51 protein-coding genes, 1 pseudogene and 1 riboswitch (2 of these 53 only partly in view) are annotated in these 57,671 nt (G+C 40.1%); of the genes and pseudogenes, 32 read left to right on the top strand and 20 right to left on the bottom strand.

Translation table 11 applies throughout. The features are described from left to right. The 3 genes from E0E32_RS20405 to E0E32_RS20395 all read left to right on the top strand — a co-directional run. On the top strand, positions 1-920 hold the 3' portion of the coding sequence (locus E0E32_RS20405; protein WP_078059991.1) for a carbohydrate ABC transporter permease. Its footprint begins 28 nt before the window's first position; the window shows 920 of its 948 coding nt (coding positions 29-948); its start codon lies beyond the left edge, outside the window; the stop codon is at positions 918-920. Between the two features lie 15 nt (positions 921-935). Further along, complete coding sequence (locus E0E32_RS20400) at positions 936-1,778, top strand: carbohydrate ABC transporter permease (protein ID WP_066189770.1); 843 nt, start codon at positions 936-938, stop codon at positions 1,776-1,778. Positions 1,779-1,839: 61 nt separating this feature from the next. After that, a complete protein-coding gene (locus tag E0E32_RS20395; RefSeq protein WP_130860683.1) occupies positions 1,840-3,210 on the top strand; it encodes an extracellular solute-binding protein in 1,371 nt (456 codons plus the stop codon). 98 nt (positions 3,211-3,308) lie between these two features. Here E0E32_RS20395 and E0E32_RS20390 read toward each other — a convergent pair whose 3' ends face one another. Beyond that, on the bottom strand, positions 3,309-3,875 hold the full coding sequence (locus E0E32_RS20390; RefSeq protein ID WP_066189777.1) for a glycerol-3-phosphate responsive antiterminator: 567 nt from the start codon (positions 3,873-3,875) through the stop codon (positions 3,309-3,311). An 803-nt stretch (positions 3,876-4,678) separates the two neighbouring features. Here E0E32_RS20390 and E0E32_RS20385 point away from each other — a divergent pair. From E0E32_RS20385 to E0E32_RS20365, 5 genes are all read left to right on the top strand, one after another. After that, positions 4,679-5,593, top strand: a complete 915-nt coding sequence (locus E0E32_RS20385) for an ABC transporter permease (RefSeq protein ID WP_066191246.1) — start codon at positions 4,679-4,681, stop codon at positions 5,591-5,593. Positions 5,594-5,614: 21 nt separating this feature from the next. After that, positions 5,615-6,499, top strand: a complete 885-nt coding sequence (locus E0E32_RS20380) for a carbohydrate ABC transporter permease (RefSeq protein ID WP_066189780.1) — start codon at positions 5,615-5,617, stop codon at positions 6,497-6,499. 21 nt (positions 6,500-6,520) lie between these two features. Continuing rightward, positions 6,521-8,125: an extracellular solute-binding protein gene (locus E0E32_RS20375; protein ID WP_130860681.1), complete on the top strand. Its 1,605-nt coding sequence runs from the start codon at positions 6,521-6,523 to the stop codon at positions 8,123-8,125. A 155-nt stretch (positions 8,126-8,280) separates the two neighbouring features. After that, a complete protein-coding gene (locus tag E0E32_RS20370) occupies positions 8,281-9,015 on the top strand; it encodes a glycerophosphodiester phosphodiesterase (protein ID WP_066189786.1) in 735 nt (244 codons plus the stop codon). Positions 9,016-9,190: 175 nt separating this feature from the next. Continuing rightward, positions 9,191-11,206, top strand: coding sequence for a putative bifunctional diguanylate cyclase/phosphodiesterase (locus tag E0E32_RS20365; RefSeq protein ID WP_130860680.1), 2,016 nt, complete (start codon positions 9,191-9,193; stop codon positions 11,204-11,206). Positions 11,207-11,280: 74 nt separating this feature from the next. Here E0E32_RS20365 and E0E32_RS20360 read toward each other — a convergent pair whose 3' ends face one another. The 4 genes from E0E32_RS20360 to E0E32_RS20350 form a co-directional block, all read right to left on the bottom strand. Continuing rightward, positions 11,281-11,862 (bottom strand): thioredoxin family protein, encoded by a 582-nt coding sequence (locus E0E32_RS20360; protein WP_066189789.1) that lies wholly within the window; start codon positions 11,860-11,862, stop codon positions 11,281-11,283. Positions 11,863-11,994: 132 nt separating this feature from the next. Then, complete coding sequence (locus tag E0E32_RS20355) at positions 11,995-13,158, bottom strand: DUF4317 domain-containing protein (RefSeq protein ID WP_130860679.1); 1,164 nt, start codon at positions 13,156-13,158, stop codon at positions 11,995-11,997. Between the two features lie 147 nt (positions 13,159-13,305). Next, the gene (locus E0E32_RS22450; protein ID WP_161485678.1) at positions 13,306-13,479 is read right to left on the bottom strand and encodes a hypothetical protein; all 174 of its coding nucleotides are present in this window, start codon (positions 13,477-13,479) and stop codon (positions 13,306-13,308) included. Positions 13,480-13,699: 220 nt separating this feature from the next. Continuing rightward, positions 13,700-14,416 carry a DUF421 domain-containing protein gene (locus tag E0E32_RS20350; protein WP_066189793.1) on the bottom strand — a complete coding sequence of 239 codons (717 nt, stop codon included), beginning with the start codon at positions 14,414-14,416 and terminating at the stop codon, positions 13,700-13,702. 418 nt (positions 14,417-14,834) lie between these two features. On the opposite strand from E0E32_RS20350, the gene E0E32_RS20345 reads away from it, so the two are divergent. Beyond that, on the top strand, positions 14,835-15,563 hold the full coding sequence (locus E0E32_RS20345; protein ID WP_130860678.1) for an EcsC family protein: 729 nt from the start codon (positions 14,835-14,837) through the stop codon (positions 15,561-15,563). 431 nt (positions 15,564-15,994) lie between these two features. Continuing rightward, complete coding sequence (locus E0E32_RS20340; protein WP_066189799.1) at positions 15,995-16,222, top strand: hypothetical protein; 228 nt, start codon at positions 15,995-15,997, stop codon at positions 16,220-16,222. A gap of 52 nt (positions 16,223-16,274) precedes the next feature. Here E0E32_RS20340 and E0E32_RS20335 read toward each other — a convergent pair whose 3' ends face one another. The 3 genes from E0E32_RS20335 to E0E32_RS20325 all read right to left on the bottom strand — a co-directional run bounded on the left by E0E32_RS20335 (position 16,275) and on the right by E0E32_RS20325 (position 18,908). After that, the gene (locus tag E0E32_RS20335) at positions 16,275-16,670 is read right to left on the bottom strand and encodes a helix-turn-helix domain-containing protein (RefSeq protein ID WP_165445113.1); all 396 of its coding nucleotides are present in this window, start codon (positions 16,668-16,670) and stop codon (positions 16,275-16,277) included. Positions 16,671-16,979: 309 nt separating this feature from the next. Beyond that, positions 16,980-18,137, bottom strand: coding sequence for an MFS transporter (locus E0E32_RS20330; RefSeq protein ID WP_066189804.1), 1,158 nt, complete (start codon positions 18,135-18,137; stop codon positions 16,980-16,982). A gap of 57 nt (positions 18,138-18,194) precedes the next feature. After that, positions 18,195-18,908 carry an HAD family hydrolase gene (locus E0E32_RS20325; RefSeq protein ID WP_066189807.1) on the bottom strand — a complete coding sequence of 238 codons (714 nt, stop codon included), beginning with the start codon at positions 18,906-18,908 and terminating at the stop codon, positions 18,195-18,197. A 196-nt stretch (positions 18,909-19,104) separates the two neighbouring features. Then, a riboswitch (ZMP/ZTP riboswitch) is annotated at positions 19,105-19,186 on the top strand. Positions 19,187-19,240: 54 nt separating this feature from the next. Between E0E32_RS20325 and serC the strand changes: the two genes are divergently transcribed. Then, a complete protein-coding gene (gene serC, locus E0E32_RS20320) occupies positions 19,241-20,320 on the top strand; it encodes a 3-phosphoserine/phosphohydroxythreonine transaminase (protein WP_066189810.1) in 1,080 nt (359 codons plus the stop codon). Between the two features lie 127 nt (positions 20,321-20,447). On the opposite strand, the gene E0E32_RS20315 is transcribed toward serC, so the two are convergent. Then, on the bottom strand, positions 20,448-20,918 hold the full coding sequence (locus tag E0E32_RS20315; protein ID WP_066189812.1) for a DinB family protein: 471 nt from the start codon (positions 20,916-20,918) through the stop codon (positions 20,448-20,450). Between the two features lie 72 nt (positions 20,919-20,990). Continuing rightward, complete coding sequence (locus E0E32_RS20310; protein WP_066189815.1) at positions 20,991-22,340, bottom strand: hypothetical protein; 1,350 nt, start codon at positions 22,338-22,340, stop codon at positions 20,991-20,993. A 150-nt stretch (positions 22,341-22,490) separates the two neighbouring features. Between E0E32_RS20310 and E0E32_RS20305 the strand changes: the two genes are divergently transcribed. Genes E0E32_RS20305 through E0E32_RS20295 form a run of 3 tightly spaced genes read left to right on the top strand, consistent with a single transcriptional unit; the run spans position 22,491 to position 26,070 of the window. Continuing rightward, entirely contained in the window at positions 22,491-23,255 is a 765-nt protein-coding gene (locus E0E32_RS20305; RefSeq protein WP_130860677.1) for a DeoR/GlpR family DNA-binding transcription regulator, read from the top strand. Beyond that, positions 23,252-24,181 (top strand): 1-phosphofructokinase, encoded by a 930-nt coding sequence (gene pfkB / locus E0E32_RS20300; protein WP_130860676.1) that lies wholly within the window; start codon positions 23,252-23,254, stop codon positions 24,179-24,181. The genes E0E32_RS20305 and pfkB overlap by 4 nt, the downstream gene beginning before the upstream one ends. Continuing rightward, complete coding sequence (locus tag E0E32_RS20295) at positions 24,181-26,070, top strand: PTS fructose transporter subunit IIABC (protein ID WP_130860675.1); 1,890 nt, start codon at positions 24,181-24,183, stop codon at positions 26,068-26,070. The genes pfkB and E0E32_RS20295 overlap by 1 nt, the downstream gene beginning before the upstream one ends. Before the next feature lie 50 nt (positions 26,071-26,120). Here the strand turns inward: E0E32_RS20295 and E0E32_RS20290 are convergent, their stop codons facing one another. From E0E32_RS20290 to E0E32_RS20270, 5 genes are all read right to left on the bottom strand, one after another. Beyond that, on the bottom strand, positions 26,121-26,795 hold the full coding sequence (locus E0E32_RS20290) for an ABC transporter ATP-binding protein (protein ID WP_066189848.1): 675 nt from the start codon (positions 26,793-26,795) through the stop codon (positions 26,121-26,123). Continuing rightward, the gene (locus E0E32_RS20285; protein ID WP_066189849.1) at positions 26,788-27,909 is read right to left on the bottom strand and encodes an ABC transporter permease; all 1,122 of its coding nucleotides are present in this window, start codon (positions 27,907-27,909) and stop codon (positions 26,788-26,790) included. The genes E0E32_RS20290 and E0E32_RS20285 overlap by 8 nt, the downstream gene beginning before the upstream one ends. Next, positions 27,906-29,132 carry an ABC transporter permease gene (locus E0E32_RS20280; protein ID WP_165445112.1) on the bottom strand — a complete coding sequence of 409 codons (1,227 nt, stop codon included), beginning with the start codon at positions 29,130-29,132 and terminating at the stop codon, positions 27,906-27,908. The genes E0E32_RS20285 and E0E32_RS20280 overlap by 4 nt, the downstream gene beginning before the upstream one ends. A 40-nt stretch (positions 29,133-29,172) precedes the next feature. Continuing rightward, complete coding sequence (locus E0E32_RS20275; RefSeq protein ID WP_066189855.1) at positions 29,173-30,894, bottom strand: DUF6583 family protein; 1,722 nt, start codon at positions 30,892-30,894, stop codon at positions 29,173-29,175. A gap of 320 nt (positions 30,895-31,214) precedes the next feature. Then, on the bottom strand, positions 31,215-32,336 hold the full coding sequence (locus E0E32_RS20270; RefSeq protein ID WP_078059998.1) for a C40 family peptidase: 1,122 nt from the start codon (positions 32,334-32,336) through the stop codon (positions 31,215-31,217). A 365-nt stretch (positions 32,337-32,701) separates the two neighbouring features. Between E0E32_RS20270 and E0E32_RS20265 the strand changes: the two genes are divergently transcribed. From E0E32_RS20265 to E0E32_RS20210, 12 genes and pseudogenes are all read left to right on the top strand, one after another. Further along, positions 32,702-33,064: a VOC family protein gene (locus tag E0E32_RS20265; protein ID WP_066189858.1), complete on the top strand. Its 363-nt coding sequence runs from the start codon at positions 32,702-32,704 to the stop codon at positions 33,062-33,064. Beyond that, positions 33,064-33,627 (top strand): winged helix-turn-helix transcriptional regulator, encoded by a 564-nt coding sequence (locus E0E32_RS20260; RefSeq protein WP_066189861.1) that lies wholly within the window; start codon positions 33,064-33,066, stop codon positions 33,625-33,627. Before E0E32_RS20265 ends, E0E32_RS20260 begins: the two co-directional genes overlap by 1 nt. Before the next feature lie 232 nt (positions 33,628-33,859). Continuing rightward, positions 33,860-34,717 carry a CPBP family intramembrane glutamic endopeptidase gene (locus E0E32_RS20255; RefSeq protein ID WP_066189864.1) on the top strand — a complete coding sequence of 286 codons (858 nt, stop codon included), beginning with the start codon at positions 33,860-33,862 and terminating at the stop codon, positions 34,715-34,717. Between the two features lie 103 nt (positions 34,718-34,820). After that, positions 34,821-35,768 (top strand): ABC transporter ATP-binding protein, encoded by a 948-nt coding sequence (locus tag E0E32_RS20250; RefSeq protein WP_130860673.1) that lies wholly within the window; start codon positions 34,821-34,823, stop codon positions 35,766-35,768. Position 35,769: 1 nt separating this feature from the next. Beyond that, the gene (locus tag E0E32_RS20245; protein WP_165445111.1) at positions 35,770-36,507 is read left to right on the top strand and encodes an ABC transporter permease; all 738 of its coding nucleotides are present in this window, start codon (positions 35,770-35,772) and stop codon (positions 36,505-36,507) included. Beyond that, entirely contained in the window at positions 36,504-37,187 is a 684-nt protein-coding gene (locus tag E0E32_RS20240; protein ID WP_130860671.1) for an ABC transporter permease, read from the top strand. Before E0E32_RS20245 ends, E0E32_RS20240 begins: the two co-directional genes overlap by 4 nt. 140 nt (positions 37,188-37,327) lie before the next feature. Continuing rightward, the gene (locus E0E32_RS20235; RefSeq protein ID WP_286172014.1) at positions 37,328-38,431 is read left to right on the top strand and encodes a sensor histidine kinase; all 1,104 of its coding nucleotides are present in this window, start codon (positions 37,328-37,330) and stop codon (positions 38,429-38,431) included. A gap of 20 nt (positions 38,432-38,451) precedes the next feature. Then, positions 38,452-39,057: a response regulator transcription factor gene (locus tag E0E32_RS20230; RefSeq protein ID WP_130860670.1), complete on the top strand. Its 606-nt coding sequence runs from the start codon at positions 38,452-38,454 to the stop codon at positions 39,055-39,057. Positions 39,058-39,326: 269 nt separating this feature from the next. Further along, positions 39,327-40,152 (top strand): annotated as a pseudogene (locus tag E0E32_RS20225) (IS630 family transposase). A 237-nt stretch (positions 40,153-40,389) separates the two neighbouring features. After that, positions 40,390-40,821, top strand: coding sequence for a VOC family protein (locus E0E32_RS20220; protein WP_130860669.1), 432 nt, complete (start codon positions 40,390-40,392; stop codon positions 40,819-40,821). Next, on the top strand, positions 40,821-41,591 hold the full coding sequence (locus E0E32_RS20215) for a DNA alkylation repair protein (RefSeq protein WP_130860668.1): 771 nt from the start codon (positions 40,821-40,823) through the stop codon (positions 41,589-41,591). The genes E0E32_RS20220 and E0E32_RS20215 overlap by 1 nt, the downstream gene beginning before the upstream one ends. Before the next feature lie 14 nt (positions 41,592-41,605). Next, the gene (locus tag E0E32_RS20210) at positions 41,606-42,190 is read left to right on the top strand and encodes a TetR/AcrR family transcriptional regulator (RefSeq protein WP_130860667.1); all 585 of its coding nucleotides are present in this window, start codon (positions 41,606-41,608) and stop codon (positions 42,188-42,190) included. 329 nt (positions 42,191-42,519) lie between these two features. Here E0E32_RS20210 and E0E32_RS20205 read toward each other — a convergent pair whose 3' ends face one another. Further along, positions 42,520-44,643 carry a heavy metal translocating P-type ATPase gene (locus E0E32_RS20205; protein ID WP_130860666.1) on the bottom strand — a complete coding sequence of 708 codons (2,124 nt, stop codon included), beginning with the start codon at positions 44,641-44,643 and terminating at the stop codon, positions 42,520-42,522. After that, positions 44,636-45,004 carry an ArsR/SmtB family transcription factor gene (locus tag E0E32_RS20200; protein WP_130860665.1) on the bottom strand — a complete coding sequence of 123 codons (369 nt, stop codon included), beginning with the start codon at positions 45,002-45,004 and terminating at the stop codon, positions 44,636-44,638. Before E0E32_RS20200 ends, E0E32_RS20205 begins: the two co-directional genes overlap by 8 nt. Positions 45,005-45,212: 208 nt before the next feature. On the opposite strand from E0E32_RS20200, the gene E0E32_RS20195 reads away from it, so the two are divergent. Further along, on the top strand, positions 45,213-45,506 hold the full coding sequence (locus E0E32_RS20195) for a hypothetical protein (protein ID WP_130860664.1): 294 nt from the start codon (positions 45,213-45,215) through the stop codon (positions 45,504-45,506). 112 nt (positions 45,507-45,618) lie between these two features. Here the strand turns inward: E0E32_RS20195 and E0E32_RS22445 are convergent, their stop codons facing one another. Then, the gene (locus E0E32_RS22445; protein ID WP_165445110.1) at positions 45,619-45,768 is read right to left on the bottom strand and encodes a hypothetical protein; all 150 of its coding nucleotides are present in this window, start codon (positions 45,766-45,768) and stop codon (positions 45,619-45,621) included. Between the two features lie 248 nt (positions 45,769-46,016). Here E0E32_RS22445 and E0E32_RS20190 point away from each other — a divergent pair, with 248 nt between their 5' ends. Further along, positions 46,017-51,005, top strand: coding sequence for an OmpL47-type beta-barrel domain-containing protein (locus tag E0E32_RS20190; RefSeq protein ID WP_165445109.1), 4,989 nt, complete (start codon positions 46,017-46,019; stop codon positions 51,003-51,005). A 361-nt stretch (positions 51,006-51,366) separates the two neighbouring features. Further along, complete coding sequence (locus tag E0E32_RS20185) at positions 51,367-53,937, top strand: winged helix-turn-helix domain-containing protein (protein ID WP_235817480.1); 2,571 nt, start codon at positions 51,367-51,369, stop codon at positions 53,935-53,937. A 128-nt stretch (positions 53,938-54,065) separates the two neighbouring features. Here E0E32_RS20185 and E0E32_RS20180 read toward each other — a convergent pair whose 3' ends face one another. Continuing rightward, positions 54,066-54,848 (bottom strand): MerR family transcriptional regulator, encoded by a 783-nt coding sequence (locus E0E32_RS20180; protein ID WP_130860662.1) that lies wholly within the window; start codon positions 54,846-54,848, stop codon positions 54,066-54,068. Beyond that, positions 54,817-55,752, bottom strand: coding sequence for a DUF2268 domain-containing putative Zn-dependent protease (locus E0E32_RS20175; protein WP_130860661.1), 936 nt, complete (start codon positions 55,750-55,752; stop codon positions 54,817-54,819). Before E0E32_RS20175 ends, E0E32_RS20180 begins: the two co-directional genes overlap by 32 nt. 136 nt (positions 55,753-55,888) lie before the next feature. On the opposite strand from E0E32_RS20175, the gene E0E32_RS20170 reads away from it, so the two are divergent. From E0E32_RS20170 to E0E32_RS20160, 3 genes are all read left to right on the top strand, one after another. Continuing rightward, positions 55,889-56,554, top strand: coding sequence for a TetR/AcrR family transcriptional regulator (locus tag E0E32_RS20170; RefSeq protein WP_130860660.1), 666 nt, complete (start codon positions 55,889-55,891; stop codon positions 56,552-56,554). 89 nt (positions 56,555-56,643) lie between these two features. Continuing rightward, on the top strand, positions 56,644-57,072 hold the full coding sequence (locus tag E0E32_RS20165; protein WP_066189921.1) for a hypothetical protein: 429 nt from the start codon (positions 56,644-56,646) through the stop codon (positions 57,070-57,072). A 73-nt stretch (positions 57,073-57,145) separates the two neighbouring features. After that, on the top strand, positions 57,146-57,671 hold the 5' portion of the coding sequence (locus tag E0E32_RS20160) for an MBL fold metallo-hydrolase (RefSeq protein WP_130860659.1). 161 nt of this gene lie beyond the right edge of the window; the window shows 526 of its 687 coding nt (coding positions 1-526); it begins with the start codon at positions 57,146-57,148; its stop codon lies off the right edge, out of view.

The following is a 57,671-nucleotide window of genomic DNA, read 5'->3' as shown; positions in this document are numbered from 1 at the left end:
ATGGACAGCTAGATAGCAATCCAAGTATTGCTGCAGATGTCGATACGCTTCATAGTAAAAAAAGAAAATCAGCGTTGACTTGGTACTTGTTCTTGTTACCAAGTTTCCTCGGGATCATCCTATTTATGGTTTATCCCATTGTCGAATCATTTCGGCTAAGTTTTTTTCAATCGAATGGAACGATCGAGAATTTCATTGGTTTGCGTAACTTTCAGTATGTGTTAACGTCGGCAACCTTTTGGAATACGGTGTGGAATACCTTCTTTATTGGAGTATTTCAGATTGTGATCACGATTCCGTTAGGTTTTATCTTTGCCTCATTAATCAATTCGGTTCGATTCGGTCAGAACTTCTTTAAGGTAGTCTATTTTCTACCGAATGTTACCTCGATTGTAGCGGCAGCGATGATCTTTCAATTTGTCTTACATCCGGAAATGGGAGTCGCCAATTATGCCCTTGATGCACTTGGATTGCCGACATCCACCTGGTTTTCCGATCCTAGCACTTCCAAGTGGGGCGTTATTATGCTGGCTGTGTGGCACTGGATTGGTTTTGTAATTATCATTTGTTTGGCCAATTTGCAGGCTATATCTCCAGAAATGTATGAGGCAGCAAGAATAGACGGGGCCAGCTCCATTCAACAATGGTTATTTATCACGATACCAAACATGAGCGGAACCTTTGCCTTTTTGCTAATAACTGGATGGATCGGCAGTCTGCAGCGCTTTAACGAAATCTACGTATTAGGCGGGCCAAATGGAAGTCCGGCAAGGTCGATTCAAACAATGGGAGCCTTCATTTATGAGCGAGGTTTTACCGGTTTTGAATTTGGGATCGCCTCGGCTGCTACGTATATTATGTTTGTGATTATCTTGATCTTTACTTTCTTTAATTTAAAAATATCGAAAATGAAGCTGTAGGAAAGGAGGAAAATTATGAGTGATAAAGCAATGCGAAGAACCAACAGTGTGGTGAAATTCACGGCATTATTCATTTTTGGAACGATCTTAATGATGCCTTTTATTTGGATGGTAAGTGTGGGATTTGACCGTACCGCGAATATAACGATGCCTTTTCCGCCACGATTGATACCAGAAACTATATCATCGTTTAACTATGGGATTGTGTTTGAAAATGGCAGGCTGATTCAGGCTTATATTAACTCAGGAATTGTAACGGTCAGCTCGGTAGTGATTCAAGTAGGAGCCTCTTTGTTTGCTGGTTATGCCTTTTCTAAAGGGGATTTTAAGTTTAAACGCTTACTTTTTATTTTAGTGTTATGTACTTTAATGATCCCAATGGAGCCACGATTAATTCCATTGTACACGTTATTTAACAGTGTTGGGTTGTTAAATACTTTCTGGCCTATCATTCTGCCAACGGTGATTAATGGGATGTTGATTTTCTTGTCGAAGCAATTTTTTGATCAATTACCGAATACCTTGCGTGAGGCGGCACAAATTGACGGGGCCGGAGAATTTCGAATCTTTTTTCAGGTATATTTTCCTTTAGCTGGTCCCATTGCTGCCACGATGGTGATTCTATCTTTTATCTGGAGCTGGAATGACTTTATGTGGCCATTAGTTGTATTAAATAATCAAGATCTTCATACCGTTCCTTTATATTTAGCGAGCTTCTCGCTGGAAAATGGAACGAGCTTAGGTGGTTTAACGATGGCGTTAGCTACGGTAAGTATTTTACCGATAGTAGTGCTGTATCTTTTCTTACAGCGATACATTATTCAAAGTATTGCACTTAGTGGAGTGAAAGGGGAGTGATCATTGACTAGACTGGCTGCGTTTGCAGGACAATAAATTTTTAAAAAACGGGGGTAGAAAAATGTTTGCAAAACGATCGATCATGACGTTGTTGTTTCTGATGTTGATGGGTATGGTCATAGCAGGTTGCAGCAATTCAGGAGATGAAGGTGCGTCAGGAGGAAGTGGTGATTCTGGCGGTGAATGGGATGGACAGTCGATCACCGTCCATTTAATTGGTGATTTTGATATGGAGGATTCCACAGACCCGATCACGGGAAATACAGCAGAAGGTTTGCATGTTGTAAAAGACGAGTTTGAAAGCCAACATCCAGGAGCTACTGTAGAATTTGTTACGATGCCATGGGAAGGCTATACCGAAAAAACACAGGCGATGATCACATCTGGAGAAGCAGATGTTTATCAAATGCCAGGTATTGCCGATTTTGCACCACAAGATGTGCTTGAGCCGTTGCAATCTTATATGGATGAGGATGAAGAATTTGATGAAAGTGTATTTATTGATAATCAGATGGCAGGATGGGAAGTAATTGGACCTGATTCGGATGAATTGGAAACCTATGGACTTCCATTCTTGGGTGACGCTCGTTTTATCGCTTATGATAAGCAACTGTTTGATGAGTGGGGGGTTGAATACTTGTCCGATTATCCGACGATGGAAGAAGTGATGGAAAAGGCGAAACAAATGACCGGAGAAAATCCAGAAACTGGTGAACAAAACTATGGTATTTGGTTTCGCGGTGATTGGTCCTCTGCCTTTACATTGGTGAATCTTGCAGAAGGTCAGAATGGACGTTGGGGTACTGGTTTTGCCTGGGATGAAATTGAATTCGAATTTGATAGTCCTGAAATGACAGAAGGTTTAGAATGGTTATTGGAAATGCAAGAATACGCACCAGAGGGATTGACTAGTAATCAGGGTAATGAAAAATGGCTAACACCTGAAAACGATATTGCGATTATGCTGAACCAAGGGCCAGGGGATTTAATTATGCCATCCCATGCCCAAGGCCTTGATGAACAAATTGGCATTGCTCAGGAATTTAAAAATGATGAAGGTGTAGGTGGTTTATTCGCAGGTAGTCCAATTACCATTGCGAAGAATAGTGAAAATAAAGAACTTGCGTGGGAATGGTTAAAGTTTGCAACCAGTGAATTTATGCAACAATATGTCTTTGAAAATGTCAATGCGATGCCAACAATTAAGGCAGCAACGGAATGGGATAGTTATGAGGAAGTGCAGCATTTAATGGATCCGACAATGGAAGCTTTAAGTGCTCCTATGACCCCACGCTATCCATGGGGCTCTTCACAGCCACGCTTCATTCTGACTTCTGAAGTAGAGGCGGCCATGACAGGATCAAGGTCGGCAGAAGAAGCGCTGGAAAAAGCACAGCAGGAAAGTACAGATTGGTTGGAGAATCGAAATTAGATAGAATTTAAAATGGCGTAACAAATGATAGGATAATTAGTCTGTTTTAAGGGCTAATTATCCTTTTTAAAATCAACTTTCCCTTTCACACCCTCCAGCTACAAATCAAAATTCCATAATGCAGAAGATCCTGTTGAAATAGCTAGTGCACCAGCCTGAAGTCCTTGAAGTATGTCTTGTTTCGTGCTGATTAAACCACCGGAAATAATCGGCAAATGTGTTTTCTTTGTTAGGCTGTCAATAACGGTGGGCATAATACCTGGTAAAACTTCAATAGCACTAGGCTTACATTTGTGGGCCATTTCAATCCCTTTGTCCAGACCGCTGTGATCGATTAAGAAGACACGCATGATGGTCATCAATCCTACTTCATTGGCGTTTTTGATGATACCACTTTTGGTGGAAATGACACCGTCTGGTTTCCATTTTTCAGAAACGTATCGTAATGCACTTTGTGTATTAGCTAATCCATCGATAAAATCCAAGTGCAAAAAAACTTTTTTACCAGCTTGTTTTAGGCGCTCAATATATTCCGGCGTGTTAAGTAGATCACCAGTTAATAGAAAAGTAATATTCGCATGTGCCTGGATTGCCTTGTCTATATCTTCCGGCCTCTTTATAGACGCAATAACTTGTGATTGAACCATATCAGTAATTTGGTCCATAATAACGCTTCCTTTCCACTTTTTAATCAATAGTGAATACAGATATTACTACTATCCTAGCATATTTATATTTTAATGAAAATGAAATGAATTAGCCCATTGATGTAGGAGTAGAAGATAATGAATGTTTAAGCCAATATTTCTGGCAATCCATAATTTTGGGCATATTGGAAGGAAACATCATTTCGCTGGTCTATTTATTGTTTCTTTACATCTTTTTTACATTCTATTTATATTCGCTTCATATTAGTGGTTTATTCTTAGAAATAGGAAAGAAAATCTATTTATTCTTAGAGCGGAACAAATGGATAAAAGGCTAATAATTTGGCCGTAAATCGAATCTTCTGTCATTTAAACGTACATGTGTATAGTGAAATAACTCTTAGAGTCCACAGAGAAGATAGAGTTAGATAGATACCTTTTTGGGTAAAGGTGTGTCTAATTTTCTGTCTTCTCTTTTTCTTGTTTGTTATGAGTTGGATATACATAAAGATGATAGAAGAGATGGTCACTTAGTTTAACGGTTTCGTATCGCTCTGTAAGACTCTCTTTTTAACGGTTTCTTTACAATCCATTTATACCATCTTCATAGGGGTGTTTTAAACTAAAATGTGCGATATTACTTATTGTTACATAACCGATGATGAAAGAGATAGTCCAATCACATAGAGTGACCAGAAGGAGGATGAGGCATTGTAAACGAGTTACTATGACATTGCTTTTAGGGGGGAGTGAATCAATTGAAAGTGAACGATACTGCTGATCAGACATTAAGCAATGATAGACGAACAAAAAAACCTTCTTTGACAAAACGGCATGCCGGTATCAAGTCTGTACGTCAAAATTGGGATTTATATCTACTGATACTGCCTGTTATTTTGTATTTCTTAATTTTTAAATACTACCCGATGTACGGGGCACAGATAGCCTTTAAGAATTTTTTAGCAGTAGAAGGAATTACGGGTAGTCCGTGGGTTGGTTTTGACCATTTCATTCGATTTTTTGATAGTTTTTATTTCTGGAGATTGATAAAAAACACCTTATTTATCGGGCTGTATGAATTGGCGCTTGGGTTTCCAATTCCAATTATTTTGGCATTGATGATTAACGAAGTGAAGAACAAGCGGTTTAAACAAATTGTTCAAACGGTAACCTATGCACCACATTTTCTATCTACAGTGGTTGTAGTTGCTTTGCTGTTTATGCTGTTATCGCCGGCGACAGGAGTGCTGAATAATATTATTGCAGCCTTTGGAGGCGAACCAATAGCATTTATGACGGAACCCGGCTGGTTTAAGACCACTTATGTATTATCTGGTGTTTGGCAAACAATGGGATGGAGTTCGATTATCTACTTAGCGGCACTATCCGGTATTGATCCGCAATTAAAAGAGGCGGCAATGATTGATGGGGCTTCGAAACTTCAGACGATCTGGCATATTAACTTACCAGCTATTAAACCAACCATTATTATTATGTTGATTTTACAGTGTGGCAGTATCTTTGGTGTAGGTTTTGAAAAGGTATTCTTGATGCAGAACAACCTAAATATGGCAGCATCTGATGTCATAGCTACCCATGTTTATCGAACCGGTATATTGGGATCGCAATACAGTTATTCTACTGCTATCGGATTATTTGAATCTGTGATTAATTTTACCATCTTGTTAATCGTGAACTATGTAGCAAGAAAGGTGAATAAGGTGAGTCTATGGTAAAAGATGAGGTGAAGAAGACGAATGTTTTATAGTTTAAATAAAGGCGATAAGCTCTTTACCGTGACAAACTACTTTCTCTTATCCTTGGTCATTTGTTTAATGATATACCCATTAATTTATGTTATTAGCGCGTCTTTTAGCAACCCGGAAAAGATGTTGTTAGGAGAATTATGGCTATTTCCTAAAGATATAAACTTTGAATCCTATCTGTTGGCATTTCAGAATTCGGATATTTGGATAGGTTATAGAAACACTATTTTTTACACGGCGCTTGGTACGCTTATTAATCTGATTATGTCTGTAATGATTGCTTATCCGTTGTCAAGGAAAGATTTCTATGGTCGAGGGATTATCACGGCGTTTATCATCTTCACGATGTTTTTTAACGGTGGGATGATTCCAACCTATCTGCTAGTCCGAGATGTCGGGATGTTAGACACATTTTGGGCTGTCATGATACCTGGGGCAGTATCTGTCTATAACGTGATTATCATGCGAACTTTTTTTCAAGGAATTCCGAATGAGATACGCGAAGCTGCAGCGATTGATGGTTCTACCAATTTACATTTTTTGTGGAAAATTGTTTTGCCGTTATCTACGCCAATTCTTGCTGTAATGGCACTATTTTATGGGGTAGGACATTGGAACTCTTATTTCGATGCCTTAATCTATTTGCAGGACTCAGCAAAATATCCCTTGCAGCTGTTTTTACGGCAAATGCTGATTCAGGATGATATGACGGCGATGTCCACATCTGGAACGGAAGGTGTTGCACAGCATCTTTTAAGAGTAGAGGGATTGAAATATGCAGTGGTGATCATAGCCAGTTTACCTATGCTAATTATCTACCCGTTTTTGCAAAAATATTTTATTAAAGGCGTTATGATTGGTTCATTAAAAGGTTAACATATGAGGAGGAATGGAAAAATGAAGAAAATATTCGCTTTGATGTTAGTAATAGTAGGAATGTTGTTAGCAGCATGTCAGAATGAAGATGCGGCAGAGGGGGCAGGATCAGAGGAATCTAGGGAAAATGTCAATAAGGAAGGTTTTCCGATTGTGGAAGAACCGATTGAATTAGAATTTTTTACAGGAAAATATGAACCGAATCTAGATGATTATGAAGAAACACTTGTTTTTGATACGTATGCAGAAGAAACCGGTATTGACGTAACTTTCGATGAGGTCCCGTTTGGAACATTAACCGAGAAGAGGAACTTGGTTTTAGCTAGCGGCGAATACCCAGACGTTTTTTATTCAGCTAGGATTCCTTCGGCAGATGTAGTATCGTATAGTCAACAGGGAGTGTTTGTTCCTTTGAATGATCTAATTGAAGAATATGCGCCGAATATACAAGCTTTCTTGGAAAAACACCCAGATGCCAAAAAGGGTTTAACGATGCCGGATGGCAATATATATTCGATCCCTTCTTATTACAACCCAGATTTCTTACCAATGTTGATTGGTAAGCCGCTATGGATTAATCAGGATTGGCTGGCAGAGTTGGATATGGATGAACCAACCACAACCGATGAATTTTATGATTATTTAAAGGCCGTTCAGGAGACAGACTTAAATGGTAATGGCGAACAGGATGAGATACCGTTTAGTGCCACCAGTACCGGAGCAATTCGTGATATGGTGAAAGGTGCTTGGGGTTTTGGCACAAGAGGTGTTGGCAATAAATATGTTGATGTTGACCCAGAGACCGACGAATTAAGGTTTATGCCGACAGAGCCAAAATATAAAGAAATGCTCGAATATATTCATCAGTTATATCAAGAAGGATTAATAGATGAAGAGATTTTCACGATGGACGATGCCCAATTAAACGCAAAAGGTGCTCAAGGTATTTTAGGAGCGAATATCTCACCAAACCCGGTTACCGTCATGAACCAGGATAATTTCACTGGCCTAGGGGCTTTAGAAGGACCACATGGTGACAAATTATATAGTCAAGTAAAATCACCATTAATTCATGTTGCCGCATTTGCAATTACTAGTGCTAATGAGCATCCAGAGGCGACGATTCGTTGGATTGACCATTTCTTTAGTGAAGAAGGCGCTGCATTCCAATTTATGGGTGTGGAGGGAGAAACATACGAAGTGACAGAAGATGGAGAAATGGAGTATACCGAGGAAATCACCAATAATCCTGATGGCTTAACGATGGATGAAGCATTAACACCATATGTAACGTGGATGGGAGGCAGTTATCCAGGATATGTACAGGAGGAGTATTTCAAGGGATCAGAGTCGATGCCAAATGCCATTGAAGCAGGGGAAAAGGCACAGCCGGATGTTCCGGAAGAGATTTGGAATGGTTTTAATTATACCGAGGAAGAATTAACGTTTATGCAAGGTCCAGGTGCTGACATTAAAAGCTTTGTAGCAGAACAAGAAGAATTATTCATCAATGGTTCAAAATCGTTCAGCGAGTGGGATGCCTACGTTGAGCAGGTAAAACAAATGGGGCTGGAAGAATATATGCAAATTGAATCAGCAGCGCATGAACGATACCAAGAAAGCTAATTATGTATAACAGGACTTGCCCGATCCTCTATGTTGTGAGTTGCAGGGCAAGTCTCTGTTAAAGATTTGCGGTAATGAAACCGATGAGTTTATCATATATTCAGGATAGAATTTCTATTGCTGCATACACAGGATAGTGAGGAGGAGGAACAACAGTGAAGATAATAGCACACCGAGGTGCGTCCAGTGATGCCCCCGAAAATACGTTAGCTGCTTTTCAAAAAGCGATTGACCATGGAGCGGATAGTATTGAGCTGGATGTTCGACTGACAAAGGATGGCGTTCCGGTTATATGTCATGATGCAACGATTAAAAGAACTAGTGATGGGACAGCTGCCATTCATGAAGCAAATTTAAGCGAACTAAAACAATGTGACTTCGGCTCCTGGTTTGATCCTTCATTTGCTGGGGAGGAAATCCCAACACTAGATGAAACCTTGCGATTGGTGAAAGACACGGACATGGATCTTAATATTGAGGTGAAGAATAGCCCGATTATTCATGTAGGCATTGAGCAGAAGATGATAGATTTGGTTCATAAATATGGGATGCAGGATCGTGTGCTGTTTTCTTCTTTTGATCACCAATGTTTGAAAAGAATTCACTTATTGGATGCAAGGGTTAAGATCGGTTTTATACTGCACATGAATTTGGTCCACCTGTTTGATTATATCAAAAATAGTGGGATCGAAGCATATAGTATCCATCCACACCATTTTTACACGACGAAAGGTATGGTATCAGAAGCTCATGCATGCGGGATAAAGGTGTACCCCTATACGATTGACGATATGGAGTTGGCTGAGCAATATTTGGCCAAAGGGGTAGATGGTGTGATTACGAATAAACCATTGTTGTTTAAGTCATCCAGCGGCTTTTCCCTGATATAGCTTTTAACGTATAATTAAGAATGTCCTAGTGGTGCTGTTAAATAGACAGCGCCACTATTTTTTTGATTATATTCCCACCAACAAGCAATGCCTCATCTTTTGAAAAGTTACCAGTACATCTAAAATATGGTATAATCTAAGATATTATAATGGCACCAAATCTGGAGGTGATCAAATGAAGCAAGGGGTTTTTGTAATCGTTCAAGAACGCATTTCATATATGAACCAAGTATGCGTAGACATATTAGATTTGGATGTGAAGCAATATCAAGACTGCCATTATTCTACGGCTATTGCACAGTGGATAAATAAAGAGACGGCACATTGTTTTAAATCGTTAATAGATGGTAACAAAACAGACATTCATACCACGGCCATGATTCATACCAATCCACATGAAGTTATCATCTTGGATATCTATGGCCATTATGTTCATTCTGCAGTGGGTCCGCAAGTGATTGGGTGTATCACCGATGTAAGGCAAAAAGGAGAACAACTAACACGTTCTTTGAAGGATCTTGCCGATATGCGATATTCCATCGATCAGGCTGCTATCGTTGCGATTACGAATCGACGAGGCAAGATTACATATGTAAATAATAAATTTTGTGAAATATCGGGATATACAGCTGAGGAACTGATTGGTCAAACCCATCAGATTATCAATTCTCATTATCATTCACGGGATTTTTTCAAGGAGTTATGGCGTACTATTGGTTTAGGTAAGGTGTGGAAGGGTGAAATACGCAACCGAAGGAAAGATGGTTCCACTTACTGGGTGAATACGACCATTGTTCCTATTAAGGATGAGAACGGACAACCCTATCAATATCTAGCAATCCGTTATGATATTACAGACAAAAAGCAAAACGAAGAACAAGTTCGATATATGGCTTTTTACGATCACTTGACTGGGTTGGCCAACCGGCGGATGTTTGATAAGTGCCTGAAAGAAGCAATAAACAAGGCGAAACAACGTAACATTAAGTTCGGCATTATGTTTGTCGATTTAGATAGTTTTAAATATGTAAATGACACCTTGGGTCATGTGACTGGGGATAAGTTGCTGATTGCTGTAGGCGAACGATTCCAGCAGATGGTTTCCAAAAGAGGAATTGTTGCCCGTTTTAGCGGAGATGAGTTTGCCATTCTGATTGACCAAATTGATAGTTACAATGAATTGCAGCAGTTTTCGGAAGCTATTATAGATGATTTTAAACAACCTTTTCTTATAGAAGATTATGAGTTGAATATAACAGGAAGTATTGGCATTGCCGCTTACCCAGGTGGAGGAGAAGACCCGGAGGCAATGATGAAGCACGCCGATTTAGCGATGTATTATGTTAAAAATGAGCAGAAGAACGATTATCAAATGTTTAACATGGATATGAATGATATGAGTCAGCGTACGTTTCAAATCCAAAATGATTTGCGTAAGGCTTTAGAGGAGGAGCAATTCTCCCTTGTTTATCAGCCCCGGGTCAATCCAATCGATGCCTCGATCCAAAGCTTTGAAGCTTTAATTCGTTGGGAACATCCGGAGTTTGGTGAAATATCCCCATCTGAATTTATCCCACTGGCGGAAGAAGTGGGGATGATTAATCCTATTGGTACATGGGTGATTCGATCTGTTTGTAGGCAAATCAGCTTATGGTCTTCCAATGGTTATGATCTCATTCCGGTTTCTATCAATTTGTCCGCTAGTCAATTTATGCAAGCTTATTTTGTTCATCATTTCTTTCAAATCTTACAAGAATTTAAGGTGGATCCGGTTTGGGTTCAAGTAGAAATCACGGAATCATTGTTGATTGAGAATGAAAAAGGGGTACGAGATATCCTGCAGAAATTACGAGATAAGTCCATCAAAGTTGCGCTAGATGATTTTGGTACGGGTTATTCCTCGTTAGCTTATTTGCGTAAATTTAAGGTGGATATATTAAAGATAGACCGATCGCTGATTAAAGGGATTTCTACCCAATCCAGTGAGAAGCTAATTGCTTCTACCGTTATTCAACTGGGGAAAAGTCTTAATATGACCGTTGTGGCGGAAGGGTTGGAAGAGAAAGAAGAGGTAGAGGCAGTCGTGCAGTTAGGTATTGATGAGGTGCAAGGATATTATTTTAGTAAACCGCTTCGAGTGGGAGATATGGAGCGTATGTTGCAGACGAAGAAATGTTTAACTTATATGTAATTAGGAAATCCAAGGCTTTTTCAATAGGTGCAATAAGCCTTGGATTTTTCCATTCAAGTAATGAAAACAATAGATTAGACTAGATCACATGCTTCTGCAGGCATCCAATGTTCGTCTTGTCCTTCCCACTTAATATTACAACCAAGTGGATTGGTTAAAGGTATCGTAATTTCTTTTCCTGCTAAGTGTTCTTTCAAGGCATTGTCTAAATCATTCATCGTGGCTTTGTCTGCCTCACGCGGATTGTCAATACCTCTTCCTGTATATATCAATTTTCGATTCCGATCAAACACAAAGAAATGTGGAGTGCGTAAAGCACCATATGCCCTGGCAATTTCTTGGGTGGAGTCGTGCAGATAGGGCCATGGAAACTGCTGGTCATTCATGGTTTCAACCATTACTTCATAAGAATCATCAGGTTTAGTATTCACGCTATTGGAGTTAATAGCAACGAATTTCACCCCATCAGCGCAGTGTTTTTCAGCAGTAGCTCGAGTTACCTCATTGGAACCGAGGACAAAAGGACAATGATTACAGGTGAAAAACACCACAAGGACGTCTGCATCTTGAAAGTCATCTAGCTGATAGTTTTTCCCGTCGGTTGCTTTCAGATAAAAATCGGGGGCCTTTTTTCGTAATTCTAATGTAAAAACCATACACCAACCTCCAAAGATTTATTAAATCATATATGAAAACGATATCAAAAACCTAGCGTTTTGCCAACTGAAAGCGTCTGAAAGGTGTGATAAGGTCATGTTTACAGGGCAATTACAACGGAATCCCCCTTCTCACTTAAACGCCTCCGGAATCAATGTAAATCCGTCAATCACCGTGTCTTCTTCCACTTCGATCATCAAATAACGGCGCCCGTCCATTTGTATCTGTCGGACGTGGCGTAAATCTTCCGGGCTAACAGAAATATTAGCGACTTTTGTATTGATTTTAATAGACTTAGAGTTAAATTTGGGCACAATATTACGTGCTTTTAATTCATAATTGGTATCGTCGATGACATTTTGAAAAGCCGTTTCCATCTTCTCTGTGTTCACATCTGCTACACCGCTTGAAGTCAAGATACGTTCGACATCCTTATAATCCAAGGTAGGTGCTTCTTCTTCCTCGTTGTCTTCCGCCACACGGTGAATTTCTTCATATACATTGGCAAGGGTCGAAGAGTTCAGCTGGTGCCCGACAGCATCACGAACCACTTCTTCAAAGGCGATCTTATCATCTTTGGCTGTCATCGTTTCTTCCGCTTCTAATACATTTTCAATAAATGCCTCATCAGGCTCGTTGGCTTTACCAGCAGTGTACAATACGTGATTGACATCTTGCGCATTGTCTGTCACACAAGGGAAGAGAAAACCGCCCATTGGCGCATTTAGATTGATAACCGGGTCGACCATCACGTTATATTTAAACTCTTTCGCGATATAATCGAATTGTAATTCTTTCTTGGGTTCTTGCGTTTTGTTGATGCTGCACAATATAAATGGGTGTGCATAAACCGAATCGTGTATGCTGCCTTCATCATCTTGGCTTTTTTTCATCGGTTTAACATATTCACCACGTATAAATGTAACGACCACATCCATTTCATATTGCCGATCCTGGAGTATTTTTTCAACCATCACTAACATTTGTTGCTGCCACTCTTGATTTTCTCCCGCTAGTAATCCTTTATGTAAAATGAGCTGGGTTGGGTTTTCTGTTTCGGCGTGAAATTTCAATTCGAATAACTTTTCATCCAGCTGTCCAGTTAACACTTTTTTAAAGTTGGTGATAAATAGTTCTTGTTCATCTTGATCAAGCATATCGAAAGGCTGGCTTTGCTGATGGTAAATATCACTGGATTCCTTCATGATATAGACATTAAATATTTCATGAATTTTCATCTTATCATTATCTACCTTAAATTGTTTACGTATATTAGCAATATCTTGTTTATTCATTCACTCATCGCTCCTGTATCATTATCGTCATCCTTCACTATACCATGTTTTGACGATGTCTGGCATCATAAAAAAACGCCTCAGGCACGATAAATGGTGACGTGCTTGAGGTGTTAGCGTAGCTTGATTTTCCAATTCGTCATAAACTCAATCCTTTATTTTCTGTAGTATGCTTATTTTCCCGCTGCCTTGACAACCCGAACAAGCAATTTCCCCTTCCCCAGCACATGTGTCACACTTGTGTATTCCATAATCAATACCTTCACCTGAACAATCTGGACATCGTTTTAAACCTTCACCATTACAATCTTTACACTTCATGGGGGGTTCCTCCTTATTAAGTTTTTTTACTTAAAATGTTCGTAAAGGTGTGCTGTAACGCCATAAATAATGTTATAGTGGCGTCACAGCTAAGCAAATAAGACGCTAAAATCATCCTACCGCTTTTTATATTATGAAGGGGTTAGTAATAGATACCACGATTTCTAAACAAATAATCTTCTAAAAGCAAAGTGTAATCAAACTGTAATAATAAGAGGGATTAATCGTCCATCATCGGTGCTTGAGATTGCTGATCTTGATAGCGAGAGAGGTGCAGCTCGTTTTGTAAATTGACGGAGGCAAAAAATACTTCTTGTATCTCCACAATGCCTTGTTTCTCTAATTCAGTCCACAGCCATTGTTTGTTCAGGTTTCTGGATGCTAGGACCTTTGTCTGAATGTTTCCCTCCATAATAACGGGGAAAGATAGTGGTAGAAGGGAAGATGTCATGTTTAAGTTTCCGAGTGTCACCAGCTGCTTGTCTGGTGTTTTTAATACACTAAGAGCACCATTTGCTTCAATGATTGCAATATGCACCTCTTGTAAATCAAATATTCCTTTATCACGCAACATTTGCAGTAAATTTTCGATAGAAAAACCAACTTTTTTTAAGTGCTTATGTAGAATAACTCCTTCATAAACGACGGTAGTTGGGGAAAAGTTAATGAGCTTATTGAATTTGCGATGGGACAGCTTTAAATGAGAAACTACTTTTTGTAGAATAGCAATAAGTAAGAGAGCCGTAACGGTTGGAATATGGCTTACATCTGGGTTAGCGACATCCGCCCCCACCACCGAGGCCAAGGTAATAATGACGAGAAAATCAAAGATGGGTACCTCTCCCATGGCTCGTCTTCCCATAAAGAGGGCAATTGCTAAAAATAAAGGGAGAATCGTTAATACTCTTCCCGCCACAATCATTAGATCGGATAGCATGGTAAAAAGCACCTCCTGTGATTTGTTTTTCTATATGTTGCTCCATGAGACGACATAATATGTATGGCTTGATTGCTCTTTTTTTTTAAAAATATCTTTCGCTTAGATAATGCGAAAATTCGTAACTATATAAGTTGAAGTTATAAATGTAACAAAAACGTGTGACAAGCAAGTCTATGTTCACATTATTTCCTGATAATACTTCGTTTGATTCATTCGCGAAAATGGATCAAGAGCATCTATCAAAACAATGAGAAATGATTTCATTCAACTTATATAAAGATGCTTTTCGACAATAGACTAGAGATCAAGTCTGTTGATTCTAAGTAAAGTTGTGGTATTCGGGGATTTTTTTGAAGCATAAAGCTTGGTTATTACGTATAAAAGCTAGTTGCATATTATGGAGGGAATAAATAAAATGAACGGATATGAGCATGAAGTTTATCAAGAACTGCTTGATTGGGAATTAAGCCTGCTGAAAAAACAGAGCATGTTTCAAAAAATATCAAAACGCACGCAAAATCGGATCAATCAATATATCCCGGAAAGAGCGCATCAGATTATCACGGAGTCGATTAAACAAATGGTAAAGACGACATTGTTTGGTTCTGATGTGACTACCAATAAAACGCAGTATGTAGGAAAGACCCTAGAGGAAAAGGAGCAGCTTGTCCAAGAGAAACTGGAAGGATATCGAAAAACTGCTATGTTGGAAGGAGCAGGGACAGGTGCGGGAGGATTCTTGTTAGGTTTAGCTGACTTTCCTTTGCTTTTATCGATTAAAATCAAGTTTTTATTTGAGGTTGCTACGATATATGGATGGGATGTGTCGAAATATGAAGAACGTTTATTTATTCTGCACGTCTTTCAATTGGCCTTTTCCAATGACGATAAACGCAGAGAAGTCTACTATTTGATTAAACACTGGGACGAGGAAAAGGGACGCTTAACCGATATGGATTGGCGCGAATTCCAACAAGAATATCGCGATTATATTGACTTGGTGAAAATGTTCCAATTAATCCCGGGATTCGGTGCGGTCGTAGGGGCATATGCCAATTATAATTTGTTAGAACAGCTAGGAACAACCGCAAAAAATAGTTATCGAATTCGCTGGTTTGCACAAGGAGACAGACAAATCAAATAAATAAAGTGAGACTTCCATCCGTGGAAGTTTTCTTCAGCTCCCACTAATGGGTAGCGAAACTTATCGGGGAGTTAGCGTCCGTTATCCCCGAAATAAATGGAGTAATTGCCGGCTTTGTCGGATGATTACTCCATTATTTTGTGTTTGGAGTGGAGGTATAGATTCTGTCACCTGTTTTTGTTACATTTATAAGTTCAATTTATATAGAAATCTTAGAGTAGCGAGGTTCATTCGCCTGTTGTGATTTTTTTATATTGTTTTCTGATATATCTTGTTCTTTTGAAGAGAATATGATATATTAATAAGAACAAACGTTCCTATTTTATTTGCCTCTAAGCATGTTCCTCTTTTCGTGTAGAATAATCCACCATGGTGTTTTAAAGTAATATCCCAATATAACAATAAACATAATTAAATAGGAGGTCTTTCCAGTGAAAAAGTCATTATTAGATGCGGAAGTTATTGATAACTTGATGTCCAAGCAGGTATTAACGGATGTGAAGGCGCAATTATTAGAGGTTATTTGTTTATTACTTCAGGATTCTATATACACCAAAGATGATGCGGCTTGGGCATTATTACAAATCATACCGTTAATAGAATTAGAAGAAGGTCCACATAAAATTGAACAGCTTTGTAGAGAGTTAAAGAAGCTATAAATTAAGCAGTTTAAGAAAGAATGCACAAGAAAACTCAGTAACGAAACAAGGTTCATTCCGATTCCTGAGTCTTCTCTATATGTATTTCATGTTTAATAAATTGCCAGGCTCTGCCGAGACGTTCCACTTGAAAATCTGGGGAACGGTTTAAGTCATCTAATAATTGAAGCTCTCTTAATAAACGAATGGACTGCAGGTCTTCATCCGACAATACTAATCCATCTGCTACAGTGGTAGGATGTTTTTCTGTATCAATAATGCCTAATAAGTAATCGGCAGATACATCAAATATCTCGGCGATTGTTTTGATGGAATCTAAAGAAGGCTCATTTCGGCCTTGTTCATAATATCCATATGCACTGGTCGATATATTTAGTTTTTTGGCCATTTCTTCTTGTTTGATCCCTTGTCTTTCTCTGAGATACCGAAGCCTTTCTTGAAATTTCACCATACGATTCTCCCTTTCTAGGAAGCATTATACAATGAATTCCGCTTCGAAAATTAAAATGCAAGCAAAAATTGTCGAATAATTTTTAAACAATTTAAACTTGTTTGAATTACAGGGACTCAAGTCTTCTAAAAGCAATAGTGAATAGTAGCTTTGTAGAGGTCAGACAGCTGTCGGTGCTTTTGCATCATTTTAAAAAAGAGATAGGACATTTCCGTTCTGATTATCATGACCAAAGGGACCTTGTATATAGGAGATTTGACATAATGAAAGCACAAAGGTGGATTCTTTGTGCTAGTGTCTTATCAATCAAAGTGCTAAATAAACTTTCTTTTTGTATACGTAATAGATGGCTAATGCAAACAGCGACAATACCACCCCTGATAGATAAGGAAGGAAAATCGCCCATCCGTATAGTAAGCCGCCGAGCGGAGGTCCGATAATCCGTCCCAACGAGTCAAAAGAGGATAGTAAGCCAGTGGTTTGTCCATAGCCTGATTTGGCTGTTTTTGTTAATAGAGAAGACACACTGGGACGAATCAAGCCATTTCCCAACCCAAATATTGTTAAAAAAATAGCGGCAGTGATAAAGTTCTCCACAAGCAAAATAAGAGCAAACCCAAGTGCAGAAACGAGGACGCCGATTTGAATAACCTTGCCTTCTCCTAACGATTTCGTCATGCGACCGACTAAACCACCTTGAACGATGGCTCCTGCTAGTCCCATGATCATAAAAATATAGCCGAGTTCCAATGTACCAAGACCTGCACGATCATAGGCGAAGTACGCAAAGGTCGCCTCCAGTCCTGCCAGTGAAACGGAAACGAACCATTGCAGAATATAGAGATTAGCTATCGGCGTCTTCAAACCGTCTATCAAAGAAGGACGTTTCTTGTCGATTGCTTCCTGTTTGTTTGTTAAGGATTCTTTCAAAACGAATAGCACCAGGAACCATGTGAATAAGGAAGAAATTCCTGATAAAATAAACGGTAATGCCAGATTTCCAGAAGAGAAGATCCCTCCGATCGCTGGTCCGAAAATAAAACCAAGTCCAACGGCAGCGCCAATAATGCCCATGCCTTTCCCTCGGTCTTCCTCACTGGTAATATCGGCAACATAAGCCATTACGGTAGGCATGTTTGCGGCAGATAATGAGCCGCCAATGATTCGAGCGGCAAATAGCATCCATAGCTGCGATGCCCATGCCAATAGAAAAAAGGAAAGGGCTAATCCAGCAATTCCAATAAGCAAAACCGGCTTGCGCCCGATTTTGTCAGAAAGTCGTCCCCACATTGGGGCAAATAAAAATTGCATGACCGAGTAGGTGGCCATCAATAAACCTAACTGGAATGGTGAAGCGCCAAGTTCTTCCGCATAGAAAGGGAGGACGGGAATAATAATTCCAAAGCCTACCATAACGAAGAACATGACCGCAAATAGAATACCTAATACTTTTTTTGAATTCAACAATCTCACCCCAAAAACGAAAGAGATGAATCAATGGTGGACTCATCCCGTTCCTCATTAAATTTTAATCCCTATATCCTTGGCAATTGCTAATACGTCCTGCACATGGCAGAAGGTATAGTCTGGTACGATAGATGGCTCAAGAACAGGCCGCTGGCGATGGTTGAGCCAAGCTGCTTGCCAGCCAGCTTGTTTGGCCCCTGCTACATCGTTAGGAAAGGAATCCCCGATATAGAGCGTTTGTCCCTTGACTAAGTTCATCTTATCTTCTACATATTGAAATGCTTGTACATTTGGTTTGGAATAGCCTATTTGTCCCGAAATAAATAGATGACTTTCTGGTATCCATTTGGTTACGTTTAATTGAGCTACTTTCATCATTTGGTGATGGTATTCCCCATTAGTTAAAACGGCTAATGATATCTCAGATTGATATAATTGATCTAACAGGCATTCCATCTCCGGGAATAGTTTGATATTTTGCTGTTCTCTTAGATAGCATTGCTGAAAGGCAGTAGCTTGTTCTCTAGTAAGTGAGATAGAGAAATCATCACATGCCTTTTGAATGCGATAAATTTGCAAGTCCAAGGCGGTGATCTCACCGCGGATATGCTGTTCAAAAACGGCATCACTGTATTCCCTGCTTTTTTTATAAAGGTCGATTATTTCATGCTGCTGAAAGCTTTCAGGAATTATTTGCTGAACGGCATGACGGAATGGCTGTAATTGATCGTATAATGTATCATCAACATCAAAAATGATGGTTTGCATGTATATCCATCCTTGTTATCCGATTTATCTTAGGTCACATTTTTAGACCATTGTCTATTTTATCATACTTTCGGGCATCAAACTGTTACAATTTTTGTACTTCTTTTGCATAGATAGACAAACGGCGAAATCAGACGAAAAATAAAATTATGATTGAAAAAGGAAGGGAAACTTGTTATAATTTTCACAAAGTTAATCGGCTATGTGTAACTGGCGAGGATACGGATCAACCGTAGGGGAGCACATAGTATCGCTAGCCGCTCGCCTGGGCAAGGTAAGGAAAAAGATTCCTTACCTCTTTCTGTCTAAAATTATATAAAGGTGTGGTGAACATGAAACGAGTATACAATTTTTCTGCTGGTCCATCGATACTGCCGTTAGAGGTGTTGGAAAAAGCGCAAGCTGAGCTGCCAAATTATCAGGATTCCGGTATGTCTGTAATGGAATTAAGTCATCGTTCAGGGTTGTTTACGGATATCATAACCGAAGCTGAACGTTTGTTACGAGAATTGATGGGGATTCCGGATAACTATAAGGTGCTTTTTGTGCAAGGGGGGGCATCTCAGCAATTTGCTGCTATTCCGTTAAATTTAAAGAAGAATGGTAAGGCAGATTATGTGAATACGGGATCTTGGTCTAAGAAGGCGATCAAAGAAGGGAAAAAATTTGTAGAAGTAAAGGAGATAGCTTCTTCTGCGGATAAGAATTTCACTTATATCCCAACCGTTACAAGAGATATGATAGATCCTGAAGCGGATTATGTGCATATTACGACTAACAATACGATTGAAGGTACCGCGTTTCACGACATTCCAGATGCTGGAGATGTTCCGTTGGTAGCGGATATGTCATCTAACATTTTATCGGAGGAAATCGATGTGACCAAATTTGCTTTGATTTATGCTGGTGCCCAGAAAAATATTGGACCTGCAGGATTAACCGTGGTCATTATTCGAGAAGATTTAATCGGACATGCGGCAACAGAGTGCCCGACGATGTTAGACTATCAAACACATAGTGAAAGTGGTTCCTTGTATAACACACCGCCAACTTTTGGTATATATGTTGCCAAGCTTGTGTTTGAGTGGTTGAAAGATTTGGGTGGTTTGTCCCAAATGCAGAAACGGAATCAGCAAAAGGCAGCTATTTTATATGATTATATAAAGCAATCAGATTTCTATCACTCTCCTGTGGAGGAGAATAGTCGTTCGATTATGAATATTCCTTTTGTTATTCCAAATCATGATTTGGATGCAGCATTTGTTAAAGAAGCACAAGCTGCAGGCCTAGAAACCTTAAAAGGGCACCGTTCTGTAGGCGGAATGCGTGCGAGTATTTATAATGCTATGCCAGTAGAAGGCGTTCATGAACTAGTGGCTTTTATGGATAATTTCGCCAAAGAATATCGTTAAAAAATGTTACTAGTAATAAAACGATAGTTGACATAAAAAAACACGGGTCTCCCCCGTGTTTTTTTTACTCCATAAATCAGAGGCCTCTCATTATTTTATCCAAGAAGGCTGTTGTTCTTCTCCCTACTTATGATTGCTGTTCTTTCGTAGGCCCCATCACACCAGGAACATGCAAACCTGCTTGGCGTAACAATACGGTCATTTGCCCGCGGTGGTGGGTTTGATGATCAATTAATTTACGCAAGATAGCCCCGCGTGGTGTCTTGCCGCCAATCCCATCTACCTCTTCTAGTAAAGCTTCGTCGGACAAATGGGCTTCGACCTCGTGTTTTACGGCTGCTGCAATCTTTTGATAGGCAGCTACATTTTCTTCCGCATGGCTAGGTTCAGAAGCGATGGCTGCTTTTATATCCAATCCAACCAAACTAGAGAAAAAGGCAGGAGAGCTCGCCAGGTGAAAACCGAGCCATCCAAGTGTGCTGTGACCTTCTACAATGGCTTGTCCTAGCTTATCATCTGTTACAGCTTTCAACACCGCAACGGTTCCTTGTGCTTCGTGCTCCCAATCGGTAATAAAATCTTGCACGGTACGATACATGTCATTTCTCTCCTTTATCATTGATCTCATTTCACTGTATCAAATAATTTGGCGAAATGCATGTTGGAGGATTTAGATCAGGAAATAAGCAAAGATAATGCCGACAATTCCGAACACTAACGAATATATCATATTATAATAAGTGATATAGTACGGACTCTGTCTTAAACTCATGGAAGTAATGGTGACGACCAATCCGTAAGTTCCAATCGGGACGGTGGCAACCGTGGCTATCATTAAACTGACAGCAAGGCTTAACGGGGATAATACTTCCATTAAAATCCCGCTAATTCCGCTTAAGATTCCAATCGTTGCTAATGGATGGACGCCAAACATGCTTAGAAAAACAAATAATAGTTGAATGATGATTAAGACATACAACGGTTTATCTGCTAAGGCAATGATCGGCTGTTGTAGCATGTCTTGTGCTGGCGATCCATTTAAGGCATTGGTAAACAGTGCGAGTGTTACAAACAATACAATAAAATTGTGCATAGTGTTCAGTGTATTTTTCCAACGATTCCAGCCAATTGTCCAGAAGCTTTTCCATCTCCCCATAGCTAAGGCCCAACAAAAGGCAAATGGCGGTACAAGTAAAATAACCGTCAATAGAAAATCAAGATCAAACACGTTTCCAATCGCAATCACTAGAAATAAAAAAGTGGCCAGTGCAATGATTAATTGTAGCATGCTTGACCGATTTTGACGGATGTTGCTTGTTTGTTGCTGCGGTGGTGCAGGGTAGTTGTAGCGTTTAAAAAACCATCTGCCCCATAGGCTGTCCAACACATACATAATGACGGATATGGCAATCATCCAAGGTAACAGCTCGCCAAATCCCACACCAGTGACCAAAAGAATCATTCCCATCGCCATTTCTAATGGACTCCAAGGCAATGCCAAAGAATAACCGCGCAAGGAAACCATCATAATAAACTTACTGGCAATTCTCTGTTTGATTGGTTTTAGATTATCGACTAGTACATCTTGTGCCAGTGTAGCAGCCGACACGTTGAGAAAGGAAGTTAAGGCCATCATCACCGTGCTGCTTCGTTGATAAAGCTGCCCCAAATGTTGCACATTTCCTCGTAATAAACGCTGCAGCAATTTATCAAATCGTCCAGCAGCTACCACGCTGTTCATCCAAGGTAATACGGCAAGCAAGGTTAACAGCGACAGGTTATCCCCCATTCCAGAGATGATATCTCCCCATGATAAATCGGTAAATGGCAAAAGAATAAGACCAATAAGTAAGAAGCTGCTTCCAAGAATTTGAAACAATTTGGTCGCTTGCCGGAAGCTAATCAGTAATATGACAATCGCCAAAAGTCCAAGTGTGAATTTTAACCAAGGATAAGGAAAAAATAACGAATAGATATGTAAAATAAAGATAGCGGCAAAAAATAGATAAGTGTGTTTCATAGCTGCACCTGCTTTCGAATGATTTCAGCTTGCTTGTGAATATTATAACATAAAATGAAGCGTTGTGAACGTTTTTGATAGATTTTGGTTGACTGTGACCGTTTTTGATTGTATAATGACTGTAAGCGATTCATAACTAATATAAAAAGGATGATCTTGGTGCTCACAATTGAAAGGCAAGACTTGATTTTATCTTTATTAAAAGAGCAGGAAGTAGTCAAGGTGAAAGATATATGTGATTTAACAAACGCTTCTGAATCAACGGTTCGCAGGGATTTAACAGAACTAGAAAAGAGGCAGTACATCAAACGAGTACACGGTGGTGCCTCGTTAATCAAACAAAAAAGAGATGAACCGACCTTTGTCGAAAAAACAACCAGAAACTATCATGAAAAAGAAGCAATCAGTGAACAAGCTGTTTCGCATATTGAAGCAGGTGATTCGATCTTTTTGGACGCTGGTTCCACGACGTTAGCACTTATACCTTTTCTTGCACAAAAATCGGTAGTAGTCGTTACGAATGGTATTCCGCATGTTCCGTTATTAATTGAGCATAATATTGAAACCTATGTGATAGCAGGTAAGGCAAAGCAGGGTACCGCAGCATTAACGGGCACCAAGGCAGTAGAGTCGGTGCGTGAATATCGTTTTGATAAGTGTTTTTTAGGGATAAATGGGGTACATCTAGAACAAGGACTAACTACTCCGGATCCGGAAGAGGCAAGCGTGAAACGTGCTGCACTGGAACAAGCACAAGCAACTTATGTACTGGCGGATTCCTCAAAGTTTGGGGAAGTCTCTTTTGCCAATGTAGCTTCCTTAGCTCAAGTCAACCTGGTAACAACGAATCATGTATCAGAAGAACAACAAACTGCTCTGCGTAAACAAACAAACTTGGAGGTGGTGTCGTTATGATTTATACCGTTACCTTAAACCCTGCCATTGATTATGTGGTACAAGTAGAGAATTTTACAGCTGGCCGTTTAAATCGAAGCAAGTCAGATTATAAGGAAGCGGGAGGAAAAGGTATTAATGTGTCCAGAGTGCTTCAACGTCTCGGTGGAGAAAGTACTGCGTTAGGATTTATCGGAGGTTTTACAGGGGAATTCATCACCGATTACCTAACAGGAACAGGCATTGAACATGATTTTGTCTACTTAAAAGAGGATACACGTATCAACTTAAAGATGAAATCAGGTGAAGAAGAAACGGAGGTAAACGGCGTATCCCCACAGATCGATCAAGCCTCCTATCAACAACTTTTGGACAAGCTAGGTCAACTGCGATCACACGATATTGTGGTGCTATCAGGTAGTCTGCCATCGTCCCTTTCTCCAGCCACTTATCGTGAAATAGTGGCTCAATTATACCATCAAGGTGTGATGGCTATCCTGGATACAAGCGGACTACCGCTGGAGGAAGCGATTCAGGCAAGTCCGACGTTTATCAAGCCCAACCATCATGAATTGGCCGATTTGTTTGGTGAGAAAATAGCAACGGATGAGGATATTATTCGTTTAGCCACACGTCTTCATCAGGAAAATCAAATTAATCATGTGTTGATTTCGATGGCGAAAGATGGTGCCATTTATGTTGGGGAAGGCGGTGTGTTACGGTTAACGGCACCAGTTGGGCAGGCTGTTCATTCGGTAGGGGCGGGTGATTCAGCCGTTGCAGGATTTATCTATAAATTACAGCAAACAGCTGATCCAAGAGAAGCGGCCCGATTTGCCGTGGCTTCGGGTAGTGCCACGGCCTTCTCGAAAACCTTATGTACCAAAGAAGAAGCAGAGGCGCTTTTGTCACAAGTTAAACTGAGTGAGGAAAGGATGGATAACTAATGAGAATTACCGAGTTATTAAGACGAGATATTGTCATTTTAGACGCCAAGGCACATACAAAAGATGACATTATCAACGAGTTAGCTGGGCAGTTGGATAAAGGTGGTTATTTGAATGATAAGGCTGCGTTTGAGCAGGCTATTTGGGATCGTGAAAAGCAGACTAGTACTGGAGTGGGTGACCATGTAGCTATTCCTCATGCGAAGACTAGTGCTGTATCTACGCCAGCGATTGCTTTTGCAAGATCGCAAGACGGAATAGACTACGAATCATTAGACGGTAAGCCAGCGCATTTATTTTTTATGATTGCAGCGAGTGAGGGTGCTAATAATGATCACTTGCAAACTTTATCAAGGCTATCTACCTTATTAATTGATGAGGATTTTCGTGAACAATTGATGGGAGCAACATCAGAAGGTGAGATTCTCTCGATTATTAATCAAAAAGAAGAAGAGAAATTAGGAAAAGCTGAGTCGGAGGCGAAAGAAGCGGAAGCATCAAAGGCAAATGGTATCGAATTGTTAGCTGTTACGGGTTGTCCGACAGGTATTGCCCATACGTATATGGCGGCCGATGCATTGAAGGATAAGGCAAAGGCAAAAGGGATATCCATCAAGGTGGAAACCAATGGATCCGATGGAGTGAAGAACCGTTTAACAGACGAAGAGATTCAACAAGCCAAGGCAATTATTGTTGCCGCCGATACCAAAGTGGAAATGAATCGGTTTGATGGTAAGAAGGTACTGCGCCGTGGAGTAACCGATGGTATTCGCAAGACCGATGAATTAATCGATACGGCAATGAGTGGGGATGTTCCCGTTTATGAAGGTGACGGCAAAGGTTCCGGTTCAGGCTCAAGCGGGGGTAATCGTTCCAGCTTTTATCAGCATTTAATGAATGGTGTATCCAACATGCTGCCATTTGTTGTGGGTGGCGGACTTTTAGTAGCTATTTCTTTCTTGTTTGGTATCAATTCAGCAGACCCAACAAGTGACGAATATAATATCTTTGCGGCTGCCTTGAATAACATTGGTGGCGATAATGCGCTTGCCTTAATGGTAGCCGTATTAGCCGGGTTTATCGGGATGAGTATTGCCGACCGGCCAGGTTTTGCGCCGGCGATGATCGGTGGCTTTATGGCAACGGCTGGTGACGCCGGTTTCCTCGGTGGTTTGATTGCCGGTTTCCTCGGTGGTTATGTCGCATTAGGTGTGAAAAAATTACTATCAGGAATGCCTAAAACATTTGATGGGATTAAAACGATTCTATTCTATCCAGTGTTAAATATTTTGATTACGGGACTTCTCATGTACTTTGTCATTATTGAACCTGTTGCTTGGCTGATGAATGTATTGAGCGACTGGCTAAGCGGTATGACGGGAGCCAATGTGATGGTACTAGGCATTATTCTTGGTGGTATGATGGCAATTGATATGGGTGGTCCTATCAATAAAACGGCCTTTACCTTTGGTATTGCCATGATCGATGCTGGTAACTTTGGACCACACGCGGCCGTTATGGCAGGTGGGATGGTGCCACCATTAGCTATCGCTTTTGCAACAACTTTTTTCAAAAACAAGTTTACTGATGAGGAGCGACAAGCTGGTAAAACAAACTATGCCCTTGGTTCCTTCTTTATTACAGAAGGTGCGATTCCATTTGCTGCCTCGGACCCAGGTCGAGTGCTTCCCTCTTCGATTATTGGTTCTGCGATTGCCGGTGGTCTCACCTTGTTATTTGGTATTGGTGTACAAGCACCACACGGCGGCATCTTTGCCTTCCCAGCCGTGGTGGGCAACTGGATGATGTACTTGCTGGCCATTATCATCGGTGCTATCATATCTGGTTTGATATTAGGTATTTGGAAAAAGCCAGTGGATAAAGAATAATAAGAAGTTAGTAAAAACCCCTAAAAGTCAGTAGCTTTTAGGGGTTTTTACTATCCAACCACCACTACCTCTTTCCCCGCTTCCTTCAACAGATCATGATAAAAGGAATCTTCGCCAATCACCAAAACCCGATCGCAAAGCTGTTTGATTTCATCCATATCATGTGAGGTGTAGATAATCAGTTTGTTCTCCTCGGTGGCTTGTCGTCGTAAATAGGCGCCAATCTCTTTACGTGACTTTAAATCAATCCCTACCGTTGGCTCATCCAGCAATAATAGGGAGGGATCATGGATTAGACTAATGGCTAAATTCAGCTTTCTTTGCATTCCGCCGGATAATGTTTTAGCCGGGTCTTTCCAACGATCTAAATGCATCTCGAGGCAGATTTGCTTCAGTTCTTCCTTGGATTTCTTCTGCCAAGATAATTTTTCAAAAAACACCATGTTTTCTTCGACCGTAAGCTTTGGCCAGATGGCAATATCCTGTGGCACAAAACCGATCTGTTTCCTGATTTGTGCGGTATGTTTTTGGTAGTCCCAATCATGCAAGTGAATGGAGCCAGCAGTTGGCTTGGAGATAGTAGCTAAGATATGAAGCAAGGTTGATTTACCTGCTCCATTCTCGCCGACCAGCCCTACTATCTCTCCTTGGTTCGCATGCAAAGATAAATTGTCTAATATCGTATGGCGGTGATATTTTTTCTTTAATCCAGCTATCTCAAGCATGTTTTTTCTCCTCTCGTACAAACCAAATAGCTATTCCAATCAAGCAAATAATTAACCAGCTGATAGTTGGCTCCCCAGATAAGAATGGGTAAAGGGGATTAATATAGGTCAGCCAGGTGATCGTCATGTCGCTGTTACCAAAAGGGAGCACGGTCGCGCTTAGCATCACTAAGACGATGGTTAATACGATGGCAGCAATATAACTAGCGTAGACACGGCGAATCAGCCAGACAAATAAAAAGGCAAACAGACATAACATCAGCCGGTAGGTCAGCAAGGTCAAAATAGAGATCGTTTCATCATATAATAGATAAAATAATGCCGCCGTCCCTAAGTCGATGATGAGGAACAACAAAAAATATACTAAGAGATGAAGTAGCATGTAGACAGGAAAGCTATGTCTCATAAAAGGCAGACGAATAGCTACACTAGCCTGCCGTTCTTTACTAACCCAATCAAAGATAAATAGTGTCATCAAAAATGCCGTAAAAGCCCAAGCCATCCATGGATTCCATTGAATGATTTCATCGGTTTCCGGACGCTCTTCACCCTGGTAACGAAAGACATGGTGTAATAAATCCTCTTCTTGTTGAATCTGCTGAGACGTTGCGATAATCTCCTCCGTTGTAAAGGTAGAAGTTCCCTCGATTTGTTGTTCCAATGACTGGACTGCCTCAGCAGCCTTTACTCTGCCGGTAGTTTGTTGAATAATCGACACAATCATTTCTTTGACTGGTTGGTAGGCCAACGAACGATTCGTATGATAAGCTGCCAGCAAGTCACTTCTTTCACCAGCTCGAATCTGCTCTTGATAACCTTCCCTTACGATGAAAACACTGTCTAATTCATGCTGTTGGACCTTTCTTAGAGCCTCACTCTCTGAAAAAGGTGTGACGGTGACCAATTCGGAAGCTTGTATCTCCTCGTATAAGTCGCTTACGGCCTCGTTCTCTTCTTCTAAGACAATCCCAATCGGTACACGAAAGTCGTCTTGTATATTGTCTGCGATGGTAAGAAAAGAGACGGTGATAAGAACAGGAAGCAATAACCAAAAACCTAAACTGAGCCATTGTTTTTTGAAGAGTAGTAAACGTGTATATAGGATGTCTTTCATTTATAGGCACGCCCCTTTCCAAGTGAGACGATGAGTGAAATGACAAAACTAACGACCAGCATATAGACTAAGGGCTGGTATTCGGCGTAAAAGCGTCCATTCAGACTGATTTGCTCGATCCAGTGAAAGGACTGGTAGCCAAAGCTATAGCTGAATACCTTTTCCAAATAAGCAGGGAAATATATCTCTGGAATAATAGCACCACTGAATAAAAGCACCATACCTGTGAATGCAGTATGGACGAGCAGGGTTAGCTTTTGTGATTTCAACAGCCAATCTAGTAAAATCAAGCACTGCAAAAAGATGCTGCTGTGCAATAGAGTCAGAATGGCGATTCTTCCATAATTTTCGCTGGTCAAATCTAAATCATCAAAAAGGTAAACAAGCCCGGCAAAGGTTAACACGGCGAGAACAGCGAGTATGATGATAGAAACGATCATGGCAGCTACTGCCTGCTGCCAATCTGTCACGCCATACAGCCTCATCCTTGTTCTCATTTTCTCATCATTATCTCGATGTAACATCGTATAAAGGATAAACAACCAGATAGTGATAAGCGTAAACCAGCCAGCCAAGCTAAAGTATGTAACAGGTGAGGCAGTGGCATGATTCGTAAGTGTTTGTTCATCGACTACTTGATTACTGCCTAGTACATAAAAGAAAAAGTCAACAAATTGTTCAAATAGCATATCGTTTCTGGCCTCGTTGTCCATATCCAGTCGCTTGGCATAGTCGTTAATGGTCAGGATATTGGCCTGAGAACCGCGGATATGTCGGGTGACTGTTTCCATCAGTTCGTTGATTAATTGGCTTTCTAGTGGTTGTTCAGGATTTCCAACAATGGTTACTTGGGAGCGTTTGCCGTTTAATAAACCTTGAAAAAAGTCGGCTGGAAAGACCATATAAGAGCTAAGCTGATTGGCTTCAATGCCAGTCTGTCCCTCTGCTTCTGAAATCTTCTCCATGTGCAGGCCTTCCCCTAACTGTGAGGATTCTGCTAATAAGTCAACAATCAATGCGGTTTCTTCCGATTGATCAAGGTTAACCAGACCAACTTCCATGGTTTCTTGTTCGGTTGTGTCGACCATGGAGATAATCGCCCATGCCAGCAATGATACTAATATAATCGGAGACAGCAAAAGAAGAGGAAGTGATAGCCACTTCCTCCCAAGCTGCAATAGGTTATTTTTGATAAATAGGTTTACTAGTTTTAAAGTATGCAACTTGAACACCTTCTTTTTTTACCATTGCGAACGATGCATATTACTGAGATTCCAGTAGTTCATCTAGTGCTTGCTGTTCTTCCTCGGTTAATTCTCTGTCAAAGTCGCTCTCATCGAACTCTGTACTTGGCTCTAAGGGTTGTTCCATCTCAGAGTCGAAGCCAGATCCAGGGTTAGGATCCATACCAGGCATCAAACTCTCCGGTCCAAATATTTCACTTGCCCATTCTTGGAATGCTTGCGCTACATCTGTTTCAAAGTAGTTGAGAATCTCGTCGCCAGACATGTCACTTAGGTTTTGTACTTGGTCTGGATTCGGGATTTCTACTTCATTAATGGTAGAGCCTGTTTGTGCAATATGCAGCGAAGCCACATCTTGATTGACATTCATACCATCATCGGCATAAAGGGTGTGATCAATCGACATTTGGTCACTTTCATAGGTTGCCTCACCAAGCCAGTAAACCGAAAACAGATGCGAGTCATATTCTTCTAATGATAGGCTGTATTCAAACTGCTTATCGTTATCTCCTTGCTCGGATTGCTGGAGACCTACCGTGGCACTACCCATCTCTGTGGAAAAGGTATACGTATCATTTGTTTCACCCTCTTCGTTAGATAAGTCGGCATTCACGGTGAGGGTTTCCTCATTTCCATCCGTTCCAGAGGTAAAGGTATATTCGAGTGTTTGTGTGGTATCAGACACGGCATGAGAGCCGGTAATGCTAATATTTTCTGATTGTCCGTTCATTTCAAATGTTCCCTGTAAATCCCGCTGTACGATAACGCCATCGTCTACCCATATCGTGGAGTTAAATCCATCGGGAAGCTCGAGGTTACTGATGTTTTCAGAAGCCTCTTGTAAAGATGATGAAAAATCCTCTTTCATCGATTCCATCACATCGGTTGGAGAGAGCGTATTGACAAAAGTGGCATAGCCGAGCTGGTTCACCACCATTTGCTGTAATTGCTCATCTTGTGCCATTTTATCGAACAACTCTGTGAAGATCGTTCGAAACTGTTCCTCCGTCAATTGGAAGCTTATTTTATCTGCGTTGATCTCATTATCACCGACAGTAACAGTTTCTGATGTACTGTCAAAGGCCTCGTCCGGGAGCTGATCGTATAAATAAGTGAGATACTCATCTTGTAAGTATTCTAGATCCTCTTCTGGAAGTGCATTATCTTGAAAAAGCATGGTGAAATCCACGTTTTCATCTCCGGTATAAGACGCTGGATCGATTTCACTGAGAATTCTCCCCAAGTCATCACCGTTTACTTGCAAATACTCCTCTAAAAAAGGTAATCCGGTATACAAATCATTAGAATCTAAAAATCCTTCTAATCCATCAATCTTAAAATCTGCTATGGAAGCGGATAGACTTCCAGAAGCCATTTGGTTTTCTTTGTCTATAGCAGATTGAACAGAGATACTGGCATTATTAATGATTTCATTATAGCCGAAACCGGATAAATTAGGGTGATCTACTTGTGCCGTAATGTCAAAGGCTGACTCTACCGCATTTTCATTGCTGTGTTCTACCCAGGCAAGCTCTTGTTCAAAACGGTTTTCAAGTGTTTCTTGAAGGTGTTCAAGGTTTTGCTTTTCCGCTAAGAAATAATTTTCTTTATCCGTAGTAAACACAAAAGCTCGTAAGGCGAATGCACCAGCAGCAACTACGATTACGGCAACAATGGTTATGATAATCCATTTCATCTTCGACTTAGGTTGCATTGCTTCTTGCTGTACTTGATCTTCCAATCTGTTTCCTCCTTATGATGTACGAAAATATGATGTCTGCGTGAATGTATCTATTACCCACAATGGAAATGGGGATAATAGATTAGATTACATATAAATACTAAATTACCATAAACAAATGATAAGCATCTATTGTTTCGACAACATTGACTAACAAATGATTCTTTTGATAGAGGAGTAGGGTGGTTTATTGATCTATAAGTCATATATTATGCGTTCTATAAGTGGATACGAATACCTATTAAAAGAATGGTGGAATATAATATAAAAAGATGAAGCAGCTGATTTTTACTGCTTCATCTTTTATAGGATAAGTTTTATTAATAAAAACGTTTAAAGCTATCGAAATGTTTGCTCCAGTAGCTATTACTTAAGGAAGTGATTTGTACACCTTTACTGGATCCTGCTTGAATAAATTTATTATTGCCAATATAAATACCCATATGTGAAATACCAGATCTGTAAGTGCCAGCAAAAAAGACTAGGTCGCCTACCTTAGGTTTGCTTACCTCATAAGAACGATCATAATAACCAGTGGTGGACAGTCGACCGATATCCATGCCTGCTTGTTTGTAAGCATAATAGATAAAACCACTGCAATCAAAACCACCTGGAGATGATCCTGCCCAAACATACGGAGTGCCGATTTGCGATTTCGCAACACTGATCAGTTTATTGACATTATAGCTCACATCAGATGGCGCCTCTTCCTTGGAAGCTCCACTGTTACCACTCGATGAGGAATTAGATCCCGAATTGGAAGAAGAAGCGTTAATACTTAACTTCTGTCCTACAAGAATAATATGAGAATTTAAATTATTCCATTTTTTAAGCTTTGTCACCGTTACCCCATGCTTAACTGCGATGTGTGAAAGAGTATCTCCGGACTTCACGGTATGTGTAGTTGCAGATGAACTATTGGAACTGCTGTTATTCGAGCTGTTGTTATTGTTAGAACTATTAGAATTGGATGAATTATTGTTGCTGGAATTGTTTGATGATCCATTTTTATTGACAACAAACACATCTCCAGGGTAAATCAGCGTCGTACTTAAGTTGTTCCATTTCATAATGTTTTGAACGGAAGTGTTGTATTTCGATGCTATACCACTTAAGGTGTCCCCACTTTTTACCTTATATGTAGATCCGTTCGAGCTGTTTCCACTGTTGCTGTTATTCGAATTAGATGAATCCGATGAACTGGAATTGGAGCTGGATGTTTTGCTTGTTTTAATCACTTGATTAGGGTGAATCAGATCGGAGCTTAAGTTGTTAATTGACTTTAGGGAAGATACGCTTGTACCATATTTTTGTGCAATTCCCCATAGTGAGTCCCCGCTCTTTACTTTGTGAGACGCTGCTTCCGCTTCATCTGCTATAAAAAAGGCAGAGGCAATCGCAGCGGTTGCTGTAACGGACATAAGAACTTTCTTGTTGTTCAATGGAAATCCTCCTTTTTCAATAAAAAAACGAATAAAATTAGTTTAATTAGTGTAAACACGAGTAAATATGTAAGTATTTATATTAGATGAATAGATATGGGATATAACGACAAATATCTATTACATTATAACTTTTTCTACATAATTTTAATAGGTATGCAATGAATTTGTGATCTAATTGTAATATAAAAGTGAGGTTTGATGGGGATGAGGGTAAAAGGGTATTTTTTGAAGTGATTTATAAATAATAAGAACGTGTGTGACGGCATCAATAAAGGTGTAATAAAAGTTTATAATTAATTATTGACAAACATAAATATACTAAGTATACTTTCGGCATCAAATAGAATAGAAGGAGTGGTTCCATGTATAAGGCTGGTTTTACGTTATGGTACAATGTCAGTAATGTCGAGCGCACGTTGGAATTCTACACGGAGCAGTTAGGTTTTGAAATGGATTCTTATGACAAAGAACATGGTATGGGAAGTGTACACACAAATACCAAAGATTGTTTTATTGGATTTTCAGAGGCGGAGCAGGTGGTACCTTCCACAGCAGCGGCAGTTATTGAAGTAGAGGATATTGAGAACGCAGTCAAAGAACTAGAGGCGAAAGGAATCACGTTTAACGGAGAAATTTCTACTATTCCGGGGTATGCTAAATTGATTACGTTTAAAGATCCAGATGGGCACGACATGGAGTTATCCCAAACATTGATGGTGTCGTAATGGATCAAGTTGTTCAGATCATACACATCACGAAAGAACTTTCCGGAAGATGGACGATTCCTATTCTATTATCACTCGAGAAATCAGGCGGACGATTCACACCATTAAAAAACGAGCTGCAAATTGCGCCGTCCCGACTGAGCGATAATTTGAAAACAATGTCTAATGCAGGACTTGTCCAACATTTATCTCCTTTTGAGCGAAACCACCCATTGCTCCCGGAATATCAACTCACGGAAAAGGGGCGCTTTATGAAAGAAGCCGCTCTGGTACTTTCAAGCTCTGAGCAACAATTGAATCGTGGCTTTCTTGCTGCCAAAGCATGGAATTGGCCCGTGTTAATGGCTCTTTATCATCACTACCATGAATTTAATGCGATCCGTCAATTATTGCAAACGGCGACACCGCGTATACTTTCTACACGGCTTGGCCAACTGCATGAAGGTAACTTAGTTCAGAAAATATTAGTGACAGAACCAACACCGAAATATACGTATGCATTAAATCCAGACACGGAGCCGATTCTTAAAGTGACAAATCATGATTTATTTTCACTATTATAATAATCGTATGCTTTGAGAAGAAAATAGGGTTTTCACATGTTAGAAGTAAATACTTGATTGGTACTGTGATATAGAAAGAGAATCATAATCGTCTTCCCCTTTGGATTTTTTATCTAAAGGGGTTTTATAATACACAATTCAAATTTAGGTAATATTACATTTGTAACTATTATGTTTCATCTGCCCTTGTCATGATAAAATTTATACTAATGTAATGGTGGGGGGGAAATAGATGACCAAAAACAATTACCATTGGATCACATACGCTGGATTCTTTCTAATTGGCATGGCAGCAGTCTGGCTGATCATCCAAAATAACGGAATGATAGAAACTAGTGCAGACCATGACATGACCATTCCTTTTTGGCAGCAGTGGGTTATTTTCGGTTTATTGATAGGCCTGATTTTTATCTTAAGTGGAAAAGTATCTCAGAACAATCCATTTACTCAGACACCTAGGAAAATACTAATCAAACAAACAACAATTTTGACGGTTTTGGCATTGCTTTTTATGATGGCTCTGATTCTCATTCCAGATGAACATGTATTCACTTTTTTTCCGATACTGAAGATGGTGCTATTGTTGATCATTCCGGCAACCATGTTCCGCATGGCTGCCCAGAAAGATATGACAAAAAAGTCTTCCTATCTTAAGAATAACCAGTGGATATATCCATTACTCATCACAGCGGTTTGGATGGTTCTGTATTTTTACAGTCCGTTAGCCATACCGAAAGCACCTGCATATGAGGTTGGGATTCCGGTATTAATAGCAGGTACCTTTGTTTCATTTTTAATCAATAGTGTGCTGGAGGAATTCTTTTACAGGGTATGGCTGCAGACGAGGTTGGAAGCTTTGCTTGGTACCTGGCCGGCTATTATGTTATCTTCCTTGCTTTGGGCTGTATGGCATATGGCAATCCAAGGTGGAGCCGCTGCGGATATTGCGCTGGCTAATGTATTCGTTAATCAAGGGGTAACGGGGTTATTTTTAGGATTCTTATGGTCAAAGTACCGCAATATTTGGGTGTTGATTATGATCCATGGATTGATTAATCTACCTTTGCAGATTTTTACGCTGCTATTTTAATTGGTTGTCGAAGCAGAGAGGTTAAATGTATTACATTTGTAACTACAACGGTTTATGGTTCTCTGCCATAATAAGGCTATCAAAATAAGAGGAGGTACCATGCATGATCATTTCGCATATGAACGATATTGTAAAAAGGTATGGCTCTTTCCGAGCTTTGGATCATGTTGATCTGGAGATAGAAGAAGGCGAAATTCTAGGCTTACTTGGGCCAAACGGCGCGGGTAAGACTACATTGATTCATTCATTAGCCGGTTTGATTAAGGTGGATTCTGGAGATATTTCCTTGTTTGGAAAGGTATTGGGTAAAAATATGATGGAAATTAAACGGCAGATTGGCTTGGTCACCCAGGAGATTGCCGTTTTTGAAGACTTGACTGCCCGTGAAAACCTGGAATTCTTTGGCGGAATTTATGGTTTGAGAGGGACGGAACTGAAACGACGAGTGGATGAAACACTTCGCTTTGTTGGTCTAACCGATCGAGCAAAAAGCTTGCCGACGAAGTTTTCTGGTGGGATGAAGCGACGTTTGAATATTGCCTGTGCACTTGTGCATCGACCGAAGTTTTTGATTATGGACGAACCAACCGTAGGAATCGATCCACAATCACGGCATTATATTCTGGAATCGGTTCGCGAATTGCAACAACAAGGCACCACCATTTTATATACAACACATTACATGGAAGAAGTGCAATCCATTGCTTCGAAAGTAGCTATTATGGACCAAGGTCATGTGATTGCTCAAGGGACATTAGATGAATTGATTGAAAATATTCAGCATGAAGAGAAGATTCATTTGGAAATAATCGAGGAGCCAACCAATGATGTATTAACTGAACTGCGAAACTTAGGCGGGGTAAAACAAGTTATCCAAGATAAGAAGAAAATTCAGATCATCTCTAGTGGTGGTGCAGAGAATGTGGATAATGTGCTGGCTGTCGTAAAGAAAGCAGGAGGAGTACGTTCGGTTACAGCGGAGAAACCAACATTGGAGGATGTATTTCTTACGTTGACAGGGAAGACGCTGCGTGATGGGGAGGAGGAATAACATGTTGCTTCGTTCTGTTTATTTTATCTTGCGGAGAATGCTTCGTGGTTATATTAGCTATGCCATTTTAATTCTGCTTCCTTTAGCCATCATTACAGTGAATGGCTTTGCGATTGGGGGAGGATTTGTTGATGAACATGGGCGGTCAGGGATGGAGATGATTGCAGGTGCTATTATTATAGGCTTTCAACTGGTTGGTGGTTTTTATACGATGGAAACGGTAAAATCAGATCTGTTTTCGGCAAATAAATGGCGTTTGCTCTCCTTACCTTATCCAGTATACATCCATACTTTTTCTATCATGATCAGCAGTGTCTTATTCAACATTCTGAATGGAGCCATTATGGTGTTGTTTACACACTGGGTTTATGATGTGGATTGGGGAAATATAGCATGGGTGCTTCTTGTCCTAATGCTTGTTTCGATTGTTTCGCAGCTGGTGTTCTTGTTAGCGGTGATGGCGATAAAGAGATATAAGATCGCTGAATTATTTGGATATTCGTATATCTTTCTCTTTATATTTTTGGCAGGTTATTTGTTTATTCCAGTACCTGATATCGCATTCCTTGAATGGATCAATCGCTATATTAATCCATTGACACTTGGTGAGACAGTGGTTATCCATAACATGCTCGGAACGGAAATGAGTGATGTTTACTTCAATATGGGAATGCTGCTTGTGTTATCGGTTATCTTAGTGATCCTTAACGTGCTATTTGGCAGGAGGCGGTTTGCATGACCATCTTCTTCTTTGCGATCAAACGCTGCTTTAGGGATATTATGAATATCGTATTACTCTGTGTGCTGCCTATTATTGTCATCTTAATGCCTGATGGAAAGTGGACACTGTTACCCATTGGTTTTCAATTATACGGCACGGTATTGTTTTTCGCCGCTGCCAAGCTCGTCAGTATCATTATGGAAGATCGAATCAAGGGGATTTTGGTGAGGATTGGCGTTTCCCCTGTCACGCATTTTCAATACCTTTGGCAAAATCTGCTGGCTTATTCACTGGTTCTCGTGATACAGGTTGTCATCGTGATGGTAGGTGGACTGTTATATGGGCATGATTTAGTTCAACCATTTTTACTGTTTGTGATCTATACGTTATTCGCGATAACGGCTATTGGCTTTTCGCTCGCCTGGTTCTCGCTTTTCAGGCAAAAGGAGACAGCCTTTGTTATTCTGGTAGGCCTCATTATGCTGATGTCAATGGCTAGCGGGATGATGTGGCCGATCGATTTGATGCCGGAATTTATGCAGCGTCTGGTCATGTTACTACCTACTTATTGGCTGGTAAAATCATTACAGATTGTCGCTAGTCAAGCAGATGTAGTGGAACTGGTGGTTCCGCTTGTCATGCTGCTGATGTTTACCGTGGCTTTTCTTGTTATTGGCAGTAAGCGACGTCTATCATAGTATAAAACGAGGGAGTTGGACGATCTTTCTTATCACAGATAGTTTCCATGCGTACCTTGACATGATAAACTGAATAAAACGTGACTAGAGTTGAGTCCAAGCTGATGGAGATTTATCAAGAAGAAGGGAGACCAGCATAGATGACGACGAGTAAAGATGAAATGTTGACACCTGTTGCATGTACGCTGATATGGCGTTTCCTGGCAATCCTTTTGTTTGGTGTTTTTTGGATCTTGGACGATGCTGATGAAGCAGGAATCCTCCTTTTGCTGTTTTTGATAACGCTGGTTCTCATGAGAGGAAGAGTGGATCTGCCTGCTTGGACAACACTGATTGATCAGGCTGCATGTATTATCGCGAGCTTCTTTTGGCCTGGGGCGTGGTTTGCTCTAGCTATCCCTTTTTTTGAAACCATGCTGAAGGGGAGACCTTGGTTTATTCTGTTATCTCTACTGTTTTTCTTCATAGAATCCCAAATGTCATTGCTATTCATAACGATTTTAATTGCTGCTTCGTTTACTGGAATGGCCATCTATTATTGGTCAAAGGGAATAGCTGTATATAAACAGGAGGCGGATCAGGAGCGGAGACAGCGCTATGAATTAGAAAATTTTAAGCGTGAGTTGCTGCAGGCAAATGTGCAAAGTGCAAAAGTAGCAGAGATAATGGAGCGAAACCGTATTTCCAAATCATTGCATGATCACGTAGGACATGAGCTGACAGGGGCTATCCTGGCTTTACAGGCGTTTGAACAGCTTTGGAAGGAAGGCGATCCCCGAGCGGATCAGGTGTTTTTCAAGGCAAAAGAGAGATTTTCGGAGAGCTCTCGTCATTTAAGAGAGACAGTACGTAATATGAAGTCAGTGAGCGTTATTGGCCTGGATAGCTTTAAAGAAATCAGTGAACAATTTCAAACGTGTCCAGTCGATGTAACAATTTACGGAGATACACCCAGAATTCCTGCTTATTTGTGGGGGATACTGGAACCATGTCTGAAAGAAGCTTTAACCAATGTGGTGCGCCACACGGTAGAACCAACGCAAGTAAACGTTACGTTAGATGTAAGTGAAAGCATCGTTCGGCTTTCCATTTTCAATGATGGTGTATCGCGACATGCCGATGGATATGGGATCGGGTTGAGAAATCTGCGTCAACGAGCACAAGCAGTTGACGGGAGCTTATCTGCTTCTTTTGTAAAGGAGGGATTTCAGCTTGTTTGTGTATTGCCGCTGGATAAAGATTGATAAGGAAAGAGGTCAGTCAAATGAAGATAATCATTGTTGATGATGATGAGATGGTATATGAGAGTCTTCAATTATTGCTGTCCCGTGAGCAAGATATCCAAGTGATCGGAACGGCAAATGACGGAGAACAAGCCATTGCACTTTGTGAAACATCGCCACCAGATGTTGTCCTGATGGATATACAAATGCCGGGAATAGACGGTATTCAAGCCACTCGTGAAATCAAAAAACGCTGGCCGCAAATACGGGTGATGATGCTAACAACCTTTGAAGATGAACAGAATATCCGATTGGCACTCCTGGCGGGAGCTGAAGGTTATTTGCTTAAATCCGCTCAACCTCAAGATATGGCTCAGCAATTGCGAACCTTAGTTTCCGGAAGTTCGGTACTTGATGCCGATGTATTAAAGCAGTTAACACAGCCAGAAACAAAAGACCTTGATGGTTTAACAGCGCGAGAAAAAGATATCCTTCAACTCGTCGCACAAGGCTGCTCCAATAAAGAAATTGCCAGCCACTTGTTTCTTAGTGAAGGAACGGTGCGTAATACACTGTCGATTATTCTAGATAAGCTGGAAGTCCGCGATAGAACACAGTTGGCGCTTTATTATTGGCGGAGGGTATAGAAAGTTAACGGATATGCTAGGGAAATCACACTAGTTGATTGGAAAATGCATAAATGAGCTAGTTACATCCATATAAAGGAAGAGGATAGATATAACATAAAATCATGGTTGCTATATCTAGGAGTATCAGAAGTAATTCATCTACTCAAAAGCTACTAAAAAGTTTAGAAAGATACATAGCTATTGCATGATATATAAGTTGAATTAAAGGTTCCAACTCCATCCAAACAGGGTATAGATGATCAAATACCATGAAGGGATGGAGTACCATGAACGTTCAAAGCCAACTGAAAGAAGCAATGAAAAGCGCGACAGATTCTTGTCACTATGAACGCTATCAGGCGGTATATCTATATTTTAATGGCTATAGAATGAAAGAAATTGCTCATATTATCAATCGTCGCCGTGAAACGGTTGGTGCTTATGTTTCCATGTACAGAAATAATTCGCTTGAAGGATTGAACCTAGGACATTCATCAGGGAAACCATCCAAATTATCAAAGGAACAACAAACGATTATTTTGGAAACGGTTTCGACTAAAGTTCCGGCCTATCTAAAAAAACTGGTAAATGAAGAAGTTCAGCATATTCTTTTGGAAGATGAATCGATGATACGGGACTACCAAGCGATACAGCGTACATGGTTTCTAAAAGGGCAGCAACGAATTATTTCTACGTACGGGCAGCACAAAGGTGTGAGACTGGTTGGCACATTGAACTATGCAACCGGTGAAGTATTCTGCGCCGAAGAAGAAAAGTTGGATGCCGCAGCTTTTCTAACTTTTTTAACAGCGACACTGGAACACTATCCTACCGGCAAAATCGTGATGATATTAGATGATGCCCGCATTCACCATGCGAAACTCATCCGCTCTTTTCTAGGTGAAAACAGAGATCGGCTGGAACTTGTTTACCTACCACCCTACAGCCCAGAACTCAATCTTATTGAAGGTTTATGGAAATGGTTGAAAGAGTCCGTCATTAACAATGTCTTTTTCCGGATGTCCAAAAATTGCGCTCAAGGTAAGAGAATTTATCGATGGTATTAATCAGGACAAGGATACGATTATCGACCGACTTTGTGTGAGACTGTAGGTTAAAATTATAAATTCAACTTATATAGTTCACAAAAACATCTTCATATTAATTCGGAATGAAGATACAGAGACACGACCAATAGAAGTTCATTCTTTTCGATCATGATTAGACACAGCAAATGGTGTAATTATTATTCGTACAGCAGAATATAAAACAATAAATAAAATTAATAATTTACATACATTCAGTATGTATGTTAAGATAAATATAATTAATAACGAAGGAGTGATGAAAGTGAAACTCAGCAGCTTTTATCCGGTATTGATGACGAAGAATGTGAGAGAAACAAGCGAATTCTATCAGGAGTATTTTGGGTTTACAATTGTTTTCGAGTCGGACTGGTATGTGAGTCTGAAACAAGAAGAAACAGAAGCGGAGTTGGCAATTCTTCAAGCCAATCATGAAACAGTGCCAAATTCTTTTGGGAAGTCAGTTCAAGGATTAATTCTTAATTTTGAGGTGGAAAACGTTGATCTGATATACCATCAACTAATTAAAGAAACAAAACTGCCTTTACATCTTGATTTACGTGATGAGGCATTTGGGCAAAGGCATTTTATTACTAATGATCCAAATGGCGTCTTAATTGATGTCATTACGGTTATTCCACCTGATAAGTCTTTTCAAGATCATTATAAAACAGAAATGGGAGGGCAGGGGTTGTAATGGGTGAGTATATATCTTTAAAATATTATTTTGATAAAGAATTAGCTCTTCGACTTGCAGATTTAATTCAGTCGCAATACCTTCCCTTTTCCAAGAATTCTTTTGTGAACATTGTAGCTGAAGGGGTAGAAAATAAAGAATTGAAAGCGCGTGTGGAAGTGATAGCTAATGCTTTAAGACAACACCTTCCAACGGATTATAAACAAGCGTTGGCTATTTTGTTAAAGATATTAGGACCAGAAAATAAGACAGAAGAAGGAATGTTTACTAAAGGTTATTTCCTAATGCCAGTCGCTAGCTTCGTTGAAGGACATGGGCTGGATCACTTTGATTTATCCATGAAAGCAATGTATGAGATTACCAAACGACACACATCAGAGTATGCTATTCGTCCTTATCTAATTGCAAGTATCGATCGTTGCATGGATTATTTTTCATATTGGTTAGAGGATGCTAACGCACATGTCAGACGATTAGTGAGTGAAGGAACTCGTCCCCGTCTCCCATGGGCTAAAAAGATTTCCCCATTAAAGAATAATGTGCAAAATAATTTAAGGTTGCTAGAAAAATTAATATCTGATCAATCTCGCTATGTTCAAAAATCTGTCGCCAACCATATCAATGATTTAACAAAGGAAAATCCCGAAGCAGTCCTCCAATGTATGGCAGATCATCACGATATAAACCCTAAAATCATGAAACATGGACTAAGAACTTTGGTGAAATCAAATGATGAACAAGCATTGGAATTATTGTATCAAATGGAGTGAGGAGTGTAGGCAGCATGAAGAAGAATAAAATTGAAACTGAACAGACGATACAAAATTTAATGAAAATAGCACGTTGGCATTTCACGGAATATGGCTATGCAAACGTCTCTTTGGAAGAAATCGTAACAGAAGCAGGTTTAACGAGGGGGGCTTTATACCATCATTTTCGTAACAAAAAAGGACTTTTTCTTGCCGTATTTGAAGCGGTTCAAAAAGAAGTAGGAGGGTATGTAGAAGCTGCTGCAGCCAAAAGCAATAATAGCTGGGATCAATTAATCAATGGTTGTCAAGCTTTCCTAGAAGGGGCAGTAGAATCACATAATCAACGTATCCTTTTGATCGATGGACCAGCCGTGTTGGGATGGGATACTTTCAGGGAAATGGATGAAAAATATTCAATGCATTCTTTGAAGGAGCAATTGCAGCTTATGCGAGAACAACATGTGATAAAATCTGTTTCAGTAGAGGCAATGACTCATTGTCTTTCTGGAGCGATGAATGAAGCAGTATTATGGATTGCTGATCATCTTGATCAAAAAAATGTAATCGAGGAAGCGATGCTTGTTTTACGGCATTTGTTAGAAGGATTGAGAAGGTAGAAGTGAATCATTTTCTACTAGATGCTGTTTCATTCAAAACATTCGTAAGAGAAAGTTATTCAAGTAAGGGAACTGATGCATAATCAGCTCCCTAATTGTACAGCAGTCTCTTTAAATCTAATCATTCAAAGAAAGAGCAACAATGTGATGTTACAAAAATTATATCAAATTTTAAGACCCGTGCATTCGGAACTTCGTCAGCCAATGGTGTGTATTGACATTTTCAGTATAGATATTTTGTAGACCTCCGACCTATCATATAATTGTTCCAATTCCATGAAAAGCGGATTTAACTACAGGAAACTTTTTTAAACTTAGTAAAAATCACGTTATTCTTTTCTTTTTAATAATCGCAAACTATTCAAGGTCACAAGTAATGTTGCTCCCATATCTGAAAAAATGGCGATCCATAATGTTAACCAACCAGGTACGACTAACAACAAAGCAAGTGCTTTAATTGCCAGAGAGAAGGTAATATTTTGTTTGATAATGGACAATGCTTTTCGACTTAATTGAACCGTGTAAGGCAACTTCGTTAAATCATCAGACATCAAAGCGATATCCGCTGTTTCTAATGCTGTATCGGTTCCTGCACCACCCATGGCAACTCCAACTGTAGAAGCTGCAAGTGCAGGAGCGTCATTTACGCCATCCCCAATCATGGCTACATTTTGATGTTTTTCTCGAAGTTCTTTGATGAAAGTTAACTTATCTTCTGGCAGTAAATTAGATTCGACATCCGTAACCCCAATTTGTTTTCCAATGGCATTTGCTGTACGCTGGTTGTCACCTGTCAGCATGACTGTTTCGATTCCTAGATGATTGAGTTTGTTGATGATTGCTTTGGAGGCTGCTCTTAATTCATCTGCTACCGCAATGAAAGCAAGGATTTCGGTGTCTCTTCCTAAAACCATGACCGTTTTTCCTGTTGTTTGTAAATGAGTGATGGTTTCTTTTTGTTCCCTTGCTATTGGAACATGCAGCTCTTCAAAGAGACTTGGGCTACCTACATAATATATTTCATTATCAATCCTTGCTGTAACGCCCTTTCCTGTAATAGACTGAAATTCTTCCATAGGTACATCATGAAAAGGCAATTCTTTTTCTTCTGCCTTTCGTATAATGGCAGAAGCAAGGGGATGTTGCGATCCTTTTTCCATGGCAGCTGTCATCGTCAGTAGTTCATCTTCGCTTCCATTAACAGTGATAATATCTGTAACGACAGGAATTCCTTTGGTTAGGGTTCCTGTCTTATCAAACGCAATGGTTTTCAGATTTCCGGTCTCTTCTAAATAAACGCCACCTTTAATTAACACGCCATTTTTTGCAGCATTCCCTATAGCGGTCACGACAGCTACTGGTGTAGACACAACAAGAGCACAAGGACAACCAACTACAAGAGCAGCTAATCCTTGATAAATCCATGTATTCCAATCGCCACCCATCAATAATGGTGGAATAACAGCTATTAAGATAGCTAAAATAACAATAGCTGGTGTATAATATTGGGCGAATTTATCCACGAATGCCTGAGAGGGTGCCCGTTCTGCTTGTGCTTCTTCGACAAGGTGAATGATTTTAGAAAGTGTAGTGTCTTCCACTCGTTTGGTTACCCTAACTTCAAGCAAGCTTTCTTCATTTAATGTTCCAGCAAAAACTTCGTCATCTATGGTTTTGGCAACAGGAACGCTTTCACCTGTAATGGCAGCCTGATTCAAGGTAGAAGTACCTTTAACCACCAAGCCATCCATTGCTAATTTTTGACCAGGTTTTACAATCATCGTATCGCCCATTTGAATATCATCTACATGAACATGCATTTCTTTATTTCCTCGACGAATGAGCGCTTCTTTTGGAGCAATGTCCATTAATGATTCCATTGATTGACGGGCTTTATCCATCGAGAAACGTTCTAATGCTTCACTAATAGCAAAAAGGATAACAACCGTTGCTCCTTCCATCCATTCTCCGAGAATGGCAGCACCGATAATAGCAATCGTCATCAGTGTATTCATATCAAATTGTAATCTGCTGAGGTTTCTAAGCCCTTTTATAAATAAGGTATACCCCCCGATTAAAATGGATACTGCATATCCGATTGTCGGAAGGAGGTGTTCTTCTCCGAATTGTTTTCCTAAAAACCAACTAACTAAAAGTAATATGGCGGAAATATAAACTTTGATCGTTTCTTTTTGTTTCCAAAAAGGCTCATGATCTGTTTTTTGTTCGTGTTCATTTCGAATCTTTAAATTTTCAAATGACCCTGCTTTTTCTAGTGCCTCAATAGTAGTATGACCTTGAACATATACTTTTGACGATCCAAAATTTACTTCGGCGTCCTCCACACCTTGTAATTTCTTGACGTTATTTTCAAATGTTTTCGCACAGCCTGCACAACTAAATCCTTGCACGCGATATGCTTTCATTTCTTCTTTTGTGAGTGATTCAGACATTTACTTCCACCTCTTTTTGATGAGTTAACGTAATGAAAATTAACTGCTTAATGTGTTCATCATCCAATGAGTAAAAGGCAAGTTTACCTTCCTTTCTATACTTCACAATTTTTTGTTTATGAAGTGTCCGTAAATGATGGGAGGCAGTTGCTACGGTTGAACCAATGATATTTGCAATGTCGCAAACACATAGCTCTTCATCAATGCATAACGCGTAAGATATTTTTGTTCTATTCTCATCTGCCAGTACTTTGAATAATTGAGAAACACGAGACAAATTTTCATTTTGTAATTCTTCCTGTATACGGTGGACTTTTTCCTCGTCATAACAATAAACTTCACACATGTCTTTTTTAATCAATATGATCACTCCATTATCATTAAAATGCGCATTTGATTATTATGGTATCATAACTGCCACACACATTCAAATGAATATTTGAATAAAGAAGTGGATAATTTATTTTATGAGGAAATTGCGAAATATGGAACTTATGATCAATTATCAATACACAATCAAGCTATTTTCACATATAATGTAATAAAGTATGTAAGGGTGGTGAAAGCACATGATAAAAAAGAATCGTATGACCAAAGAAGAATTGGTGCTTCTTTTGAAATCTGAACAAGAAAATGGTTATCCATTATTCAGAGATGAAATGGTGAAAGTTCTACAAGAAAGGTATAATGTTGATCTTCCAACAGCTAAAAAGAGGCTTTGGAAGCAAGAAATGAGTGATCATTTAACAAGTGATGTGGAATGGTCTCAACATATGGGACCACACTATTGGGCGAAGTTTATTTTAGAACATTTTAAGGATGATTTACCCAGAAGAACGAAAGAATTAATATTTCAGAATTAACCCTTATGACATATCAACGTCATAAGGGTTTTTTAAACATTTAAATAGAGGCAAACTCAAACAAGACGATTGTCATCTGCGGTGTTAAACAACACGGATTTTTGAATAACCCCTATGGATTTGGCTGGTTTTCACCTTTAATGACCTGATAGACAAATTCACTTAACGTATTCTTCCTGAATTGGATGATAAATGCTTGGAAGGCTTCGTCATCCCTATATGTATAGGCAATCCATGGCAGGGTTTCTTTTTCACAAACCATAAACTTCTCGCAAATAAGTCTATAAATGCCGAAATGGTGATTCTTTTCTCGCCAATTTATGATAGAAAGTGTTGGGAGAATAAAACGTCTCCACCCCCTTCCTCCACCTTTGCGATTTTTTTGCGCAAAGGGTGGACGACAATGGTTGGAAATACAGGTATCATGAACTAGCATGCATCTAAAAAAACAGGTAGAGATTTTATACTTGTTTCTATTACATAGTCTTAAAAATGAAAAGGATGGATCAGATGCCAAAACGAAAACATAAAACCGTTATTTTTATGCTGATAATCTTGCTGGTCAGCCCATTATTTCCCTCTATGGGGTCACAGAATATTTATGCAGAGGAGTCAGGACAGCAACAGTTGAAGGATTTGAATCAAGGTGAGGAAATTACTTTTGCTGGTTCGGAATGGATTGTGCTCGATCCGGACGAGGGGTATATCTTCAGCAAGGAATCAATTGGAACAAAGCCTTTTGATAATGAATCCCCATTGTCGAATCGATTGGATCCAGAGGATGAAAACAATCTTGCTTATTATTTAAACGAGGATTACTATAACGAGGCATTTACCTTTGCGGAACAAGCTGTCATAGAAGAAAGAACATGGGGAATTGAAAGTATTGATATAAATGGTGTCGGCGATGGGAATGAGGAGCAAGTAAATGCCAACGTGGGTTTATTGTCCTATGAAGAATGGATACACTACAGCAAAGACTTTAGTCCGGAACAAGGTTTTTTAGATAATCCCGAACAGAAGATGTGGTTGCGAACGCCGTTTTCCACCAGTACTGATAGAGTCTGGCAAGTGTGGGAGGTTGGTTATCTACATAATCTTACAGTGGACAACACTAATGCCGTTGTGTATCCTGCTCTAACACTGGAATCTGACATTTTTGTATCTAGTGACAACGAAGTAATTGTGCCAGAACTTTCAAAACAACTGAAAGATTTAGACCCAGGTGATGAAATTACTTTTTCTGATAAAACATGGATTGTGCTCGATCCGGACGAGGGGTATATCTTCAGCAAGGAATCAATTGGATGGAGGCCTTTTGACTCTGATAATGAATCCTCTTTGTCGAATCGATTTGATCCAGAGGATGAAAGTCAACTTGCTCATTATTTAAACGAGGAGTACTATAACGAGGTGTTTACCTCTGCGGAACAAGCTGTCATAGAAGAAAGAATGTGGGGAATTGATGAGGGGAATGAGGAGCAAGTAAATGCCAACGTGGGTTTATTGTCCAATGAAGAATGGATGCATTACAGCAAATACTTTAGTTCGGAAAAAGGGTTTTTAGATAATCCCGAACAGGAAATGTGGTTACGAACGTATGTCCCTAACGATAATACAATGGCGCATACAGTCAGTAGAGATGGTGATTTATACCCGCTTTCAGTAGTCTTTTATTTTGCTGTACATCCCACTTTAACACTGAAGTCCGATAACTTTATTTCTGATGATAATGAAGTGATGGTGACAGATGTAATGTTTGACCCAAATGGGGGAGGAGACACATGGGCTCAGGAATACGAACTGATGATAACGGTAAATAAATTTGTCGAAGTTTCTGAGGGAATTCAGTATGCATGGGCGACAGAAAAAATGCTGCCAAATGAAGGATGGGAAGCATTAACATTAGATAGCGATGGTCAATCGGAGACTATCTTAACACCCGAAAAGGCGACAGGAGAATATTATCTTCATATACAAGGGACAGACATGCAGGGTGAAGATTTTCATCTGCATTCGGAAGTATTTCAGGTGGATAACACCAGTCCGAACCCGCCGGAAATAAAGGCACCCGATGAATGGACAAATGAGGAAGTAACGGTGATGATAACTGCTGGAGAAGATGACCACAGCGGTGTAGATAAAACCGAATACCGACTGCAGGAAGCGGGAAGCGAGGACTGGGGAAACTGGCATACGCTGGATGATTCAGGTGAAGTTAAGCTGGAAACAGAAGGAGAAACCAAGCTGGAGGCACGGACGCTGGATCAGGCAGAGAATCAGAGTAATCTGGTTGAAGCTACGGTTAAAATAGACAAGACGGAGCCGGAAATTGCTTTTGATCCAAACGGTAATGCAAACGCGGCACAAGCAGTTACTACGAAGGTAACCGTGACAGATGAAGGCAGCGGGTTAGATGAAGATTCGCTTGTTTATACTTGGTCAGAAAGTGATGACGCACCAGACAAAGAGGTGGATTGGGAAGCTTTTGATAATGAAGAGGAATTGACAAAAGCAGAAGCAGATGGTGACTGGTATTTGCATATTCAAGCGACAGACCATGCAGGAAACCAGACGCAAGTGGTGACAAATCCTTTTATATTGAATAACACACCACCAGAGGCCCCAGAAATCCGTCCAGCTACAACGGATTGGACGAATGACGAAGTGGAAGTGACTATCGAGGCGGAGGAAAATGTTGTAACAATCGAATACCAGTTGGATGGAACAGAGGAAGAAGGCTGGTCAGCATATGAAGAAGCGTTTCCTATCACTAAAGAAGGTAAAACCACTATTTATGCCAGAGCTATGGACGAAGCAGGAAATAGTAGTGATATAGTTAAAGCAACGGTAAAAATTGATCAAAGTAATCCAGACATCACCATAGATATGACACAAGGAAACAAAGAAAAGGACTATGAAAACAATACATGGACTAATCAAACGGTGTATCTATTCATGGAAGCAACCGATCCAATCATCAAGGAATGGGCGATAACAGTTAATGAAGAAGAGCTGGACAATGTAGATGGTTTTACGCACGCTTTTTCCATTGCAGAAGCAGGAACATATACCATCACGCTGACAGCTGTGGATCAGGCGGGAAATCAAGCGGAAGAAACTCGTACAATCCGTGTGGATCAAACCCCTCCTTCTGATCCATCCATTCGGTTGAGTGAAGAAGGATGGACCAACGCCGAAGAAATAACGACATCAATTACGGCAGGGGAAGATCAGGAAAGTGGTGTCGATCAAACGCAGTATCGAATTGGAGAAGGAGAATGGCTAACCTATGATCAGCCTTTATCGACCACTGAAGCAGGTGAGACCAAAATCGAAGCGCGTACCATCGATAAAGCGGGGAATGTTAGTGACATAACGGATGCCATTGTCCAAATTAAACGAAGCCCTCCCAATAAACCTGAGATTGATGTCGAAACTGGCGAGTGGACGAATGCAGATACTGTTGTAGTAGAACTGAGAAACGGTGAAGGGGATGGAACGATAGAATACCAACTAAATGAGAACGAAGGTTGGAGCACCTATGCCGAGGGTTTGGCGATAACAGAAGAAGGAATCACCACGGTTTACGCTCGCACGGTAGATAAGGCAGGAAATGAGAGTGACGTAACGGAAGCCAGAGTGAAAATCGACCGCACTGATCCTGCATTAACGTTATTAGGTGATAATCCGATGTTTGTCGGATATAAGGCTGCTTTTGAAGATCCTGGTTATGAAGTGGAAGATAACTTTAGCGATGATGTTGCTGTGGAAGTGACTGGAAAAGTAAATTCGAGTCAAACAGGTGTGTATGAATTAACTTATACCGCACAAGATCAAGCAGGCAATGAAACAAGCAAGACTCGAACGGTACATGTCGTGTATGAGACATCTCCTATTATTCATTTAAACGGAGACAATCCGCTGCGATTAGAAGTAGATACTGCGTACGAAGAGCTTGGTGCCACGGCAATCAATCAAGCAGGCGATGATATAAGTGATCAAATGAATATCCTAGAGACGATCGATATAACAAAACTAGGAATCTATCACGTTACCTATGAAGTAGAAGATGACTCTGGAAACACAACCAAAGTCACTCGTGCGGTGGAAGTCGTCGATACGACTGCACCAGAAGTTACTCTAAATGGGGAAACAGCAATCACGTTGGAGCTTGGTGACAGCTATGAGGAACCAGGAGCAGTAGCGACCGATAATTATGATGGAGATATCAGTGAAGCAGTTGCCATTACGGGAGGTGTCAACACCAGCGAGCCTGGAACTTATCATGTGACCTATATCGTGAAGGATAGCTCCGATAATATCGCCAGTGCCACTCGTGAAGTTCGTGTCAAAGATACAACGGCACCAACCGATCTTTCACTGGAGGCAACGGAAGTCATGACAGAAGAAATCGTGTTAACCTTTTCTGCTAAAGATATAGCAGGAATCAAAAAGTATATTTTATCCAGAGATGGCGAAGAGCTAGCTCGTATCGATGGGGAAGCAGTCACCTTTACCGATCAGACCGTAGAAGCAGGTATGACTTATCAGTATGAACTAGCAGCTATCGATCCATCTGATAATACCGCTTCTGCCACAGTAGAGGTAACAACGGAGAAAGCCCAAGGAATGCCAGTAGAAGTCATCTATGTAGATGAAGCAGGTAACGCATTAGCTGATTCTGAAGAACTAACCGGCAAGATCGGAGAAGTGTATCACACAGAAGCAAAAGAAATAGAGGGTTATGAGTTAATCGAAAACCCAGAGAATGTAGATGGTGTGTTTACCAAAGCAGTCCTAACGGTGACTTATGTGTATGTCCCAGTACAAGAAGAACCGAAAGAACCTGAAATCCCAGCGAGCCTAGAAATTATATTAGATGAACCACCAGTAGAAGTATTTCCGGGAATCACGGTGACTGTTAAAGACACACAAACAACGATTCAATTGCCTGCTACTCTTCCACCAGGTACGATGTTGCAAGTTCATACTGTAGAAGTAGAAGAACAGGAAGGTCTAACGCAGGCTGGAGAAGTATATGATTTTCTCTTTACTTATCCAGACGGACAGAAGGATTATAGCGGAGACTTCACCCTGACAATGGGCGTTACAGATGGAAGGGAAGAGGCAGGTCTTTATCATTATCGGAATGAATGGCAACGAATTGGCGGAACCATAGAAGGTAACGCCATCAGCACAACGGTATCCGACTTCTCGATATACGGTGTGTTTGTGGAAGAAGAGATAAAGGAAGAACCACCAGTGAAAGAAGAATCATCAGGGAAGGAAAAACCAGAAGTAAAAGAAAAACCAGAAGCGAAGGGACCAGCGCAAGAACCAAAAGACGATAAATCCGCAGAGGAAGAGCCCACTTCCTTGCCAGCTACCGCAACGAATCAATATAATTGGGTGATTACTGGTATCGTATTCATTGTTTTGGGGAGCGGCTTATGGTTCATCCATCGAAAAAGGAAGTATAACGAGGATCATCTATAGGACGGATAGAAGTATAGAACATAATTTTCAATGACCTAAACGCCCCTGTATTCTGACACTAGAATAGCAGGATGTTTAGGTCTTTTTATAGATATTTCACTTTCAAAACGGTCCAATTATCCGGTTAGACCTCCACTTTCAGAATGGGAGAGAGCTAAAAGGGAGCCTAAGCAGGGTATAACAGACGCTGACATTCTGAGAGCAGTCTCACTTTATTGCATACTGCCCTTTTCCTATATAGACTTTGTTCACTTTCAAGTTGGTGATCCAAATGTGGATTTGTCTGTTATAATGGTAACAAAGTAATTAGTAGAAATTCCCTGTCATTATCCATTTAATGATAAATAAGGAGTGATTTCATGTGATCATTGTTACAACGAAATTACATATTCCTCAACGACAATCCATCCTTATTGATCGAACGCATCTGTTTCGATCTTTGGATAAAGGGCTCCATCATTCACTCACTTTAATTACAGCACCTGCAGGATATGGAAAAACTACTTTGCTCAGTGAATGGGCAAGGAAACGCTTTCGGATGGTTGCTTGGGTATCATTGGATCAGAGAGATAATGATCCATCACGTTTTTGGGGGCATGCCGTGGCTGCATTAAAACAAGCCTACTCGAGTTTTAATGACCAATCTGTCCTTCGTCATACAGGGGAAGAGTTCTCTGAAGATTCCTTAATTGCGGGATTGATTAACGAATTACACCGCCTACCAGACACATTGATTATGGTATGGGATGATTTTCATTTTATTACTGATTCTACTGTTCGGGAGGGCGTTGTGTATTTGCTGGAACGATTACCATCTAATGTTCATCTTTATATGGCAAGTCGACTAGTCCCTTCCTTGTCTCTCTCCAAACTACGCTTGAGGAATGCCTTGAATTGGTTAGATACGAATGATTTACGTTTTACTCTGGAAGAAGCGAGTGCATTTTTTGCAAAAAACAGTGGTATGCAACTAACCAGTAAAGAGGCGAGGACAGTGCATGAACAATCAGAAGGCTGGGCAACTGCCATGCGTCTTGTCATGTTATCACTGCCAGAACACGCAGATTCGGACACGCTTGTCCAACGGATGTCGGGAAAAGGACGAGATATTTCTAATTTTTTTCTGGAGGAAGTATTTTTTTGTCAATCAGAAAAGATGCAGCAATTTTTAATGCAAACCTCGATTTTAGATCGAATGTCAGAAGCACTTTGTCAAGCTGTAACAGGTATAGCAGATAGCGGGCAATATTTGCAGCAGTTGGAGCAGGATAATTTATTTCTTGTGCCCTTAGATGAACAGCAAGAATGGTACAGATATCATCATTTATTTCAATCTTTTCTAATAAAACAACTGAAAAAATCGGAACCGATTAAATGGCAGAAACTCTATCATGTTGCGGGGGAATGGTTAGAGGAGCATGGATATCTTGATGAAGCTGTTAGTCATTACCTGTCTGGGATGAGTTATAAGTCCGTCCTCTCTTTAGTGGAGATGGAAGCAACTGATCGAATGAGTGGTGAATGGGCAACAGTTGGCAGATGGCTGGAAAGTATCCCTGAAGCCATCTTATTTACCAAACCAAGAATGTTGTTAGTTAAACTTGCCGCTCAATATTTATCAGAGCGAACGGAAACATCGTCAACCAATTATTGGAATGTCGTTCATCACTTAGAAGAAGAAACCTCTTCTTTGTCCATGGAAGCAAGCCGAACGTTGCAGGGTGGTTTGGCTCTTCTCATAGCGCTTCGAACATTTTTAGAGCGTGATTTCGAGTTTACCGTGCAATATTCCAAAGAATATGTCGATCAGCATCCAGAAGGGGATTTATTTGTAGGGCTGGGTTACGATCGTGATGGTTATCATCCAGCTTGGGATACGTATATATCAGATGATAATCTTAATCTAGCAGAGGAAATGATAGATCCGCTGATTGCGATTTGGTCAGAGACGAGCCATACCCATTTCCTTGCTCATCTTTATATTGATTTGGGTAAATTGAAGTATGAACGTAACTTATTGAAAGAAGCTAATCAACATATGCGCCGAGCAAGGGATATTGGAAGATCTGACGATAATTTCAGTCTTTTTGTGATCGCTGAACTGTGGCTTGCTCGTATTATGGCTGCGCAAGGTGAGTGGCAGGATGCCAATGCAAAAATACAGGCAATAAGTACGCAAATAGCTCCGAAAAAGAATCCGCATTTATCAAGAAGATTTTTATCGGTTCAGGCGATAGTGGCTAGGATGCAACAGACAAAACAACAGGTTTATCGCTACTTTTTGGAAAGTGGTTTAAGCTATACGGATGAGATTCCGACTTCTATGATGGAAGAATATGATCTGTTAGCTGTTTGTCTGGCCGAACAAGGCCGAATGAAACAATCTATGACGTTAATAGAGCGATTGTTAAAGATGGTAGGTAAGACGGATCGAAAAACGGATCAAATTCGTCTGCTTATTTCCAAAAGTAGTATACTTATTCTGCAAGGAAAGCGTGCCTCAGCAATGGGCACCTTGGAAGACGCTCTTATGCTGGCTTGGTCCGGAAATTATATCCGTACGTTTGTGGATAAAGGGCTAGCGATTGGAAAGTTACTTGAACAGTACATTCACTTTCGTCAAAGCCAACAGTACCATTCAGATAAGAAGATCCCTTTATCTTATGTGAAAAATCTAGAAAGATTGATCACACCATTGTCAAATAAGAGAAATGAATTTGTCTCGATTGATGGGGAGCAACCAACGATGACAAAAAAAGAGCAAGAAGTACTTGAACAAATGGACAAAGGTTTAACAAACGCTGAAATGGCCCAGAAACTGAATGTCTCTCTTTCTACAATAAAAACACATATTAATCATATTTACAGCAAATTACAGGTTAAAAACCGCATCGAAGCATTGGAATGTGCCAAAAATTATCATTTGTTCTGAGTGTGATTTTGCCGGTAAACGTCTCTTATTCTTATTATATTTTGTGAGCTGACACGTTAAAAGGTTGAGAAGTAAAATATAAACGTGTGTTAATCAACATAGACTTTTAATCGGTTTCTAAATAACCTCTATGGATTTGGCTGGTTTTCATCTTCGCAATACTGCATAATGGCCTGATAGACAAATTCATTTAGCGTATTCTTTCCAAATTGATTGATATATGCTTGAAAGGCTTCGTCATCCCTATACGTATAGGCAATGCATTGCAGGATTTCTTTATCACAAACTATAAATGGTTCCAAGCTGCTTTTCCATTTATGGACAACCTGCTGTACTTTTGCAGAGGCAGGAGGTTCGTTGGCAAGATTGGCAAATTGACGGAATACATTCTGCATGTTTTGATCAAATGATTCCAATACAACAGCCTGTTCTTTCTCGGAAAATTGTTTCATACGATTCTCCATTTCTTGAAACTTCTCCGTATCGCCATACACATACTTTGCCTCTATTTGGTACTGCTCTTTTAACGGCAAGATATTACCCTCTTGGAAAACATCTAAAAAAGAAAGGTCTGTTCCAGCAATAAAATCTTCTAAATGGGTTAGGGTTTTGTCTAATTGTTGCTTTTTTATTTGCAAGGCTTGATAATGTCCAGCTAAAACCGTTTTTTTCTCCTGCTTTGGCATCTGTATAATGGTTGCAATTTCCTTCAAGGACAAGTCTAGTTCCTTTAATAGCAAAATCATTCGTAATTTCTTTACATCGTCTGGATGGTACATCCGATACCCTTTGTCGGAATAGCTTTCTGGCTTTAGCAAATGAATTTCATCATAATAATGCAAGGTTCTTTTCGTTACACCGGTTATCGCCATCAAATCCTTAACGGTGTAGTACGGTTTCGGTTTCTTCATCCCAATATTCTTCCACCTCCCTTAATATGTCATCGGCTGGAAGTGTGGTTGCTTCCACGATGGATTTCCCTGTTTTTTGCAGGTAATACTTCACTAAATAGTACCCACACACATACCCGGCACTATGTGGAACACCTCCTGCAATCGGCAACCCTTGTATTTTAGCAACGTCATCTCCATAAAGATAAGCCATAATGTGTGGTAATCCCGTTATTTCCAAGTGCTCTTTTATGATTGGTTTAATGACATTGTTTAGTGTGTGCGCATCTGTTTTGCTAACCCAAGGGCCCATTAAATCTTCACCATATAAAGAGGTCGCAAAATTTTCGGCAAGTCCTTCGCTAACAATCAACTCTCCCAGATTAATTGTATCATTCCATTTAATAAATTGATAACGGACATTATGGTTACATTCATGGGCCAAAGCAGGCTTTAATCGTTTCCGTGTATAGTCATTTGGAATGAGACTTAGAAAAATATAACCGGGAATTCCTCCCTCCCCACTGTATCCTTCAGTCAGCCGTAATAATTCATTGTCTGGACTCCCTAATAAAATCGTAAATAAATACTCCGACACAGGCAAAGAAATCCCGTGTTGTGTAAATAGATGTAAGCAGTGTTCCAGCGTCTTCTTTAACTCATCCCATAATATATCCGAGGAAATCTGCTCTACAGCTGGTTCCATGTCGGGCGTTATCATCTCTGGTGACAGATGAGCCATGTTATTAATCGTCATAGCATCAAATCCATTTTCTTCCCTTGCTCGGTATGGAATCTGTTGTATTTCCCATTTTTTCATAAAAGGGGCTAGCATCTCCTGGCGATACATTTCTGTTTTTTCTTCTGGCGGACAAGCCATCACTTGCTTATAAATCTCATCCGACCGTAATACGTTAATCTTCATTGTATCCCACCTTCATCTATTTTGTTTTACTGTACAGTATCACGTTACGTGACGGTCAAGGTAAAACTTGACACTAAAAAGAGATTTCGTTAACCTTAAGAAAACCGACCGGATGGTTTGCGAGGGGTGGATAAAAATGAGCAGAAAATATAATGCAAAACAGACAAAAGAAGATATTATTACAACGGCTGTAAAGTTATTCAAGGAAAAAGGATTTGAGAAAACAAGTATGCAGGATATTGCGAACACGCTTGGCATTTCCAAAGGTGGGATTTATCATCATTTTAAGTCAAAGGAAGAAATAATTGATATTGTCAGAGAGAATCAAGCAAATAGTATAGAAGATCGTTTAAAGCAATGGAGAGAAACGATTGTAGCGTCCTCTGCCAGAGAGGAATTAACCGCTATCCTGGAAAAAAATACAACAGATCAACAAGCTCATGCTTTGGATGAGACATTTAGTACACAAATGGCAAGCCCGGATTTTATTGTATCGATGATGAAGCGTTCCATCGACAGCAGCGCCCCAGCATTTGCTGACATCATAAAAAAAGGAGTGGAAGATGGATCGATTACGACGGAATATCCAGATGAATGTGCAGAGGTTTTCTTTTTGTTAATTAATATTTGGTGTGATCCAGCAATCTTTCAGGCAGATCCAGAGAAATTGTTCAGGCGCTTAAAGTTTGTTCAAGCAATGATGAAATCAATGGGGGCAGATATCGTAAGTGACCGAGTGATTGATGAAACGGCACAACTGCTGGAGAAATTGTATCCAGAAAGTCAGGGTCAACAGAAGTAATATATGATTGCCTTTTATGGTTCTTTTGAAAAATGAAAGTGACCGTGGATCTCTAGTAGTTAATCACCAAAAAGAATGGGGGTGGAACCATGATTGTGTTGAAAAAGTTGGGTGCGGCAATCCTGTCCAGTTTTCTTTTCAGTATCATCTGGGCGGTCTTGTATGCCCAGCCCGAGCAACCTGACTATCCGGAAGCTTGGACTTTTGATGAGATTTTTATCATTGTATTGGTGGTATCAGGCATTATTTTTCTGATTGGCGGCATTCCATCCGCACTCCTTATTGATGGGCTCATGAAAAATATAAAATTTTCAAAGCGAATATACAAGGTTATGGTTCATTCTCTCTTCTATTTGTTGGCAGGTTTCCTACTCGGAAGTCTTCTTTCTCTGTTATTGGCTCAGGAGATAGACTCCTTTATCTTGTATCCTAGTGTAGTTGCCGCGTTATGTTTCTACCTTGTTTCCATAGGTATCGATCAAGTGATTGAATGGAGCAAAGAAGATCAAAAGCAATAATTGTGTGTACCGAGATTCCAGCGTGGGTGGAGCAGATAGCAGAAATGATGGAATAAAGGAGAGGAGAAGTGAGATGAAGATAATTGAATTACCCATTGCATTTGAATTTAATGGTCAAAAAAACGATATTTATCCTAGCTTGATACGATCCAATGATGAACTAACCTTAGTTGATACAGGATATCAAGGCTTTTTACCGATCATCGAAAAAGAAATCGAAGCAAATGGATATGAGATGAACGATCTAACGAATATCATTCTTACACATTACGATGATGATCATATCGGCTCCCTGTCTGATTTCAAAGAAAAATATCCATGGATTCGTATCATAGCCAGTGAAATGGAAGCAACATATATTAGCGGTGAGGAGAAGTCAGAGCGATTAGTCCAAGCTGAGAAAATGCTAGAAACTATGCCCAAGCAGCATCAGGCATTTGGGGAGTGGTTTATCCAACAATTAAAAAGTTTGCAACATGTACCAATTGATGAAACAGTCGGTGATGGCGATTGGATCCTAAATAACCAGTGTCAAGTGATAGCAACGCCTGGTCATACTTCTGGGCACATTTCTTTGTATATTCCCAGTCTGGACAGTA

Source organism: Gracilibacillus phocaeensis (assembly GCF_900626275.1).
Classification (GTDB): domain Bacteria; phylum Bacillota; class Bacilli; order Bacillales; family Amphibacillaceae; genus Gracilibacillus; species Gracilibacillus timonensis.
This window is presented reverse-complemented; position numbering and strand designations above follow the sequence as displayed.

What these genes read in the sequence shown, in the direction of transcription:
- E0E32_RS20175 (WP_130860661.1), bottom strand. Translation starts at nt 55,752, where the DNA reads ATGAAGATTAACGTATTACGGTCGGATGAGATTTATAAGCAAGTGATG.
- E0E32_RS20215 (WP_130860668.1), top strand. Translation starts at nt 40,821, where the DNA reads ATGGGTGAGTATATATCTTTAAAATATTATTTTGATAAAGAATTAGCT.
- E0E32_RS20310 (WP_066189815.1), bottom strand. Translation starts at nt 22,340, where the DNA reads ATGAAACACACTTATCTATTTTTTGCCGCTATCTTTATTTTACATATC.
- E0E32_RS20250 (WP_130860673.1), top strand. Translation starts at nt 34,821, where the DNA reads ATGATCATTTCGCATATGAACGATATTGTAAAAAGGTATGGCTCTTTC.
- E0E32_RS20190 (WP_165445109.1), top strand. Translation starts at nt 46,017, where the DNA reads ATGCCAAAACGAAAACATAAAACCGTTATTTTTATGCTGATAATCTTG.
- E0E32_RS20180 (WP_130860662.1), bottom strand. Translation starts at nt 54,848, where the DNA reads ATGAAGAAACCGAAACCGTACTACACCGTTAAGGATTTGATGGCGATA.
- E0E32_RS20350 (WP_066189793.1), bottom strand. Translation starts at nt 14,416, where the DNA reads ATGCTATCCGATCTAATGATTGTGGCGGGAAGAGTATTAACGATTCTC.
- E0E32_RS20285 (WP_066189849.1), bottom strand. Translation starts at nt 27,909, where the DNA reads ATGAAAGACATCCTATATACACGTTTACTACTCTTCAAAAAACAATGG.
- E0E32_RS20325 (WP_066189807.1), bottom strand. Translation starts at nt 18,908, where the DNA reads ATGCAAACCATCATTTTTGATGTTGATGATACATTATACGATCAATTA.
- E0E32_RS20170 (WP_130860660.1), top strand. Translation starts at nt 55,889, where the DNA reads ATGAGCAGAAAATATAATGCAAAACAGACAAAAGAAGATATTATTACA.
- E0E32_RS20395 (WP_130860683.1), top strand. Translation starts at nt 1,840, where the DNA reads ATGTTTGCAAAACGATCGATCATGACGTTGTTGTTTCTGATGTTGATG.
- E0E32_RS20245 (WP_165445111.1), top strand. Translation starts at nt 35,770, where the DNA reads ATGTTGCTTCGTTCTGTTTATTTTATCTTGCGGAGAATGCTTCGTGGT.
- E0E32_RS20305 (WP_130860677.1), top strand. Translation starts at nt 22,491, where the DNA reads ATGATCTTGGTGCTCACAATTGAAAGGCAAGACTTGATTTTATCTTTA.
- E0E32_RS20345 (WP_130860678.1), top strand. Translation starts at nt 14,835, where the DNA reads ATGAACGGATATGAGCATGAAGTTTATCAAGAACTGCTTGATTGGGAA.
- E0E32_RS20295 (WP_130860675.1), top strand. Translation starts at nt 24,181, where the DNA reads ATGAGAATTACCGAGTTATTAAGACGAGATATTGTCATTTTAGACGCC.
- pfkB (WP_130860676.1), top strand. Translation starts at nt 23,252, where the DNA reads ATGATTTATACCGTTACCTTAAACCCTGCCATTGATTATGTGGTACAA.
- E0E32_RS22450 (WP_161485678.1), bottom strand. Translation starts at nt 13,479, where the DNA reads ATGAAGTGTAAAGATTGTAATGGTGAAGGTTTAAAACGATGTCCAGAT.
- E0E32_RS20290 (WP_066189848.1), bottom strand. Translation starts at nt 26,795, where the DNA reads ATGCTTGAGATAGCTGGATTAAAGAAAAAATATCACCGCCATACGATA.
- E0E32_RS20360 (WP_066189789.1), bottom strand. Translation starts at nt 11,862, where the DNA reads ATGGTTTTTACATTAGAATTACGAAAAAAGGCCCCCGATTTTTATCTG.
- E0E32_RS20355 (WP_130860679.1), bottom strand. Translation starts at nt 13,158, where the DNA reads ATGAATAAACAAGATATTGCTAATATACGTAAACAATTTAAGGTAGAT.
- E0E32_RS20265 (WP_066189858.1), top strand. Translation starts at nt 32,702, where the DNA reads ATGTATAAGGCTGGTTTTACGTTATGGTACAATGTCAGTAATGTCGAG.
- serC (WP_066189810.1), top strand. Translation starts at nt 19,241, where the DNA reads ATGAAACGAGTATACAATTTTTCTGCTGGTCCATCGATACTGCCGTTA.
- E0E32_RS20375 (WP_130860681.1), top strand. Translation starts at nt 6,521, where the DNA reads ATGAAGAAAATATTCGCTTTGATGTTAGTAATAGTAGGAATGTTGTTA.
- E0E32_RS20205 (WP_130860666.1), bottom strand. Translation starts at nt 44,643, where the DNA reads ATGTCTGAATCACTCACAAAAGAAGAAATGAAAGCATATCGCGTGCAA.
- E0E32_RS20390 (WP_066189777.1), bottom strand. Translation starts at nt 3,875, where the DNA reads ATGGACCAAATTACTGATATGGTTCAATCACAAGTTATTGCGTCTATA.
- E0E32_RS22445 (WP_165445110.1), bottom strand. Translation starts at nt 45,768, where the DNA reads ATGGTTTGTGAAAAAGAAACCCTGCCATGGATTGCCTATACATATAGG.
- E0E32_RS20230 (WP_130860670.1), top strand. Translation starts at nt 38,452, where the DNA reads ATGAAGATAATCATTGTTGATGATGATGAGATGGTATATGAGAGTCTT.
- E0E32_RS20315 (WP_066189812.1), bottom strand. Translation starts at nt 20,918, where the DNA reads ATGTATCGTACCGTGCAAGATTTTATTACCGATTGGGAGCACGAAGCA.
- E0E32_RS20195 (WP_130860664.1), top strand. Translation starts at nt 45,213, where the DNA reads ATGATAAAAAAGAATCGTATGACCAAAGAAGAATTGGTGCTTCTTTTG.
- E0E32_RS20165 (WP_066189921.1), top strand. Translation starts at nt 56,644, where the DNA reads ATGATTGTGTTGAAAAAGTTGGGTGCGGCAATCCTGTCCAGTTTTCTT.
- E0E32_RS20210 (WP_130860667.1), top strand. Translation starts at nt 41,606, where the DNA reads ATGAAGAAGAATAAAATTGAAACTGAACAGACGATACAAAATTTAATG.
- E0E32_RS20380 (WP_066189780.1), top strand. Translation starts at nt 5,615, where the DNA reads ATGTTTTATAGTTTAAATAAAGGCGATAAGCTCTTTACCGTGACAAAC.
- E0E32_RS20260 (WP_066189861.1), top strand. Translation starts at nt 33,064, where the DNA reads ATGGATCAAGTTGTTCAGATCATACACATCACGAAAGAACTTTCCGGA.
- E0E32_RS20240 (WP_130860671.1), top strand. Translation starts at nt 36,504, where the DNA reads ATGACCATCTTCTTCTTTGCGATCAAACGCTGCTTTAGGGATATTATG.
- E0E32_RS20365 (WP_130860680.1), top strand. Translation starts at nt 9,191, where the DNA reads ATGAAGCAAGGGGTTTTTGTAATCGTTCAAGAACGCATTTCATATATG.
- E0E32_RS20255 (WP_066189864.1), top strand. Translation starts at nt 33,860, where the DNA reads ATGACCAAAAACAATTACCATTGGATCACATACGCTGGATTCTTTCTA.
- E0E32_RS20235 (WP_286172014.1), top strand. Translation starts at nt 37,328, where the DNA reads ATGACGACGAGTAAAGATGAAATGTTGACACCTGTTGCATGTACGCTG.
- E0E32_RS20400 (WP_066189770.1), top strand. Translation starts at nt 936, where the DNA reads ATGAGTGATAAAGCAATGCGAAGAACCAACAGTGTGGTGAAATTCACG.